We start from the raw sequence: 57,671 nt of genomic DNA on the forward strand, positions 1-57,671 counted from the left end.
GCTGTCTGTTTCCGTGCGGCTCATGCTGCTCTTCTCCTGTCGACGTACTCGTGGCCAAGGCCCGAGACGTGCATTGTCCTTTTCAAGGTCTCGCACTGGCTTTTGCCAAATGCCGAGGTTGAGCAGTTTAGGTGCTCATTGACGACCTGGGTTCCATCCCTGCCGATGAGCCGTCCATACGTTCTGTACCCTCCGGGCTTGAGCCACATGCCGGGTTGGGCGCAGAATGGTCGATTCCGGGGCCTCTGCCTCAGCTGCTAATTTAAGGAAACTCGATGACACGTCTTCGCGCCCTCTGTACCGCGGCCTTTTTTGTCTGCGCCAGCGGCCAGGTGCTCGCTGATACCGCCAGCCACAACGCCAGTGCTGAATCGTTCCTGATGATGGCGCACGCCGACAAACTCGGTACCCCGGTGTACATGCAGGTCCAGCAAATGTTCGCCCAGCGCTTCGAGCAGGCCAACGCGCCTGACTCCAAGAAAGCCGTACTTGAAAGCTACCAGGCCAAGGCCAATGCCGCCCTGGACCAAGCCATCGGCTGGCCGAAACTCAAGCCCGACATGGTCAAGCTGTACACCGACAACTTCACCGAAACCGAGCTCAAGGACCTGGTCAAGTTCTACCAGTCGCCACTGGGCAAGAAAGTCCTGGAAAAAATGCCGCAAGTCACCCAGCAGTCGGCTCAGCTGACTCAGGCCAAGCTCGAAAGCGCCGTGCCTGTGGTCAACAAGCTGCTGCAGGACATGACTACCGAAATCACCCCGGCCAAAGCGGCTGCACCCGCACCTGCAGCACCGGCTAAAAAGCCGTAACGGAGCCGGTCATGTCCATGCACCAACGGATCGAACAGACCCTGGCCTTGCTGCAGCCCAGCCACTTGCAGGTGCTCGACGAGAGCCACATGCACAGCCGGGGCACGCAGACGCACTACAAGGCGGTGGTGGTCAGTGAGCGCTTTGCCGGGCTCAATAGCGTCAAGCGCCACCAGTTGGTGTACGGCACGCTGGGCGAGCTGATGGGCGAGTTTCACGCCCTGGCCTTGCACACCTACACCCCTCAGGAGTGGGAGCAGACCGGCGCCGCGCCGGCTTCCCCGACCTGCGCCGGTGGTGGGCATTGATCCAAATGCGCTAGAATATCGGCCGCCATTTTCACCTTGAAGGTGGCGCCGAATGCACAACCTGTGGGAGTGGGCTCTGCCCGCGAAGCATTCAGTTCGGTGGTCGTGTCCTGCACGGTTCCGGATGACGCCTTCGTGGGCAGCGCCCACTCCCACAGTGATTTCTGCCACATCATTACCCGGTCCGCCCTTTGCGAGGGTGACCACCAGGAGCGTTATACCCATGGCTCAACCTATAGTCGTGGCGGCCTTGTACAAGTTCGTCACCCTCGAAGATTACGTGCAACTGCGCGAGCCGCTGTTGCAAGCCATGACCGCCAATGGCGTCAAAGGCACCCTGCTGATTGCCGAAGAAGGCATCAACGGCACCGTCTCCGGCAGCCGTGAAGGCATCGACGGTCTGCTGGCCTGGCTGCGGAGCGACCCGCGCATGATCGACATCGATCACAAGGAATCGTACTGCGACGAACAGCCGTTCTACCGCACCAAGGTCAAGCTGAAAAAAGAGATCGTCACCCTCGGCGTGCCCGGCGTCGATCCCAACCGCAAGGTCGGGACCTACGTCGAGCCCCAGGACTGGAACGCGCTGATCGATGACCCTGAAGTATTGTTGATCGATACCCGTAACGATTATGAAGTGTCGATCGGCACCTTCGAAGGCGCCATCGATCCCAAGACCACCTCGTTCCGCGAATTTCCTGACTACATCAAGGCCAATTTCGACCCCGCCGTGCACAAGAAGGTGGCAATGTTCTGCACCGGTGGCATCCGCTGCGAGAAAGCCTCCAGCTACATGCTCGGCGAGGGCTTCGGCGAGGTCTATCACCTCAAGGGCGGCATCCTCAAATACCTCGAGCAAGTGCCTCAGGAGCAGAGCAAGTGGCAGGGCGACTGCTTTGTGTTCGACAACCGCGTGACCGTTCGTCACGATCTGACCGAAGGCGACTATGATCAATGTCATGCCTGCCGCACGCCGATCAGTGTCGAGGATCGTATGTCGGAGCACTACGCCCCCGGTATCAGCTGCCCGCATTGCTGGGATACCCTGAGCGACAAGACGCGCCGCAGCGCAGTCGATCGGCAAAAGCAGATCGAACTGGCCAAGGCGCGTAACCAGCCCCATCCGATCGGTCACAACTACCGCAAAGCCTCCGAGGTCTGACATGCCCAGCCGCCTGCTCTACGTGATGGACCCCATGTGCTCATGGTGTTGGGGGTTCGCCCCCGTAGCGCAGGCGTTGATCGAGCAGGCCGAGGCTGCGGGCGTCAAGACCCACCTGGTGGTCGGCGGATTGCGCACGGGGGCCGGCGCAGCGCTGGACCCGACCAAGCGCGCCTATATTCTGGAACACTGGCAGGCGGTCAAGGAGGCCACCGGCCAGCCGTTCAACCTCGATGATCCACTGCCGGAAGGCTTTGTCTACGATACCGAGCCGGCGTGCCGGGCGGTGGCCACGGTGCGCGAACTGGACGCCGACAGCGCCTGGCCGATGGTGCAGCGGATTCAGCAGGCGTTTTACGCCGAAGGCCGCGACACCACCCGCGCCGACGTGCTGGTGGAACTGGCCGAGGCGGCCGGTGTGCCGCGGATCGAGTTTGCCGGGGCGTTCGACACTAAACCGATGCACGCCGCCACGGCGCAGGATTTTACCTGGGTGCAGGATCTGGGCATTGCCGGCTTCCCGACCCTGCTGGTGGAACGGGATGGCCAGATGGCCCTGCTGACCAATGGTTATCAACCCCTGGAGCCCCTCGCTGCGCTGCTCGGCCGTTGGCTGGAGCGTGGCCAGGATGCGTAAACCGCAACCACCGCAATCCCCTGTGGGACTGGGCTCTGCCCACGTAGCTTCGCGGGCAGAGCCTGCTCCCACAGGGGATCAGGTGGCGCGCTCCGATCGCCTGACATGGGCTGAAATCCGCCGCCTGGCCCTGCGCCATCGCCGATCCCTGTGGTTGGCCAACGGCGTCGCAGTACTGGCGACGCTGTGCACCGTGCCAGTACCGCTGCTGCTGCCTTTGCTGGTCGATGAGGTGCTGCTCGGCCATGGCAACGCGGCCCTGCAATGGATGAATCATCTGCTGCCCGCCAGCATGCAGAAGCCGGTCGGCTACATTGCCCTGATGCTGACGTTCACCCTGTGCCTGCGCCTGTGCTCGCTGGTGTTCAACGTCATTCAGGCCCGGCAGTTCGCGCGGTTGTCCAAGGACATCGTCTACCGCGTGCGGTTGCGCCTGATCGAACGGCTCAAGCGCATCTCCTTGAGCGAGTACGAAAGCCTGGGCAGCGGCACCGTGACCACTCACCTGGTCACCGATCTCGACACCCTGGATAAATTCATCGGCGAGACCCTGAGCAAGTTTCTGGTCGCCGTGCTCACCCTGGCCGGTACCGCTTCCATCCTGATGTGGATGCACTGGCAGCTGGCGCTGTTGATTCTGCTGTTCAACCCGTTGGTGATCTATGCCACGGTGCAAATGGGCAAGCGAGTCAAATCGCTGAAGAAACTCGAAAACGACAGCACCTCTCGCTTCACCCAGGCGCTCACCGAGACCCTCGATGCCATTCAGGAGATCCGTGGCGGCAACCGCCAGGGTTTTTTCCTCGGGCGCCTGGGCCTGCGAGCGCGAGAAGTACGGGATTACGCGATCGCCTCGCAATGGAAGAGCGATGCCTCGGGGCGCGCCAGTGGCTTGCTGTTTCAGTTTGGTATCGATATTTTTCGCGCGGCGGCCATGCTCACCGTGCTGTTCTCCGATCTGTCGATCGGGCAGATGCTGGCGGTGTTCAGCTACCTGTGGTTCATGATTACGCCAGTCGAGCAACTGCTGAACCTGCAATACGCCTATTACGCCGCCGGCGGCGCGATGACTCGTATCAACGAGCTGCTCGCGCGCGCCGATGAGCCGCAGTATGCCGGTGGCGTCGACCCGTTCCAGCAGCGCCAGACGGTCGGTATCGATGTGCGTGGGCTGTGCTTCGGCTACGGCGACGAACGGGTGCTCGACCAGCTCGATCTGTCGATTCTGCCGGGCGAGAAAGTCGCCATTGTGGGTGCCAGCGGCGGCGGCAAAAGCACTCTGGTGCAACTGCTGCTGGGGCTTTATACCCCCAGCGCGGGGACCATCCGCTTTGGTGGCGCGACGATGCAGGAGATCGGCCTGGATACGCTGCGTGAGCACGTGGCGGTGGTGTTGCAGCATCCGTCGCTGTTCAACGACAGCATCCGCGCCAACCTGACCATGGGCCGCGAGCGCACTGACGACGCCTGCTGGAACGCCCTGCAGATCGCCCAGCTGGACGCCACCGTGCGTGCACTGCCCCAAGGGCTGGACAGCGTAGTGGGCCGCTCCGGGGTGCGGTTGTCCGGTGGTCAGCGCCAGCGTCTGGCCATTGCGCGGATGATCCTTGCCAACCCACAGGTGGTCATCCTCGACGAGGCCACCTCGGCGCTGGACGCCGCCACCGAGTACAACCTGCATAGGGCCATGACCCACTTCCTGCAGGGGCGCACCACCTTGATCATCGCTCACCGACTGTCGGCGGTGAAGCAGGCCGATTGTGTGGTGGTGTTCGACGGCGGGCACGTCGCCGAGGATGGCGATCATCAGCAGCTGATTGCCGATGGCGGCCTCTATGCGAAGCTGTATGGACATTTGCAGCAGGTGTGATAATTGTGGAGCGTGTTCCATCGTGCGGGAACGCGCGCAGCCTGCGAAGGCGCTGATGGCATAGGCGGCAAGGCAGCCAGCGCTTTCGCGCGCAAAGCCCGCTCCCACGGATAATTGTGAAACATTTCAAGCCGATAGCAATAAGATGGCTATGTGCTTTGACTCATGGCCTACGCTGTGCTGATGTGAGCGAAGTTTTACCTGACGCTGTCTGACTGTGCTGATGCAAGGGACCTCATGAAGCAAAATCGGACACTCGAAAAGCCGCGCCTGTTGGGTATCGTCTGGCCGTTTATCGCCGTCGTCATCCTCTTGGCCCTGCTGGGGTGCGTAAGCTTGTATGCCTTGTCGGCGGTACGCGGCTACGTTGCTGGCGAGAGCCTGTGGTCCAAGGGCCAGAAAGATGCCATCTACTATCTGAGCCTGTACGCCGACCACCCCGACGAACAGATCTTCGCCAAGTACCAGCGGGCGATCGCCATCCCTCAGGGCAGCCACGATCTGCGTGTCGCCCTCGACCAGCCGGTGCCCGACATCGAAAAGGCGCGTCGCGGTCTGGCGCAGGGCGGCAATCATACCGATGATTTTGACGGGGTGATCTGGTTCTTTCTCAATTTCCGTCATTTCAGCTACTTCGCCCAGGCCATCGATCTGTGGACCATTGGCGACGGTTATCTGGTGCAACTCGATCGCGTGGCGCAGCAGATGCACGCCAGCCTGCAGGCGGCGGACGCGACCGTGCAGGACCTGGGCCGCTGGAAGCAGCAGATCCTCGAAATCAACGACGGCGTGACACCTGCCGCCATGGCCTTCAGCGAGGCGCTGGGCCAGGGCTCGCGGTTCATGCTCAAGTTGCTGGTGGCGGTCAACCTCGGTACCGCACTGGTGTTGATCGCCCTGGCGTTGTGGCGTACCAGCAAGTTGCTGACCCAGCGCCAGGCGTTCGCGGTGGCGTTGCAGGCTGAAAAGGACCGGGCGCAGATTACCCTGGCATCGATCGGCGACGGGGTGATCGCCACCGACGTCGATGGCTCGATCGTCTACATGAACCCGGCGGCCGAGCACTTGACCCACTGGAACGCTGGCCAGGCCAGCGGATTGCCTTTGGCGGCACTGTTCAATCTACTGGATGAAAACGCCGAGAAAGACGCTTATACCCTCATCGAACGCATTTATGGCGGGCAGCTCAATGGCGGCAGCGAGCACGCCAAGCTGATCCAGCGCCTGGACGGCAGTACGGTGTCGGTGACCTTGGTGGGCGCACCGATCATGACCGAGGGCAAGATCGGCGGCACGGTGCTGGTGCTGCACGACATGACGCAAGAGCGCCAATACATCGCCAACCTGTCCTGGCAGGCCACCCACGACGCCCTCACCGGGCTCGCTAACCGTCGCGAATTCGAATACCGCCTAGAGCTGGCCCTCAACGGGCTGATGCGCCAGCCAAGCCGCCACTCGTTGATGTTCCTCGATCTCGATCAGTTCAAGCTGGTCAACGACACCAGTGGCCACGCCGCTGGCGATGAACTGCTGCGACACATTTGCGCGTTGCTGCAATCGGGCCTGCGTGAAGGGGATACCCTGGCGCGACTGGGTGGCGACGAGTTCGGCATTCTCCTGGAGAACTGCCCGCCGGAGACCGCCGAAAAGATCGCCGAAGGCCTGCGCGAAACCGTGCAGAACCTGCACTTCGTGTGGAAGACCCGGCCGTTCATGACTTCAGTCAGTATTGGCCTGGTGCACATCACGCAAATGCCGACCAGCCTGGAGGCTTCGCTGCGGGCCGCCGACATGGCATGTTACATGGCCAAGGAAAAGGGCCGTAATAGGGTGCAGGTCTACCACGCTGACGATACCGAGCTGTCGGTGCGCTTCGGTGAAATGGCCTGGGTGCAACGCCTGCACATGGCACTGGAAGAGAACCGTTTTTGCCTCTACAGTCAGGAGATCGCCGGTCTTGACCCCTCAGCGCAACGTGGCGGGCACATTGAGGTACTGTTGCGCCTGCAGGACGAAAACGGTCGAATCATCCTCCCGGACAGCTTCATCCCGGCTGCCGAGCGCTACGGGCTGATGACCACGCTTGACCGCTGGGTGGTGCAAAACGTCTTCAAGGTCATTGCCCAATGCATCAGCGAAACACCCGTCGACTCGGCGACGCCGTTGGCGCTGTGTGCGATCAATCTGTCGGGCAGCAGCATCGGCGATGACGAATTCCTTGATTACTTGCAGGAACAGTTCCACCGCTTTTCGATACCACCGAACATGATTTGCTTCGAGATCACCGAAACCAGCGCCATCGCCAACCTGGGCAGCGCCATTCGTTTCATCAATGAGCTCAAGGCGCTGGGGTGCCAGTTTTCACTCGACGATTTCTGCGCTGGCATGTCGTCTTTTGCGTATCTCAAGCACTTGCCGGTGGATTACCTGAAGATCGACGGCAGCTTCGTCAAGGACATGCTCGACGACCCGATCAACCGCGCCATGGTCGAGGTGATCAACCATATCGGGCACGTGATGGGTAAACGCACCATCGCCGAATTCGTCGAGACACCACTGATTGAACAGGCCCTGATGGAGATCGGGGTCGATTATGCGCAGGGGTACCTCATCGAGAGGCCTCAGCCTTTTACCTGTGACAGTTTGCGACGGATCGATGAACGCCTCAGGCCCTTACTTTTCAAGGCACCGGGTACTTTCCGTTGAAGACTGCCACAGCGCGGTTTTTTACCAACGGAAAGGAAAGTGTCGATGAACGAGGTCTTTGAAGGTTTCACCAGAACCGGCCCACTCATGGAAGCCGCGAGCTACCCGGTGTGGGCGCAGCAGCTGATCAGCGATTGCGCACCGAGCAAACGCCGGGTGGTCGAGCATGAGCTGTACAGGCGCATGCGCGATAACACCCTGAGCCCCAGAACGATGCGCCAGTACCTGATCGGTGGCTGGCCGGTAGTCGAGCAATTCGCCTTGTACATGGCGCAAAACCTGACCAAGACGCGCTTTGCCCGTCATCAGGGTGAGGACATGGCGCGTCGCTGGCTCATGCGCAACATCCGCGTCGAACTCAATCACGCCGATTACTGGGTGCATTGGGCCAACGCCCACGGGGTCAGCCTGGAGGATCTGCAGGCGCAGAAGGTCTCGCCGCAACTGCATGCGCTGAGTCACTGGTGCTGGCAGAGCTGTTCGACCGATCCGTTGATGATCGCCATGGCCGCCACCAACTACGCTATCGAAGGGGCGACCGGAGAGTGGGCGGCGATCGTCTGTAGCCAGGACACCTATGCCAATGCCTTCCCGGAAGAGGGCCGCAAGCGCGCCATGAAGTGGCTGAAGATGCACGCCCAGTACGACGATGCCCACCCGTGGGAAGCCCTGGAAATCGTCTGCACCCTGGCGGGCCCCAACCCGTCGCGGATCATCCAGGCGGATATCCGCAAAGCTGTGTGCAAGAGCTATGACTACATGTTTTTGTTTCTGGAGCACTGCATGGAGATCGAGCACGGCGGCACGAAGGAGGCTGCGGCGAAGCTTCAGCCTAGTTATGCCTGAAATCCCGCGGTCTGCAGGCTCGGCTTATGCGCCGCCGAACGCGCAACCTTACTCCCACGGGTGTTTATCGCAGGATCTGCCAACACTGTGGAAGCGAAGCTTGCGCGCGAAGAGGCCCGCCAGATCACCCATGACTGACTGAACTACTGCGCATTGAAAGCCTGGCCGGACACCCCGGCGCTGTCGGGCCCCAGCAGGTACAGATACACCGGCATGATCGCTTGCGGGCTCGGGTTGTTGCTCGGGTCCTCCGCGGGATAAGCCTGCGCGCGCATATCGGTCCGGGTCGCGCCCGGGTTGATGCTGTTGGCGCGTACCGACGCGACACCCTGCAATTCGTCGGCGAGGGTCTGCATCAGGCCCTCGGTGGCAAACTTCGATACTCCATACGCGCCCCAGTAGGCCCGCCCCTTGCGGCCGACGCTGCTGGAAGTGAACACCACCGAGCCGTCCTGCGAGCGCTTGAGCAAGGGCAGCAGCGCGCTGGTGAGCATGAACATGGCATTGACGTTGACCTGCATCACCTCCATGAATTGTGCACCACCCAACTGCTCGAGCGGTGTGCGCGGGCCAATGATCGAGGCGTTGTGCAGCAAGCCGTCGAGGTGGCCGAATTCGGTTTCAAGCATCGATGCCAGGGCCTGGTACTGGTCGGGCTGCGCCGTGGCCAGGTCGAACGGGATCAGCGCCGGGCGCGGATAGCCAGCGGCTTCGATCTGATCGTACACAGCGCTCAGACGCGATTCGGTCTTGCCCAGCAACAGCACCGTGGCGCCATGGGCTGCAAAGCTCAACGCCGCTGCTGCGCCGATACCGCGCCCGGCACCGGTGACCAGGATGATGCGGCCTTTGAGCAGGTGAGGGCGGGGGGTGTAGTCGAACATGGGGATTCCTCTCGTGATTACGCCCGCCAAGCGCGTCCGCAAAATCCCTGCGGGAGCAGGCTCTGCCCCCGGGTTCTTGTGGCGTCATTGCGGGCCTCTTCCTGGGCAGAGCCCAGTCCCACAGGGTCAGCGGCCTACCGGGCGGCGTTATCAACAGCCACACACCGCCTGATCCAGCAGCGCGCGCAGCTCCAGCGGGTGATCCACTACCGCATCGGCGCCCCAGTGGTTGGGGTTGTCGTCCGGATGGATGTAGCCGTAGCGCACGGCCACGGTCTTGGTCCCGGCATCGCGGCCCGACTCGATATCGCGCAGATCATCGCCCACGAACAGCACGGCGGCCGGGTCCAGGTTCAGCTGCTTGCAGGCCAGCAGCAGGGGCTCTGGGTCCGGCTTGCTGCGGGTCACATGATCCGGGCAGATCAGCACCGCAGAGCGTTCGGCCAGGCCCAGTTGCTGCATGATCGGCTCGGCGAAGCGCACCGGCTTGTTGGTGACCACGCCCCAGATCAGCCCGCCTTTTTCGATATCGGCGAGCAATTCGGCCATGCCGTCATACAGGTGGCTGTGCACTGCGCAGCCCACCTGATAGCGCTCCAGGAACTCCAGGCGCAAGGCTTCGAACTCGGGCGCATCAGCGCTGATCTCGAAGCTGGCGCAGACCATTGCCTTGGCCCCGCCCGAGACCACATCGCGGATCAGTTTATCGGCGATCGGCGCCAGCCCGCGCTCGGCACGCATGGCCTGGCAGATGGCGATGAAATCCGGCGCGGTGTCGAGCAGCGTGCCGTCCATGTCGAATAAAACCGCTCGTAACCGCATGCCGCTTACTCCTCGCGCAGAGTCTGGATCATGTAGTTGACGTCGACATCGGACGCCAGCTTGTAATGCTTGGTCAGGGGATTGTAGGTCAGGCCGATGATGTCCTTGACCTGCAGGCCGGCTTGACGGCTCCAGGCACCCAGCTCCGAAGGGCGGATGAATTTCTTGAAGTCGTGGGTGCCGCGCGGCAGCAGCTTGAGGACATATTCAGCGCCGAGGATCATCAGCGCGTAGGCCTTGGGATTGCGGTTGATGGTGGAGAAGAACACCTGGCCGCCGGGCTTGACCATAGCGCAGCAGGCGCGGATCACCGAGGAAGGGTCGGGCACGTGCTCGAGCATTTCGAGGCAGGTGACCACATCGAACTGCGCCGGCATCTCTTCGGCCAGGGCTTCGGCGGTGATCTGTCGGTATTCGACGGTCACACCCGACTCCAGCTGATGCAGCTGGGCCACGGCCAGCGGCGCTTCGCCCATGTCGATGCCCATGACCGTGGCACCGCGCAGGGCCATGGCTTCACTGAGGATACCGCCGCCGCAGCCCACATCCAGGACCTTCTTGCCGGCCAGCTTGACCCGTTCGTCGATCCAGTTGACGCGCAACGGGTTGATATCGTGCAGCGGCTTGAACTCGCTCTCGCGGTCCCACCAGCGATGGGCCAGGGCCTCGAATTTGGCGATTTCTGCGGTGTCGACGTTGCTCATGTGTATTCCTCTAAAGCTTGAAAATTCGTGGCGGAACGCGCGCCCTCGTTACTGGGGCGGCCGTGATGAATCTTTGATGCGTTTCCCCCATTGCACCGCGCAGGCGTGCAGGCGGCCTTCGTCCAGGCTGGTCAGGCGCCGATCATCGAGCAATTGCCGGCCCTCCACCCAAACGTGGCGCACGCAGTGGCGGCCACTGGCATAAATCAGTTGCGAAACCGGGTCGTAGATCGGCTGCTGCGCCAGGCCAGACAGGTCGAAAGCGGTGATGTCTGCGGCCTTGCCCAATTCCAGCGAGCCGATGTGTTCTTCCAGGCCCATGGCCCGGGCCCCATTTAGCGTAGCCATGCGCAAGGCGCGGTGGGCATCCAATGCAGTGGCGGAGCCGGCCACGGCCTTGGCCAGCAGCGCGGCGGTGCGGGTTTCGCCGAGCAGGTCGAGGTCGTTGTTGCTGGCCGCGCCATCGGTGCCGATCGCCACATTGACGCCGGCCTGCCAGAGCCGCTCTACCGGGCAGAAGCCGCTGGCCAGCTTGAGATTGGACTCGGGGCAATGCACCACGCTGCAATTGTGTTCGACCAGCAGGGCGATGTCCGCATCGGTGATCTGAGTCATGTGCACGGCCTGGAAGCGTGGGCCCAGCAAGCCCGCGCGGGCAAGACGAGCCAGGGGGCGTTCGCCAGTCTGCTCCACGCCCTGTTGCACTTCGAAGGCGGTTTCGTGCACATGCATATGAATGGCCGCGTCCATTTCGTCAGCCAGCACACGGATTTTCTGCAGATTCTCGTCGTTGACGGTGTAGGGCGCATGGGGGCCAAAGGCAATGCTGATGCGCGGGTGATGGCGCATCTCGCCAAAAAGCTCGACTCCCTGATGCAGTGCTTCGTCCGTGGTGCGCGCACCCGGGATCTCGAAGTCGAGCACCGGCACGGTGATCTGCGCGCGCATGCCGCTGAGGTTAACCCGTTCGCAAGCCACCCACGGATAGAAGTACATGTCCGAGAAGCAGGTGATACCGCCCTGCAACTGCTCGGCGATGGCCAGGTCGGTACCGTCGGCGACGAAGCTTTCGTCGACCCAGCGGCCTTCAGCGGGCCAGATGTGGTGTTCGAGCCAGGTCATCAGCGGCAGGTCGTCGGCCATGCCGCGGAACAGCGTCATCGCCGCGTGGCCGTGGGCGTTGATCAGGCCGGGGCTGAGCAGCATGCCGGGCAGTTCGCGAACCTCGGCAGCCGTTTGCCGCAGGGCTTCTTCGCGGGGGCCGATAAACGCGATGCGGCCATCGCGGATGCCCAGGCCGTGATCATGCAGCACGACCCCGGCCGGCTCGACGGGCACCAGCCAGCTTGGCAGGAGCAACAAGTCGAGAGGGGCGGCGCGGTTGGGCATGGTCAGGTTTCCGAGGCTTTTGATCGATGATGGCGAAGTATACCCGAGCGTCTGCGACGGGGGCTCGCTATAATCGACCGCTTTTGATGTCCGAGTACGGGGTGTGGCATGCGCGATCGACTGTTGGCTGCAGAGAAAGTAAAAGCCATCGATTGGCGGGACGGCGCCTTGTACCTGCTCGATCAACGGGTCTTGCCGTTCCAGCAGACCTGGCTGCGCTACGACGACGCGCGGGCCGTGGCCGAGGCAATTCGCTCGATGGTGGTGCGCGGCGCCCCGGCCATCGCCATCAGCGCGGCCTATGGCCTGGTCCTCAGTGCCCGTCGGCACCTGGCTGCCGGCGGCGACTGGCAGGCAGCGCTGAAGCAGGATTTCGCCGTACTTTTGCGTGCGCGCCCGACTGGCGCCAATCTGTCGTGGGCCCTGAATCGCCTGCGTGAACGCCTGGAGCGCTTGCGCCCTCAGGAGGATCCGCTGGCCGTGCTCGAAGCCGAAGCCATCACCCTCCATGAGAGCGACCGCGAAGCCAACCTGACCATGGCCCAATTGGGCGTCGACCTGATTCGCCGCCATCAGGGCAATGTGCAGGCATTGCTGACCCACGGCAATACCGGCGCTTTGGCCACGGGCGGTTTCGGTACAGCGCTGGGTGTGATTCGTGGCGCCTGGCTGGAAGGCATGGTCGAACGCGTGTACGCCGGCGAGACCCGACCCTGGCTGCAGGGCTCGCGGCTGACGGCCTGGGAGCTCGCCAACGAGGGCATCCCAGTGACCATCAATGCCGACTCCGCGGCGGCGCACCTGATGAAAACCAAGGGCATCACCTGGGTTATCGTCGGTGCCGACCGCATTACCGCCAATGGCGACGTGGCCAGCAAGATCGGCACCTACCACCTGGCGGTCGCGGCGATGCACCACGGCGTGCGGTTCATGGTGGTCGCGCCGAGTTCGAGCATCGACATGAGCCTGGCCAGTGGCGAGGATATTTTGCTCGAAGAGCGCGATACCCGCGAGTTGCTGGATATCGGCGGGCAAACCCTTGACCTGGACGCCATCAACCCGGTGTTCGACGTGACCCCAGCGGATTTGATCGATGTCATCGTCACCGAGAAAGGGATCGTCGAACGGCCGGATACGGCGAAGTTGACGCAGTTGATGTGTCGCAAGCGGTTGCACTGATAGTGCTGAAATCGCCAAAAGCTTCGCGGCACAGCCTGCTGCAACAGGTGGGTTGTGCAGCTTTTCCATTTAGCCGCGCGTAAATACATATTGAGCGCAGGCCAAAACAGCACCAAAGCCCCTCAGAGCCGCCTCAGGCTCATTGCTCCACCGATTAATGGGAAACCAAGCCCTCTGGGGGATAGGTGCCTGGCGGCGATTGTGATACCATCCGGCGGTTTACGGGACCGCTCCAACGAGCCGTGTCGCGTGCCCAGTTGCAGGGCATAACGTATTGATTTGTCGTAAGTCGTTGCATGGCACCGGTCTGCAGCGGCAAGCCTTGCGCGTCCCATGAGGTCAGCGCGGGTTTCACCAGAAAAAGGAATCAGGCTTCTCATGGGCGAACTGGCCAAAGAAATCCTCCCGGTCAATATCGAAGACGAGCTGAAACAGTCCTACCTCGACTACGCGATGAGCGTGATTGTCGGGCGGGCACTGCCCGATGCACGCGATGGCTTGAAGCCCGTGCACCGCCGCGTACTCTTCGCAATGAGCGAGCTGGGCAACGACTGGAACAAGCCGTACAAGAAATCCGCCCGTGTGGTCGGTGACGTGATCGGTAAGTATCACCCCCACGGTGATACCGCGGTGTACGACACCATCGTCCGCATGGCGCAGCCGTTCTCGCTGCGTTACCTGCTGGTCGATGGCCAGGGCAACTTCGGTTCGGTGGACGGCGACAACGCCGCGGCCATGCGATACACAGAAGTGCGCATGACCAAGCTGGCCCACGAGCTGCTGGCCGACTTGCACAAGGAGACCGTCGACTGGGTGCCCAACTACGACGGCACCGAGCAGATCCCGGCGGTCATGCCGACGCGCATTCCCAACCTGCTGGTCAACGGCTCGAGCGGTATCGCCGTGGGCATGGCCACCAACATTCCGCCGCACAACCTCGGTGAAGTCATCGACGGCTGCCTGGCGCTGATCGACAACGCCGAGATCACTGTCGATGAACTGATGCAGTTCATCCCCGGCCCGGACTTCCCCACTGCCGGTATCATCAACGGTCGCGCCGGCATCATCGAGGCTTACCGTACCGGCCGTGGCCGCATCTATATGCGCGCCCGCTCGCACATCGAAGACATCGACAAGGTCGGTGGCCGCCAGCAGATCGTGGTCACCGAGCTGCCGTATCAGCTCAACAAGGCCCGTCTGATCGAGAAGATCGCCGAACTGGTCAAAGAGAAAAAACTCGAAGGCATCACCGAGCTGCGTGACGAGTCCGACAAGGACGGCATGCGCATCGTCATCGAGCTGCGTCGCGGCGAAGTGCCGGAGGTGATCCTCAACAACCTGTTCGCCCAGACCCAGATGCAGGCCGTGTTCGGGATCAACGTCGTTGCCCTGATCGATGGCCGTCCGCGCATCCTCAACCTCAAGGACCTGCTCGAAGCCTTCGTCCGTCACCGCCGTGAAGTGGTCACGCGTCGTACCGTGTTCGAGCTGCGCAAGGCCCGTGAACGTGGCCATATCCTGGAAGGTCAAGCGGTCGCGCTGTCCAACATCGATCCGGTCATCGCCCTGATCAAGGCCTCGCCAACGCCGTCGGAAGCCAAGGAAGCGCTGATCAAGATGCCGTGGGAATCCGAAGCCGTGGCGACCATGGTCGAGCGCGCTGGCGCCGATTCGTGCCGCCCCGAGAACCTCGATCCGCAATACGGCATGCGCGACGGCAAGTACTTCCTGTCGCCCGAGCAAGCCCAGGCCATTCTGGACCTGCGTCTGCACCGCCTGACCGGCTTGGAACACGAGAAGCTGCTGGCCGAATACCAGGAGATCCTCAACCAGATCGGCGAGCTGATCCGCATCCTCAGCAGCGCCACGCGCCTGATGGAAGTGATCCGCGAAGAGCTCGAACTGATTCGCGCCGAATACGGCGACGTGCGCCGCACCGAGATCCTCGACGCGCGCCTCGACCTGACCCTGGGTGACATGATCCCGGAAGAAGAGCGCGTGGTGACCATTTCCCACACCGGTTACGCCAAGACCCAACCGCTGGCTGCCTATCAGGCTCAGCGTCGCGGCGGCAAAGGCAAATCCGCCACCGGCGTCAAGGACGAGGACTACATCTCGCACCTGCTGGTCGCCAACAGCCACACCACGCTGCTGCTGTTCTCCAGCAAGGGCAAGGTGTACTGGCTCAAGACCTACGAAATCCCCGAAGCGTCCCGCGCCGCCCGTGGTCGTCCGCTGGTCAACCTGCTGCCGCTGGGTGAGGGTGAGTACATCACCACCATGCTGCCGGTCGAGGAATACACCGAAGGCCACTTCATCTTCATGGCGACCGCCAACGGTACCGTCAAGAAGACCCCGCTGGAGCAATTCAGCCGTCAGCGCAGCGTTGGTCTGATCGCCCTGGAGCTGGACGAAGGCGACATCCTCATCAGCGCCTCGATCACTGATGGCGAGCGTGAAGTGATGCTGTTCTCCGACGGTGGCAAGGTCACCCGCTTCAAGGAGTCCGACGTCCGCGCCATGGGCCGTACCGCCCGCGGTGTGCGCGGCATGCGCCTGCCTGAAGACCAGAAGCTGATCTCCATGATCATCCCTGAAGAGGGCAGCCAGATCCTTACCGCTTCCGAGCGTGGCTACGGCAAGCGTACCGCGATCACCGAGTTCCCCGAGTACAAGCGTGGCGGTCAGGGCGTTATCGCCATGGTCAGCAACGATCGCAACGGCCGTCTGGTCGGTGCGGTGCAGGTACTCGATGGTGAAGAGATCATGCTGATCTCCGATCAGGGCACCCTGGTGCGTACCCGCGTCGGCGAAGTCTCCAGCCTGGGCCGCAACACTCAGGGCGTGACCCTGATCAAGCTGGCCAGCGACGAGAAGCTGGTGGGCCTTGAGCGCGTCCAGGAGCCATCCGAAGTCGAGGGCGAGGAATTGCTCGAAGGCGAGGAGGGCTATGAAGCCTCGGCAGCGATCGACGGTGATGGGGTGGACGGGGACGTGGCCGAAGGCGATGCCGATGGCGATGTGATCCAGGACTAATATAAGCAGGTGATGTCGGGCTGTGGAGGGGCTGGCTTTTGAGCGATGGTGGTCTTGCCGGCCTCTTCGCGAGCAAGCTTGCTCCTGCAGTACCAACCGGCCCTGCGGCACACACCTGTAGGAGCAAGGCTTGCCCGCGAAGGCGTCCTCAAGCCTTGTGCAACACTCTCAAATTTTCTCAGGCCAAAGCGAGAACCAGACGTGAGCAATCGAGCCTTTAACTTCTGCGCAGGCCCAGCTGCGCTTCCTGAAGCCGTACTGCGCCGCGCCCAGGGCGAGATGCTCGACTGGCATGGCAAGGGCCTGTCGGTCATGGAAATGAGCCACCGCAGCGACGAGTACGTGGCCATCGCCGAGAAGGCCGAGCAGGACCTGCGTGACCTGCTGTCCGTGCCCAACAACTACAAGGTGCTGTTTCTGCAAGGCGGCGCCAGCCAGCAGTTCGCGGAGATCCCGCTCAACCTGCTGCCCGAAAACGGCACCGCCGACTACATCGAGACCGGCATCTGGTCGAAAAAGGCCATCGAAGAGGGTCGTCGCTACGGCAACATCAACGTCGCCGCCAGCGCCAAGGCCTACGACTACCTGAACATCCCCGGCCAGAACGAGTGGAACCTCACTCCCGGCGCGGCCTACATTCATTACGCCTCGAACGAAACCATCGGCGGCCTGGAATTCGACTGGGTTCCGCAGACCGGCGACGTCCCGCTGGTCGTGGACATGTCCTCGGACATCCTCTCGCGCCCTGTCGATGTCTCGCAGTTCGGCATGATCTACGCTGGTGCGCAAAAGAACATCGGCCCCAGCGGCCTGGTGGTGGTGATCATCCGCGAAGACCTGCTCGGCAAGGCCCGCAGTGTCTGCCCGACCATGCTCAACTACAAGGTCGCCGCCGACAACGGCTCGATGTACAACACCCCGGCCAGCTACTCCTGGTACCTCTCGGGCCTGGTGTTCGAGTGGCTCAAGGAGCAGGGCGGCGTCGACGCCATGGAAAAACGCAACAGGGCGAAAAAAGACCTGCTCTACGGCTTCATCGACAGGAGCGCGTTCTACAGCAACCCGATCGCCGTCAACGTCCGCTCGTGGATGAACGTGCCGTTCCGCCTGGCGGACGAGCGCCTCGACAAGGCCTTCCTGGCCGGTGCCGACGAGCGCCGCCTGCTCAACCTGCGTGGCCACCGCTCGGTCGGCGGCATGCGCGCCTCTATCTACAACGCCCTGGGCCTGGATGCGGTTGAAGCGCTGATCGCCTACATGGCCGAGTTCGAGAAGGAACACGCCTGATGTCCGAACACGAACTCCAGGCACTGCGCGTGCGCATCGACAGCCTCGACGAGAAAATCATCGAGCTGATCAGCGATCGCGCACGCTGCGCCGAAGAAGTCGCCCGCGTGAAAATGGCCGCACTCAAGGAAGGCGAAGTGCCGGTGTTCTATCGTCCGGAGCGTGAGGCGCAGGTGCTCAAGCGCGTCATGGAGCGCAACAAGGGGCCCCTCAGCAATGAGGAAATGGCCCGCTTGTTCCGCGAAGTGATGTCCTCGTGCCTGGCGCTGGAGAACCCGCTCAGGGTTGCATATCTTGGCCCGGAGGGGACCTTCACCCAGGCCGCGGCCATGAAGCACTTCGGCCACGCCGTCATCAGCGCGCCCATGGCCGCCATCGACGAAGTGTTCCGCGAAGTGGTGGCCGGCTCGGTCAACTTCGGCGTCGTGCCCGTGGAAAACTCCACCGAGGGTGCAGTCAACCACACCCTCGACAGTTTTCTCGAACACGACATGGTCATCTGCGGCGAAGTCGAACTGCGTATTCACCATCACCTGCTGATCGGCGAAAACACCAAGTCCGCCAACATCAGCCGCATCTATTCCCACGCCCAGTCGCTGGCCCAGTGCCGCAAGTGGCTGGACGCACATTACCCCAACGTCGAGCGCATCGCCGTGGCCAGCAACGCCGAAGCGGCCAAGCGGGTCAAGAGCGAGTGGAATTCGGCAGCGATCGCCGGTGACATGGCGGCCAGCCTCTACGACCTGCAGCGCCTGGCAGAAAAGATCGAAGACCGCCCCGACAACTCGACCCGGTTCCTGATCATCGGCAACCAGGAAGTACCGCCCACTGGCGACGACAAGACCTCGATCATCGTCTCCATGAGCAACAAGCCGGGCGCGCTGCACGAGTTGCTGGTGCCGTTCCACGAGAACAACATTGACCTCACTCGCATCGAAACGCGGCCCTCGCGCAGCGGCAAGTGGACCTATGTGTTCTTCATCGATTTCGTCGGTCACCACCGCGATCCGTTGATCAAAGGCGTGCTCGAACGTATACGTCAGGAAGCCGTGGCGCTGAAAGTGCTGGGCTCCTACCCGAAAGCCGTGCTCTGAGGCCCCGACATGACTGATTTCCTTGCCCTGGCGCAATCCAGCGTGCAGCAGCTCTCGCCCTACATCCCTGGCAAGCCGGTGGACGAACTGGCGCGCGAGCTGAACCTCGACCCCGCCAAGATCGTCAAGTTGGCCAGTAACGAGAATCCGCTGGGTGCCAGCCCCAAGGCGCTGGCGGCCATCGCCGCGGAACTCGCCGAGCTGACCCGCTACCCTGACGGCAACGGTTACAACCTCAAGGTCAAATTGGCCGAGCGCGCCAAGGTGGGGATCGATCAGGTCACGCTGGGCAACGGTTCCAACGATATTCTCGAGCTGGTGGCCCGTGCCTACCTGGCACCGGGCGTCAACGCAGTGTTCAGCCAGCACGCCTTCGCGGTGTATCCGATCGTCACTCAGGCCGTCGGCGCCGAGGCTCGCGTGGTCCCGGCCAAGGAGTGGGGGCATGACCTGCCAGCGATGCTGGCGGCTATCGATGCCAACACCCGCGTGGTGTTCATCGCCAACCCCAATAACCCGACCGGCACCTGGTTCGGCCCGCAGGCGCTGAGCGACTTCCTTGCTGCGGTACCCGCGCACGTCCTGGTGGTGCTGGACGAGGCCTATATCGAGTACGCCTCCGGCAGCGAACTGCCGGACGGCCTGGATTACCTGGCGGCCCACGACAACCTGCTGGTGTCGCGCACCTTCTCCAAGGCCTATGGCTTGGCGGCGCTTCGGGTTGGCTACGGGATTTCGTCGGCCGTGATTGCCGATGTGCTCAACCGTGTACGCCAGCCGTTCAACGTCAACAGCCTGGCGCTGGCGGCGGCCTGTGCGGCCCTGGACGATGCCGATTACCTGGCCCATAGCCGCTCGCTCAACAACGCTGGCCTGCTGCAGTTGCAGGACGGTCTGCTCGCGCTGGGGCTGGGCTGGATCCCGTCCAAGGGCAATTTCCTGGCCGTCGACATGGGCCAGGACGCGGCGCCGATCAATCAGGCGTTGCTGCGCGAAGGTGTGATCGTGCGCCCGGTCGCCAACTACGGCATGCCCCGGCATCTGCGGGTGACTGTGGGTACGGCGGCTGAAAACAGCCGTTTCCTCGAAGCGCTGGGCAAGGTCTTGGGTCGTGGTTGAACAGCAAAAACCGCTGATCGGTCGCTTGGTGGTGGTCGGTCTGGGGCTGATCGGTGGTTCGTTTGCCAAGGGCCTCAAGGCTCGTGGTCTATGTGGTGAAGTGGTGGGTGTCGATCTGGATGCCCATTCCCGTGAGCGCGCCGTGGAGCTGGGCGTGACTGATCGCTGCGAGGCCGACTTGGCCGCAGCCTGTGTCGGCGCCGACGTGATCCAGCTCGCGGTGCCGATTCTGGCGATGGAAAAGGTCCTGGCCATGCTGTCGCGGTTGGAACTGGGCGACGCGGTGATCACCGACGTCGGCAGTGCCAAGGGCAACGTGGTGCGTGCCGCGCGGGATGTGTTCGGTCGCCAGCGGATGGCACGCTTCGTGCCCGGCCATCCGATTGCCGGCTCCGAGCAGAGCGGGGTAGAGGCGTCCAATGGCGAGATGTTCCAGCGCTACAAGGTGATCCTCACGCCGCTAGAAGAGACCGACCCCAGCGCGCTATACCTGGTGGATCGGCTGTGGGGTGAACTGGGTGCCGATGTCGAGCACATGGCGGTCCAGCGTCACGACGAAGTGCTGGCCGCAACCAGTCATTTGCCTCATCTGCTGGCCTTCAACATGGTCGATTCCATGGCCAAGCGCGACGAAAGCCTGGAAATCTTTCGCTATGCTGCGGGTGGTTTTCGCGATTTCACGCGGATTGCCGGGAGTGATCCGGTGATGTGGCATGACATCTTCTTGGCCAACCGGGATGCCGTGTTGCGCGCCCTGGATATCTATCGCGGCGATCTGGATACCTTGCGCACAGCGGTGGAAGCGGGCGATGGCAAGCAATTGCTGGACGTGTTCACCCGTGCCCAGGCGGCGCGCGAGCACTTTGGCCGCATCCTGGCGCAGCGGGCGCCTGCGCCGGGGAAGTGATTCGGCGGTGCTGGCCCCTTCGCCAGCAAGCTGTGCTCCCACAGGTGTACTACTCAACTTCGGTTAGCACTGTGGGAGCAAGGCTGGCCCGCGAAAAGGCCGGAACCGACGCTCCATATATCGCGGCAATCCTGCACAGCACTGTCAGTTGTCACCTTTGAGCATTATCATGTCGCGTGCTGTTTGGGTGGGTGCCTGGAGTCTCTTCTGGGCGCGACCTTTCACTTTTCAGAAACAAGCCCACGGATCGTCTCCAATTTCGAGTTTCCTGGCACTCAACGGCCAGGTCGAAATCCGTGTGGCTCACGAGGAATACGTGTGAACTTTCAAGCACCAGTCATCACCATCGACGGCCCGAGCGGCTCTGGCAAAGGCACCATTGCCGGCCTGCTGGCCAAGCGCCTGGGCTGGAACCTGCTCGACAGCGGCGCACTGTATCGGCTGCTGGCGTTCGCCGCCGGCAACCACGGTGTCGACTTGAGCAACGAAACCTCGTTGAAGCTGCTGGCCGCTCATCTGGACGTGCAGTTCATTGCCGCGACCGGTGGCAAGGCGCAAACGATCATTCTTGAAGGCGATGACGTCAGCCAGGCGATTCGCAACGAAACAGTCGCCGCGGGTGCTTCCGCAGTTGCCGCGCTGCCGGCGGTACGCGAAGCCCTGTTGCAGCGCCAGCGCGCTTTTCAGGAGGCGCCGGGCCTGGTCGCCGATGGTCGCGACATGGGCACTGTGGTGTTCCCCGACTCACCGCTGAAAATATTCCTCACCGCCAGTGCCGAGGAGCGTGCCCGTCGACGTTACTTGCAGTTGAAGGCCAAGGGCGATGATGTTAGTCTGTCGAGTCTGCTAGATGAGATACGTGCTCGCGATGAGCGAGACACCCAGCGCGCAGTGGCCCCGCTCAAACCGGCGGCCGATGCCATACAGCTGGATTCCACGGAATTATCCATCGATCAGGTGCTGGAACGCATCTTGAGTGAAATCGCACTCCGCGATATCGCCGGATGACCAAGAAAGCGTGCGGGAGACCAGTCGAGTCCTGCAGGCTTTCTTTTACTTGAACGAAACCCACGTTGGCTGGAACGTGGCAGATGGGCGTCTCCTTCGCCCACATCTACCAGGAATTAAAATGAGCGAAAGCTTTGCAGAACTCTTTGAAGAAAGCCTAAAGACACTGAATCTTCAGGCTGGCGCGATCATCACCGCGATCATCGTCGACATCGACTACCAAGCTGGCTGGGTAACCGTCCACGCTGGTCTGAAGTCCGAAGGTCTGATCCCGCTGGAACAGTTCCACAACGACGCTGGCGAACTGACCATCAACGTCGGTGACGAAGTTCACGTGGCGCTGGACGCAGTCGAAGATGGCTTTGGCGAAACCAAACTGTCCCGTGAAAAAGCCAAGCGCGCCGAGTGCTGGATTGTTCTGGAAGCAGCTTTCGCCGCTGAGGAAGTGGTCAAGGGCGTTATCAACGGTAAGGTTAAAGGCGGCTTCACTGTCGACGTTAACGGCATCCGTGCGTTCCTGCCTGGTTCCCTGGTTGATGTCCGCCCAGTGCGCGACACCACCCACCTGGAAGGTAAAGAGCTCGAATTCAAGGTCATCAAACTCGACCAGAAGCGCAACAACGTTGTCGTTTCCCGTCGCAGCGTCCTGGAAGCCGAGAACTCCGCCGAGCGCGAAGCTCTGCTGGAATCCCTGCAGGAAGGTCAGCAAGTCAAAGGTATCGTCAAGAACCTCACCGATTACGGCGCATTCGTCGATCTGGGTGGCGTCGATGGCCTGCTGCACATCACCGACATGGCCTGGAAGCGTATCAAGCACCCATCGGAAATCGTCAACGTTGGCGACGAGATCGATGTCAAGGTTCTGAAATACGATCGCGAGCGTAACCGCGTCTCCCTGGGCCTGAAGCAACTGGGCGAAGATCCATGGGTCGCTATCAAAGCCCGTTACCCAGAAAGCACTCGCGTAATGGCCCGTGTTACCAACCTGACCGACTACGGCTGCTTCGCTGAGCTGGAAGAAGGCGTTGAAGGCCTGGTACACGTTTCCGAAATGGACTGGACCAACAAGAACATCCACCCTTCGAAAGTCGTACAAGTCGGCGACGAAGTGGAAGTCATGGTTCTGGACATCGACGAAGAGCGTCGTCGTATCTCCCTGGGCATCAAGCAGTGCAAGTCGAACCCATGGGAAGACTTCTCTGGCCAGTTCAACAAGGGCGACAAGATCTCCGGCACCATCAAGTCGATCACCGATTTCGGTATCTTCATTGGTCTGGACGGCGGCATCGACGGTCTGGTTCACCTGTCCGACATTTCCTGGACCGAAGTGGGCGAAGAAGCCGTACGTCGCTTCAAGAAGGGCGACGAGCTTGACACCGTCATCCTGTCGGTAGATCCAGAGCGTGAGCGTATCTCCCTGGGTATCAAGCAACTGGAAGACGACCTGTTCTCCAACTACGTTGCTGTCAATGACAAAGGCGCTATCGTCAAAGGTATCGTTAAAGAAGTTGACGCCAAGGGCGCTATCATCACCCTGGCCGAAGACGTCGAAGCTACTCTGAAAGCTTCTGAAATCAGCCGTGACCGCGTTGAAGATGCGCGTAACGTTCTGAAAGAAGGCGAAGAAGTAGAAGCCAAGATCATCTCCGTAGACCGCAAGTCGCGCGTGATCCAGCTGTCGGTCAAGTCGAAAGACGTTGAAGACGAGAAAGAAGCAATCCAGAGCCTGCGCGACAAGCCAGCTGCTTCGGATATCGCTGCAGGCCCAACCACTCTGGGTGACCTGCTGCGTGCTCAAATGGAAAAACAGAACTAAGTTCTGATTTACCATTCAAAAAGGGGCGACTTCGGTCGCCCCTTTTTTTCGCAAATTTTTTACACCGTTAATGAGAAGCTCTTCCAGGTAAACTCATGATGGCTCACCAAGAATTTGTGTATTCGGTATAAGGCAGCAACATGAAGACTGCAGTTCCCATGCTCATCGGTTTGACGGCGTTCGCTGTGCTTTCAGGATGCAGCACTGCATCGGTCAAGGCTCATTCGGTGGGTAACGTCCGGGGCTTTGTCGTCAATTGCTCTGGCATGACGACGGATTGGGAGTCCTGTTACACCAAGGCGCAGAGTGTCTGCACCCATGGCTATAAAACAATGTCCAAGACCACGGACGTCAAGGAAGAAGAGGGCGACAGTTTTATGGGTTTCAGCCCGGGTCGTTATAGCCGCACGATGGTCATAGCCTGCAAAGTCCCAACCGATACTTAATAGTGTCCCGAATTCCAATGTGAGAGCGGGCTTGGCGAAGTCTTCGAAGGCTTCGCCGCTGTACGCGCAAGCCCGCACTCGACCGCCAGTCAGTGCCACCATTGACGGTCCCGCTCCTGTTGTCTTTGATGAACCTCGTGCTAGAGCGTTCCGGGGGCAGCAGGATGAAAACCACGGGCATCGTCAAATGGTTTCGCGCCGAGACCGGCTACGGCTTCATCCAGCAGGATGGCGGCGTGGACATCTTCGTGCATGTCCAGGCCATCCAGGGCGACGGCTACAAGACGCTCAGGGAAGGCCAGCGGGTCGCCTTCGAGATCGAAGCTGGGCCTAACGGTCCGCAAGCGTGCAAAGTGCAAGTGTTGGCAAGCTGAATGCATGCAAGGCAAGGTGCGGCGTCGATGTGACTGAATTCCGCCACCCAGACGCCTCGCTGCGTGCACGACCACCTTCCACTCGAGTAAAGCGGCCGCATTATGACCCCTTGTACTGACCCTGCCACCTGCGTGCGCTTGGCGCCCAATATCCTCGGCCGCGACTTCGTCGTGGGCGACGTGCACGGTCACTTTGAACTGCTCGAAGCGTTTATGCGTACAGTCGATTTCGATACCGACGCCGACCGTTTATTGGCAGTCGGCGACCTGGTCGACCGCGGTCCGGCGTCTCATCAGGTGCTGCAATGGCTCGAGCACGCGTGGTTTTATTCGGTACGCGGCAACCACGAACAAATGATCCTCGACCATGACCTGGGCACCGGCTCCGTGGAAAAACACCGCAACAACGGCGGTGCCTGGTACCACGATGCCGAGACCGAGCTGCGCCAGGCCATCGCCCTGCGCCTGCAGCAGCTGCCCTTCGCCCTTGATGTGGAAACCCCCCGAGGACGCTTCGGGGTCGTCCATGCCGAGCCGCCATTGCTGCCGGGCCAGCATCACTGGGAAGAAATCCTCATGAACCTGGCAGGCGAGCAGGGCGGCGACGTCCAGCAACTGACCCAGCGCCAGGTGCTCTACTCGCGCAACCGCATCAACAATCGCGACAAGACCCCGATCACCGGTGTCGATACTGTCTACGTCGGTCATACCAGCGTCCCATCCCCCACCCGTCTGGGCAACGTGGTGTATCTCGACACCGGTTGCTCGTGGCCAGACGGCCATCTCAGCGCGATCGAAGTCGCCACCGGCAAAGTGATCACCCTCGAATACGGCGCGGCCTGACGGGTGGTGCTCAGTTCAGGACGAACCAGCACACCGACAGACTGAATAAAGAGAGCAAGCTGCCATGCAGCAACATGGCCGGCCAACGCTGCTTGAAGGCCACCAGCGCGGTATCCTGATAGAACTGCCGAGCCCGATCATCCGATACGCCCAGCGCCCGAAACCTGCTCGCCTTCGCCAATGTCGCACTGCGTGTGAGATTGAACTGCGACGCTACCGCCGCCGCAAAACAGCCCAAAGCGATCAACCAGTACATTGCCTATTCCCAAGACCTCAGATCGGCATAATCCTACAAACTCCGCGCGGCCCGATCCTCCCCATTTGGTACCCCGGCAGATACACGTGGTGCGCTGATTGGCCAGGGGACGGTGTTGCCCCTGTAGCGAGGCGGCGTGCCTCGGAATGATATTTGAGGCCTTGCAAATGTCCCGGATGAAATTTTTTTGCGGCCAAGCCCTTCGCTTCAGGTCGTTGATAAACCCACCAAAACCGTGCACTGCGCAGCCCTGCCATAGTGCATCCGCCATAAAATGCCCCCCTACCTGCCATATTCCTGCAAAAAAACTCTGGGCCACTAAAACTTTTCCACAGAAGTCAAGACTCAGGCTGTTCAAATCCGCCGGGTCATGCTAAAACCTTCACAGCGGTTATCTAGCTGCTTGATACAGAAGGGAAAAATATGACGAAGTCGGAACTGATCGAACGTATTGTCACCCATCAAGGTCTACTCTCATCCAAGGATGTGGAGCTGGCCATCAAGACCATGCTTGAACAGATGTCCCAGTGCCTGGCCACCGGTGACCGGATCGAGATTCGCGGCTTCGGCAGCTTCTCGCTGCACTACCGCGCGCCGCGAGTGGGGCGTAACCCCAAGACTGGCCAATCGGTCAGCCTCGATGGCAAATTCGTTCCGCATTTCAAGCCGGGCAAGGAGCTCCGCGATCGCGTCAACGAGGATGAAGAGCTCGCATAAGCGCTGCCTCTTCAGGCTTCAATACTGAGGAGAGCAATATGCGCAATGTAAGAAAACTACTGCTGGTACTGATCGTGCTGGCCGTCGTCGCAGTGACCCTTCTATTCGTGCTGGAGAACCAGCAGGCGGTAGCTTTGGCCTTCCTTGGCTGGGCTGGTCCGCAGTTGCCGGTGTCGGTACTCGTCATATTGGCGTTCCTTCTGGGCCTGATCATCGGCCCGCTGCTCGGTACTTATGTGGCCCATCGCAGCAAGCGTAAATTTCGGCGTGAGCTCAAACGCCAGCGTAATGTGTCCACCCCCACCGCATAAAGCCGGCCACCCTGTAGCAAGGCGGCTTGCCCCCGAAATATCGTTCTGCGCTCCAGATCTATTGGGGCTGCCCCTAATTAGGGGCGAGCCCCCGCTACAGTGAAAAAAATCCCCCCTCGACAACGCACCGATTATCATTTTCGCGGTCACATCCCCGGCGCCTGATGAAATCACGATCGTCACCCCGATCCGCTACGCTCCCCGGAGCCAGCAACCAGCGCTACCCATCAAGGGATGCCCACACCAGCACTTTCGGCCACCAGAGCGAGTGAACGCCATGAATTCTCCTATCCAGACCCGTTGCTTCAAGGCCTACGACATCCGCGGCCAGGTCCCGGCCGATCTTAACGACGACATCGCCTACCGCATTGGTCGTGCACTGGTCTCAGAGCTGCACGGCAAATCCTACGTCGTCGGCCGCGACATGCGCCTAGAAAGCCCAGGCCTCGCCGCTGCCCTCATCAAGGGCCTTACCGAAGCCGGCGCCGACGTCTTGGACCTAGGCCTGTGCGGCACCGAAGAAGTCTACTTCGGCACCAGCCATCTCAAGGCCGACGGCGGCATCATGATCACCGCCAGCCATAATCCCAAAGGCTACAACGGCATGAAACTGGTGCGCGAGCACTCCAAGCCGATAAGCGGCGACACCGGCCTGGAAGCCATCCGCGTTCGCGTTGAAGCCGGCGACTTCGCCGATAAGGCTGCCGCGCCCGGCAAGGTTATCGAAGCCTTCGACAAGACTGCCTACATCGAGCACCTGCTCACCTACATCGACGTCAAATCCCTCAAGCCGCTCAAAGTCCTGGCCGACCCCGGTAACGGCGCCGTCGGCCCGACCCTCGAGTTACTGCGCAAAAAATTGCCACTGGAACTGATCGTCATCAATGGCGAACCCGACGGCAACTTCCCCAACGGTGTCCCCAACCCGCTGCTGCCAGAAAACCGTGAACTGACCCGCAACGCCCTCCTCGAGAACGGCGCCGACTTGGGTATCGCATGGGATGGTGACTTCGACCGCTGCTTTTTCTTCGACGGCAAAGGCCGCTTCATCGAAGGCTACTACCTGGTCGGCCTGCTGGCCGAGATGCTGCTCAAGAAGCACCCCGGCAGCAAGATCATCCACGACCCACGCCTGACCTGGAACACCATCGAACAGGTCGAAGCGGCCGGCGGTGTGGCCATTCAGAGCAAGACCGGCCACGCCTTCATCAAAGAGCGCATGCGCCTGGAAGACGCCGTGTATGGCGGTGAGATGAGCGCGCATCACTACTTCCGCGATTTCGCCTACTGCGACAGTGGCAACATCCCGTGGTTGCTGGTGACGGAGTTGATGAGCGTTACTGGGAAATCCCTGGCACAGCTGGTGGATGAGCGGATCGAGGCGTTCCCGTGCAGTGGGGAGATCAACTACAAGGTGGAGGATGTTAAAGGATCGATCGAGAAGATTCTGGCGCATTACACGGCTCAGCAGCCGCATGTGGATCGCACGGATGGTATCAGTGTGGAATTCGGGGAGTGGCGGTTCAGCTTGCGAGGGTCGAATACGGAGCCGTTGCTGCGACTGAATGTGGAGAGTCGTGGGGATGAGGCGCTGGTGGCTGCGAAGGTGAAGGAGATCGAGGGGTTGATTGGTGGGGAGGCGGCGAGTCACTGAAATTGATAATTTGAAAAAGTTTGTAACGAAAATTCAGACCTTGTCATATAGCATCGAAATTCGTAATTCAGCGCGGTAGGAGCGGGTTTTTGACGGCTTTTACCGCGTTCCTTGGCAGATATCCTCCCATTGCTCAGTTCGCATTTCTGAGCATCCACCTAGGTCTTCCCCTGCCGATAGATTCGGGGGCGATTCTCGGCGAGCTTGGTGTATGCTCGTTCGCCTGATAGTCATTAAGTGCTGACAGCTGATGACGTTTTATCCAATTCTTGAAGAATCGCTGCGCAGTATGAAGATCCTGATTTTTGGCAAAAATGGCCAAGTCGGCTGGGAGCTCGAACGCTCTTTGGCCCCGCTAGGTGAAGTGATCGCTCTTGATCGCCATAACACCGACCATTGCGGTGATCTTGCTGATCTGGATGGCATCCGCACCACGATCAGCATCCTACGCCCGCAGGTGATCGTCAATGCCGCGGCCTACACGGCTGTCGATAAGGCAGAGACTGATCGAGACAGCGCCATGCTCATCAATGCCTACGCCCCCCAAGTCATCGCCGAAGAGGCCACAAAGCTTGGTGCTTTGGTCGTGCACTATTCGACCGATTACGTCTTTGACGGTAGTGGTGATTTGCCTTGGCGTGAGGATGCTCAAACGGCGCCGTGCAATTTCTATGGTGTCACCAAACTTGAAGGTGAGCGTGCAATCATCGCTGCGGGCTGTAGTCATCTAATTTTCCGGACGAGCTGGGTGTACAGTGCGCGCGGAAGCAACTTTGCCAAAGCAATGCTTGGGCTGGCAAAGGCTCGCGAAAATTTGAGTATTATCGAGGATCAGATTGGGGCGCCCACTGGGGCGGAGCTTCTCGCGGATGTCTCAGCTCATGCCATCGCAAGGGTCTTGACCAATTTCTCCCTTGGAGGGGTGTATCATCTCAGCGCGGCAGGAGAGACCTCGTGGTACCTGTACGCCCGCTTTGTAATTGATTGCGCGCGGCAGCACGGAGTAGATTTAGCGGTTAAGGATGTCCAGGGTATACCATCTATGGATTACCCGACTGCAGCCGTCAGACCGCTTAACTCGAGATTGGATACGGGTAAGCTTCAGAAAGCTTTTGCCCTCCATATTCCACAATGGGAGGAAGGCGTATCTAGAATGCTGGCCGAGATTTTGATTCAGTAACAAGGTTTGGCGATGGGAGCATCGGGTGATCGACGCGGCCCCAGTTATTTGCTCCGTTATCCTCGCTGGCCGATTTGCGACATGAACGCACAGTATGAGTCTTGGGGCTGTGGCAATTTTTTGACAAAGGCTAACGGACGGACGGATTTGATTTTGGGCGTGTGCAACGACATGGCGCCTACGCAATTCCAGTTTGCAATTATTCAGTTTTAAGGATTCATGTATATGGATGTGATCCCTGTAATTTTGTCTGGCGGTGTGGGAAGCCGTCTGTGGCCCGTTTCGCGTGAGGCACATCCCAAGCCGTTCATGACCCTGCCTGACGGTCAGAATCTGATTCAGAAGACGTTCTTGCGCGCGGCAAAGCTGCGTCATGTCAAAGAAGTCTTGACCGTTACCAACCGCGAACATCTTTTCAAGACTGAAGATCAATATCGGGCGGTCAATACGTTCAAACACGCCCAAGGCTACATCCTGGAGCCATTTGGCCGAAATACTACGGCGGCGGTTGCGCTGGCTGCGCTCCAGCTCAAGGACAAGTTCGGGCCGCAAGCCCATATGCTGGTCTTGTCCGCAGACCACCTTATTCGGAACGAGACAGCATTTGCAGAGGCGGTTGATCATGCCGTGTATCTTTCCAGCCAAGGTTGGTTGGTGACCTTCGGAATCAAGCCTGACTACCCGGAGACCGGATTCGGCTACATCGAAGCTAGCATGAGCGGCCGTCTAGACGGCGGGTTGAAGGTGCTTCGATATGTCGAAAAGCCCGACGCTGAGATGGCCCAATCCTATGTCGCAGCCGGGAATTATTTCTGGAGCTCGGGAATGTTCTGCTTTCAAGTTGCCACCATTCTCGAAGAGCTCCAAGCCCATGCCCCGGACATCTTGGCAGCGGTAACCGCATCTGTTGCTAAGTCTCGCATGGCTTCGGCCACCGACTACAGCTGCCTTACCGTGGATCCGGTCAGCTTCGCTGACGTCCCGGACATTTCCGTTGATTACGCGGTCATGGAGCGCTCGCAAAAGGTAGCAGTTGTCCCCTGTGACATTGGTTGGAGCGACATCGGCTCTTGGAGTGCTGTCAGTCACCTTACCGAGGAAGATCCAAACGGTAACCGTTTCGAAGGTGAGGTGATTTCTCACAATGCTCGCAACAACTACGTCAACAGCGAGAACCGGCTGACCGCCTTGGTGGGCGTCGAGGATCTATTGGTAGTCGATACTGACGACGCAATCCTGATCGCTCATAAGGATCACGCACAGGATGTGAAGCATATCGTCGCGCAGCTCAAGAGCTCCGGCCATACACTGCACCAGATCCACAGAACAGTGCACCGTCCATGGGGTACTTATACCACTCTGGAGAATGGTGACCGATTCAAGATCAAGCGCATTGTCGTCAAGCCGGGTGCGTCTCTCTCCTTGCAGATGCATTACCATCGCAGCGAGCATTGGATCGTTGTCAGTGGAATGGCAGTGGTCGTAAACGATCAAGATGAGCTGATGTTGAACTCCAACGAATCGACATTTATCCGAGCGGGGCATAAGCACCGGCTGCGTAATCCTGGCGTGATTGACCTGGTGCTGATAGAGGTACAAAGCGGCGATTATCTGGGGGAAGACGATATCGTAAGGTTCGAGGACAACTACGGCAGGGTGGATGCAGCCAAGTGAGCGCGGGGGATACGGCCCGGATCTAATTCGGGCCAGGCTGCTTAGATCAATCTCTGTATAGCTTGCGGTAGACTCCCATATAGGCTTCTACCATTTTTTCGCCCGTAAACAATTTATTGAAGCGGGCAAAAGACTTGGCGCCCATCACCGAGGCTGCGTCAGGGTTCTCCCATAGGTACCTTAACGCCTCTCTGAGCGCCATAGGATCCTCTGGTGGAACGACTAATCCCGTCTCGTTTGCAATGTTGATAAAGGTAGTACCGGTTCCGATCTCGCAGGAAATCAACGGTTTGCCGTACATGGCGCCCTCTATCAGCGTGATCCCGAACGCTTCGGAGCGCAGGTGAGACGGGAATACTACTGCTGTAGAGAGCTGTAGTAGCGCCACCTTATCGTTGTCCGACACCCGCCCTAGGAAGTGGACATGTTTAAGCTGCAAGCGCTGAGCTTGTGCCTTTAGCTCCTGCTCCTTGGGACCACTGCCCACGATAACCAGCGGGTAGCCGGTATGCTCCAGCGCATCGAGAAGGGTGTGCAGGCCCTTATAGTATCTGAGCACGCCAATGAAGAGGAAGAACGGCCCACCTACGGCCCTTTCCCATTTCGCAAGCAATGCTGGTGAGGCTACTGGATAAGTAGCTCTATCCACACCGATCGGGATGATGCTGGTTTTATCCTTGAACTGGATCAGTACTTCGCTGGACGCCAGGTAATTGGGTGAAGACGTAATGATATGGTTCGCGCTTTGCAGGAATTTATTCTGGAGCGGGCGATACAGCTTCAGCAGATTTTTCTGATTGACGATGTCCGAATGGTAGGAGACGACGGACGGTTTATTATGGCGGCTGGCGAAATGAATCATATCCATGAAAGGCCATGGGAAGTGAAAATTAACGATATCACTATCGGCAGCTAAGTCCTTGAATTTTGAAAATGCCTGGAAAGAAAACCCGGTAGACGCGATATTGAAGTTTTCCTGGACTCGATGGACCTTGTACGTGCCCATATCCACTATTTCTGGTATTGGATCGGGCGACAAGACTAGCACGTGGCTCTCGACACCATAATTTCGCGACGCATGACATACTTGATGGATGACCTGTTCTACGCCACCCATGGTATCTGGTAGCGCCGTTTTGAAAAAATGGAGAACACGCATTCCTGGTGCCTACTAAGGGAAAATGGATTTAAACCACACCGCGTAAGGTTGAAATAGCCACCATTTTAGCGGGACGCTGCCATTATACTTACGTACTACGGCCATTGCCTCTGAGTAGTGCCTTCTGCGTAGGGTTTTGGTCTTCGTCGCTTCGTGCTCGCGGTTGACGGCCACAAATTCATCGATGTGCACAAGCGGGCCAGCCGATTTGTATAACCGCCACCAAAGATCATAGTCCATCGCCATGTGAAGCGATCCATCGACGCCACCTATAGCTTGCCAAGCCGAGCGTCGAATCAACGATGCGGGTTGCGAAATGATGCAGCGAACAGATAAACGTCTTTCACTGAACGCCTCCACCCAGACAGACCTACGCTGACCACTTTTTTCTATGATGTTCCAGCACTTGCCGTACACAGCAGGGGCTTCCGATGCTTTCTCGATGGCCTCCAGCAGGGTTTTCAGGCCATTAGGCTCGAACCAATCGTCGCTGTTCAGCCAGCATACATAGGGTGCCGTTCCGTTGGCGATGCCTTCATTAATGGCAGCAGCCTGGCCGTCATCCCGATGACTACGCCATGCCGCGAGCCTGTGAGCCCATTTTTCGATGACTTGAACCGAATTATCTGTCGATCCACCATCCAGCACAAAGACTTCAACAGGGACGTCCTGCGCAAAAATTGAGGTCAGAGCTGCATCCAGGAAGCGCCCTTGATTATAGGAAGGCACCGCGATAGTTACTAAGGGTTGGTTCATGAATGGCGATCCAAACGGCTGAGAAAGTCTTGATAGGTAAGAACGATCCCATCCCGCAATTGAGTTTTTGCTAACCAGCCAAGGCTTTTCAAGCGATCGATGTTCAGCAGTTTTCTAGGAGTGCCGTCTGGCTGATTTTGCTCATAAACGATTTTGCCATCATAACCCACTACGTCCATGACGAGTTCGGCCAGTTCGCGGATCGGCAAGTCGTCGCCCATTCCTACGTTGTAAAGCCCGTGATCTATATCGGAATCCATCAGATGAACACAGGCGTCGGCCATATCTTCGACATACAGGAACTCGCGTCGTGGATTACCGGATCCCCACACGATCAATTCGGGCGTTCCACCCACTTTTGCCTCATGTGCCTTGCGGATCAGCGCTGGCAAAACGTGGCAATTTTCAAGATCATAACTATCGTTAGGCCCATAGAGATTGGACGGCATGACAGATATAAACTGGGCGCCATATTGACGGTAATAGCTCTCGCAGAGCTTGACCCCCAGAATCTTGGCCACTGCATAAGGCTCATTCGTCTGCTCAAGGGGGCCGCTCAGCAGATAATCTTCACGGATCGGCTGCGCGCAATCGCGCGGGTAGATACAGCTTGAACCCAAAAACAACAGACGCTGAACTCCATGCTTCCACGCGCTGTGGATTACATTTGCTTCGATCATCAAATTCTCGTAGATGAACTCAGCTCTGAAATTGTTATTAGCCTTGATACCTCCAACCTTACCTGCGGCAAGGTAGACGACCTCAGGCGTTTCGGCTGCGAAAAACTCATCCACAGCGGCTTGGTTCGTTAGATCCAGCTCCGCGCGCGTACGAGTAATGAAGTTGGTGAACCCGGCGGCGGCAAGCCGCCGCTGGATCGCGGAGCCCGCCATTCCGGCGTGGCCAGCGATATAGATTTTGGTGCTCTTATCCACCTAGATATTACTCGTGGTAATCGTATACGGAGTAGCCATGCTTTTTGACCAGCTCGTCACGGCCCGCTGACTTCAAATCTTCGGTCATCATCTCAGTGACGAGTTCCTCGAAGGTGATCTTGGGCGTCCATCCCAGCTTCTCTCGCGCTTTGGTCGGATCACCAAGCAATGTCTCCACCTCGGTAGGACGGAAGTAGCGAGGGTCGACGGCAACTACGCATTTGCCGCTGGCATCGTAGCCCTTTTCCTCAACACCTTCGCCTTTCCAGGTAATGACGATGCCAGCGTGGGAGGCGGCTGCGTTGACGAAGTCACGAACGCTGTATTGCTTCCCGGTAGCAATGACGAAGTCATCCGGTTTTTCTTGTTGCAGCATCAGCCACTGCATTTCCACGTAATCCTTGGCATGGCCCCAGTCGCGCAGCGCGTCAAGGTTACCGAGATAGAGACAGTCCTGCAGACCAAGCTTGATCCGGGCAATGGCGCGAGTGATTTTGCGAGTCACAAAGGTCTCGCCGCGAACGGGACTCTCATGATTGAAGAGAATGCCATTACAGGCATAGATGCCATAGGCTTCACGGTAGTTGACGGTGATCCAATAGGCGTAGAGCTTGGCGACAGCGTAGGGCGAACGAGGATAGAAGGGTGTGGTCTCCTTCTGAGGGGTTTCTTGGACCAGGCCATACAGCTCAGAAGTTGAAGCCTGGTAGAAGCGAGTCTTCTTCTCCAGTCCCAGAATCCGTATTGCCTCCAAGACCCTCAGCGCGCCCAAGGCGTCCGAGTTAGCAGTGTACTCTGGCTCCTCGAACGATACGGCAACGTGCGACTGCGCAGCGAGGTTGTAAATCTCATCGGGCTGAATCTGTTGGATGACACGGATCAGCCCAGTGGAATCAGTCATATCGCCATAATGCAGTACCAATCGGCGGTCGGATTCGTGCGGATCCTGATACAGGTGGTCGATACGATCGGTATTGAAAGATGAAGCTCGGCGCTTGATACCGTGTACCTCGTATCCTTTGTCGAGAAGCAGCTCGGCCAAATAGGATCCGTCTTGTCCAGTAACTCCAGTGATTAGGGCAACTTTTTTCATATGCTTCTCTTGACTTCGTCGTTCAACAGTTTGGTTTTCACATGAGTGGATTTGAAAACAATACACCCCAATGTGCCATCAGTTTTTTCACCGCATCCTCGCGGCATTGCCTGTCTCTATACTGCCTCAACCGCCTCTATTTCTCAATGCGCAGAGGCCGCTACAAGCGCGCGGAAATTCATCCTGCACCTGAGCGTGTCATGGTTCCGATTTCTTTCATGGCAAAACCTTGCAGCTCACGGTCGGAAACCAGGAGCTGGCGTCCTGAACTAGCTCGAACTTCAATGAGTTTCCGGATGTTTCGATAGCCTTCGCAAGGTCCGGGAAAGTATTGAGACTGAATGTCATTGTCCCCGCTTCGCCACTTCTGATCAGCATCGGTGCAGATATTCTTGCCCCGTTGTCCCAGAGGACAGCCTCTCCGCTCTCGTTGACCACATGTACTCCGATGTTCAATGGGAACGACCCTTGTGCCAAACTCAAATTGAACGGGCCACTGTTGGCGAGATTCAACTGGATGACACTCTGACCAACATCGGATTTTTTGCACGTTAGTGTGGCTTGCAGGGTATCGATCGGTACTATCGCTCGGTCGCCATTGCCTTTCGTCAGCGTTTCGCTGTCTATAAATAAGTCAGGCTGATTCGCATTGGTAGCTGTCACTGGGTAACTATGGATTTCGGTAATATAAGCTAGGAATTTCTTTCTATTTATCAAGCTCGGTAGGACAACGTCCTCCAGGTCGATCGGCTTATCGATTGTTATACTCGCCAGCGATCTATAGTCCGGCTGATATTTAATATGCAGAGAGCTCGGCTTCAATAGCGCGTAGGAGAGGCGGGCCGCTGGATCATAATTCACAGTCATTCCATGACTGGAGAGGTATTGTGCTAACGGATCGTACTCCTTGTCTTTGACTACCGTCCGATCAATTACGATGGCTTTGAAATCGAGCGCAGTTAATTCTGCTATCTGTTCGTCAAATGGCAATTGAGAGATGCGATAGTTCCAATCGTCGCCTGGGCTATTTTTTGCTCCACCATTACTCCAGTGTAAATCTTTTGAGAAGATATAAAGTCGAACCTGAGAAAATGATCCCCATCCATAATACTTGCTATTTCTGAGATAATTCGAGTATGGGTATTGGTATATCATCGAACCTCTGGGGACCGCCATCTCCAAGCTTTGCACAAAGCTGGCTTCACTATTGTAAGTTGGTAGGGCTTCGGGTGGCTTGTACGCGGAGGTGCTAGGTATCTGATCATATAGTCCAAAGCCCGTTAGACCAATAATCAACGCCGTGATAACTATTTTCTTGCCGCGGGAGACGATATTCAATAGCAGCGAGGCTAGATGTGATCCAAGCAATAGTAGCGCTAGCTCAAGGAAAATTGCGAAACGATCGTATGCTCGAATTGTCGGAAAAAAAAGAGCGATAATTGTACCTAGCCCCCCTGCTATACAAGTGAGGAAGACAAATACAATAGTAGCCAGTAACGCATCGGTCAATGAGATCGATTCAGCGCCGAGGGCGTTTTGAGGGCACCATAATGCTATACGCCTGCGGAGATTCGGGATGATGATGATCAAAATTGCGAATAATAATAGCGCGCTACCTATAGTACCAAGTGGCACTGTTTGTGCTGCTGGGAACCGACGAGCATCCGAGTTGGTTTTATAGATAAATTTTCCCGCAGCGGCTAGAGCGTCAATATGATGCTGGGGAATCGGACTAGTCAAGAGTTTGAGGCTTGTGCTATAGACTTCCGCCTCAAATGGTTGCTTGGTAAGCACTGGATCGAGCACGCCATTGAGATAAAACTCGCTATGATGCGAGCGCTTGTAGAGGTAAAGTGGAGCTTGGATGGCTAATGAAGAGGCGGCGAGAGTAACAATAAGTGTGACCGCTGGAATTAGAAGTCTCGGAGTGCGCCAATCACCTCCAGCGAACCGGATCGCAGCAGCAAATCCAAGCAATAGCAGGGTAAAAAAAGCATAATATCCATCACTTATCCCAATTATTACTGCCAAGCACATGCTTATAATAAGAAGGCCAGGCTGGCTAAAGGTTTTACCGCTAGAGCTGGTCGATAGATGGGGCTGGGGCAGATTGGAGAATTTTCCTTGCAGTACCCATATTGTGATAAGCAGGCCTAGTGGAACCGTGAAGTAATTAGGTAGAAAAGAGTATATTAGAAAATAAAATCTGTATGTGCAAAAGGCGAAAAGCAAACTCGCACATATTGCCGGTAACTTAAGTATGCCCATCTGGCGAGCACATAGATAGGTGACTGTACAGATTAGCGGAAAGTTAAGCAGGTAGTAAGTTTGTTGTAGTGCTATGGCGCTGTGAAAAAAAGGGCTCATCGCGAGCATTATTACGGAATGCAGTGCGCTAGTTTGCGCGGCAGAGTTATGGTGCCAACTGGCTATCTCCGGAGCGCCCAAGTATGGATTCCAAAGCACCCACCCTGTATCTTTTAAAACCTTCGTTAAAGTCAGTTGCCATATGTCGTCACCATTACCATAGTAGAAGGGGGCGCTTAGACTGAAATTGTTAAGCCCCAGTGCATAGTAAGATATGGTCAGTGGGATAATGAGTAATAATGCTGCCACTGCTAGATTCTGTGTGCGCCGACCGAGTACCATGTTCAATTGTTCTCTTGCGTGCAGTGTTTAGTGGGGAGGATTCGGAACACAAAAATTCGGCAGCCTATGAACATAAGCACAGTGTAGGTAACGACACCTCCTAATTGTGCGGTATAATTATTATTGTCGAATATATGTATAAGTAATCCAACAGCTAAGAAATTTGCCCCGTAGCACACCGCCGCGCATATAATATATCTGGGTAGGGAGCTTGAGTGTGAGGTGGTGTTTTGAAATGTCCATAGTTTGTTTAGGGTGTAGCTGACGATCATGCCTATAGCATATCCTAAAGCGTTAGCGGCTAGAGGTGAGATGTCTGCCCAGTACATGAGTCCATAGATCGCCACCAAGCCAATCATGGTATTTATGCACCCAACTGACAGGAATTTAAATACTTGTATATATGTGTGGCTCATACTGCTTTCAATGCCGCCAGCCTGTATTGAGCCCCCAAGGGTAACCAGGTGAGGCTTTTCTCAAGCGGCCTGAGCTTCCTTAGCGCGGACGGGAAGAACAGCTTATATTCCACGGTGCATTTATCCCACATGGCGCCTAACAACCTATCGGACATTGTAGTCGCAGTTATGAGCTTAGCGTTGACATCCAGCGGGCAGGTATTGACGGCGCGGACGGTCAGCGGATTGTACGGGTTGTGTTCAAAGATAATCAGCAATCCGCCGGGCCGGGTGATTCGGCGGAGTTCCTCAAGCCAATGCTTATGCTCATCGTGAGGGATGTGATGAAATACACAGGCGGTGAAGACGATGTCTTGGCTATCACTAGGGAGTGGAATACTATCGGAGATATAGACATAGTCCTCGCCCCCCGGAAACCGGGTTTTAGCTATCTCGATACTTCTTTCTGACACATCCCCACAAGTAATTAAGCTATTCGGAAAATGTTTTCGGAAATGAGGAAGGGAGTTGCCAATGCCGCTGCCGAAGTCAAATATATTGGCGCTCGGAAGCTGTTTCTGACTGACCAGATGGGCCACGTCCGCAATTTTGTATTCTGAGAAAAATTCTGGGTCTTCACCGGTGATTGCGATATTCGACTTGTGCTGATCATGGTATTCATCCGCCAGTAGGTCAAACTCAGCCTTTAATTTGGTCTGATTTTCTTCGTTGGGCAAATTATTCATTGGCCGCGGTCTCGACGTGCTGAGAGGATGAGGCTGTCGCAGGAGAGGTATAAACCTCTTGAATTATAAATAATGGGCGGCCCTTTGCCTCCATATATAATCTCCCCATGTATTCGCCCATCACGCCAGCGACAAATAGTTGAATACTACCCAAGGCCAGCATGATAACTGCGAGGGAGGTCCATCCATCTACACTGTTACCAGTAAAGTAATGAATCAATACGTACAGCAATAATCCCAACGTCGCCACACCAAAGCCGATACCAAAATAAGAAGCCATCCGCAAAGGCCGTACTGAAAATCCGGTAATTGCGTCAATAGCGAACTTTATCATCTTCGACAGCGGATATTTGGTCTCTCCAGCAAACCTGGCTGCGCGTTCGTACGGTAGTGCTTCTTGACGGAGGCCGATCCAGCTGACCATGCCGCGGATAAAACGATGATGCTCGGGCATGCTGTTCAGCAGCTCGACGGCCCGTCGACTCATCAAGCGGAAATCCCCTGTGTCGGTGGGGATGTCGATATCGACCAGACGATCCAGCAGTCGGTAGAAAAAATGGGCTGATGCCTTCTTGAAGGCGGTTTCGCCCTCGCGCTTTATGCGCTGACCGAAAACCACTTCGCAGCCTTGGTCCATTTTCTCCATCATTTTCGGAAGTAATTCTGGCGGATCCTGCAGATCAGCGTCCAGGACGAACACTCGCTCGCCGCGGCACATCTGCAGGCCGGCAGATAATGCCAGTTGATGACCATGGTTGCGAGAGAGATTAATCGCCACAATGTTAGGATCCAGCGTGCTCAGCTCGCACATCTGCTGCCAAGTGCTGTCCTTGGATCCATCATTGATTAGCACAAGCTCGTAATCGAAGCCCATCGTTTCCCGGCATACGGCGGTGACACGCTGGTGTAGTTCTTTCAGCCCTTCCTCTTCGTTGTAACAAGGCACTACAACCGATAATCTTATTGCTGTCATGTCAGCCCTCCATAGTTCAAAGCTAGATTGTCCTGATATATGCTCTCGACATTACTGATGCAACTTGTAGTAATTCAGGGCATGACCGATAATGTCGTCCAGACTGCTGAATTGCGGTGTCCATCTCAAGGTCCCTCTTGCCTCTTGAGAGTCGGCAACTAAGACCGCAGGATCTCCAGTTCGACGGCTGCTGATGTTATGAGGAACTAGGTGACCGCTCAGTCTACCAACGCTATCTATAATTTCCTTGACGCTATAACCTGCACCGTTGCCCAAATTTAGCTTTAGCGACGAGCCTCCATCGCGTAGATGCTCCAACGCACGTAGATGGGCTGCGGCGATATCACATACATGGATATAGTCGCGTACGCATGTCCCGTCTTGAGTCGGATAGTCTGCGCCGTATACGGTGAGTGCTACGTTCGCGCCGAGCGCTGCCTGAATCGCAAGAGGGATCAGGTGCGTCTCTGGACAGTGACGCTCGCCCAAGGTACCGTCCGGGTGTGCTCCTGCCGCATTAAAATATCGCAAACATACGCTGCGCAGGCCGTAGGCTTGCTCATAGTCCGCGAGCAGCTCCTCAACAATTAGTTTTGACTTGCCATATGGATTGATGGGGTTTTTAGGGTGAGATTCATTAACGCTCGACGTCTCGGGATCCCCGAAAATCGCAGCAGTAGACGAAAATATGAACTGCCGGACGTTATTTCTCGCCATGCTATTTAGCAAAGTTATTGTCTTGCCGATATTGTTATCGAAGTACTTGGCCGGATGCTTCACCGACTCACCTACCTGGATAAAGGACGCAAAATGCATGACAGCGTCAATCTGATACTCGGCAAATACGCGATCTAGCAGGGCGCTATCACCCATATCACCTATGAGTAGCTCCGCGCCGTCTACTGCATCCGAGTGTCCAGCGCTCATGTCATCAAGCACAAGGGCAGGGACTCCACTCTCACAGAGCATCCGAACCATGTGGCTGCCGATGTACCCCGCGCCTCCTACGACTAATACCTTGGCTTGCACTCAAATTCTCCCGTCTGCGCTTCCGTTGCTTACGTTTGCTTAGACTGCTTCCCAGGTCTCGTCCGGCGTCAGCCAGAATTCTGGCACCATGGCGGAAAAGACCGGATGTTCTACGAAGGCCTGTTCGGGGCGCATCTCGTGGAGTCTGCCTTGGGCAACATCATTGCGAACGAAAAAAGCGTTAAAACAGCAGCTGCCTACGGTACATAAAGTATAACCGCGAGCGTTCAAGAGCTTGACCCAAGCAGTTAGGCTCGCAGCGCCGGACTGCTGCCATTTGGCGCTGAAATCTTCCCGATTGCGCTGAACGACGCTATGGATGTCGCGAAAGCGCTTCTCGAACTCTACCACTATCACCCGCGGATTCATGGCGGTCATACGTTCCATGACGGCATAGTCGCCACCGTCAATATCAATGATGAGTAAGTCCGGTTCGTTGCCCATATTAGTAGCTTTGAGCAACCCATCGATATTGTCAGGCGTGACTGCCTGCTCAACTATCAAGGGCGAGTAATACTCGGCCTTACCATCGGTTACCCAATGATAATGCCGTGTAGTCGCCGCTCGCGCGAAGAAGTAACGCATCCTGCTGCATTCGACCGCGTCCATCTCAAATATTGCGCCGTGCCATCCATGGTTAATCATGAGGTTAGTCGACAGATTTTCGGGGATGCCGATGAGGGAGTCACTGCAGTTGCTCCCAATTTCCATCACGTAGCGATTGGTGTACCCGATATGGGCAAAGAGTCGCAGCAGAACACCGTCTTCATCGTTTTGCGAGAACGCTCGGAACCCAGAAACGCAGAAGTCACCATGCCCCAGAACAGTTTCCCGGCGCGCGTCCCACATCTGGATCATCATCTTTTGCTGTAGCGCACCACCGTTCTCGATAAAATTGCGCTGTAGCATAGGGTTCAGTTGTACCAAATCCTTAGCGCTCAGGGACTTGGCCCCTAAGATCTGCTCAAAATGGAGCTGCCGCTCGGCTAAGTCTCTGACTACTGCCAGGGTCTCGGTCAATTGTTGAGATAGGGCATCGAGGTCAGGCATTTTGTCTCTTTTCCAATAGATCGACTGATACGACAGGGTACATATTGAATATACCTCCGAAGAACGCAGCATCGGGTGATTCGGTTACCTGAAGCTGTTCTACATCGTGCATCAGCAGGCTGTACTCTTCAAATTCGCTCCGGGCGAAGCCCTTGTTGGCCACACCTACTGAAAAGGAATACTGCCCAGCCTTCAAATTGATGTTGAACCGAAAGCTTACCTGGACCTGCGCGCCCATCAACTGCGGTTGGTCTTCCATGCCAAGAGCAAAGGTGCTCGTCTCGAAGATAGACCTGCCAAGCCGATCACGGACGATCAGACCATATGCAGGCCGCTCGAAATTCTTGTTCAGGCGTATCCGGAATCGCACGGTAAGCGACGTTTCGCTTTCTAGATGGGTGACTGGAGTGTGACTTGAGTCTAGAAGGCAGAAATCTATGAGTTCCGCGTCACCGTTCGTAGTAGTAGTGGTAGCCTTGGTCCAGGCCTTGGGGTGTTCATCAGCGGTCAAGATTGTCGGCGTCAGCGCGGTGGCTTGATCGATGGATATTTCATTCGTGCTCATATCGGTTTTTTTGGCGACCAATCCCTGATAGAGATCGATGACGTCCCTTGGCGCACCGAAGCTGATCGTTTTGCCGTGGCTCAACAACAGCGCCTTGTTGCAGATGTGCTTTACAGTATTGGCATCGTGAGAGACGAATAGCAGCGTTCCTCCCCGCTCACGAAAGCTTTCAAGCCGCTGGAAGCACTTTTGCTGAAAATATGCATCGCCCACGGCCAACGCTTCATCGATAATGAGTATGTCGGGCTCGAATGCCGTGGATACCGCAAACGCTACTCGCATCTGCATACCGCTGGAATACGAAGAAAGCGCTTGATCAAAATGCTCGCCAATGTCGGCAAACACCTCGATATCCGGAATCTTGTCTTCCACCTGCTGGCGGCTGAAACCAAGCAGCGCTCCGTTCATGTAGACGTTCTCGCGCCCGCTAAACTCGGGATTGAATCCAGATCCCAGCTCGAGTAACGCCGCCACTCGGCCGTTGACTGTCACCGTACCTTGTGTCGGCGTCAGAGTACCGGTAATTATCTGCAGCAGAGTACTTTTGCCACTGCCGTTCAAACCCACGATACCGCAGGATTCGCCTTTGCGGACCTCTAGGAAGATCTCCCGCAGAGCCCAAAATTCCTTGAAATAGTCGTGGTGAGGCATTCCTAGCTTTCGATAAATCTTCGGCAGGATGAATTGCTTAAGCTGATCTCGCGGGTGACTGAATATTTCAAATCGCTTCGATACACCCTCTACGCGAATGGCCAATTCTTCAGAGGACATTGGCGAACCCCTTCCTGGTTTTCTGAAACCAGCAATACCCTACCCACGCGAAACTAATGGCAATGCAAGAGTAAACCAGCAGTCCTCTTAGGTCTGGAAGTGAGCCATAGATCAGAATACCGCGAGCCTGCTCGATGATAAAGGTCAGCGGATTGAGCATCAACCATGACTGGAAGTCTGGTGGTAGCGCCGAGATTGGATAGAACACCGGTGATGCAAATAGTAGAAGGGTCATCAGCAACCCGATGGGGTGCGCAACATCTCTGAGATAAACGCCCAACGACGCGAGTATCCAGGCAATGCCCAGGGAAAGCACGATCAACGGGGCAACAATTGCCGGCAGGAAGATTGCCGTCCACGGGACCGCGCCGTTCACAATGAACTGCGCTGCCAGCAAGACACCAGCGCTGACTACGGCGTGAAAAAAGGATGTGCCCATCGCAACGACGGGCAGGATTTCAAGTGGAAACACGACCTTTTTGACGTAACTCACGTTTTGCAGGATGAGTGATGGAGCTCGCATTAAAGTCTCTGCAAACAGACTATGGATAATCATGCCAGTGAACAGCAAAATCGCGAACTCGCTTTTACTGCCAGGCTCGCCAGTTCCCCACCGCGCCTTGAAGACCACCGAGAAAACCAGCGTATAAATTACCAAAAGCAGGATCGGGCTCGCGAAGGACCAAAGGATCCCCATTACCGACCCTTTGTACCGCCCAATTACCTCCCGCTTCGTCATCTGGCTGATGAGATGGCGATGAACCCACATGCTTCGCAGCAGCGAGCGCAGGGAAACTGGCGCTGGAGCATGGGGGTTCATTGGCGCAGTTTCCTTTTCAATACATCAAGGCGTGCTGATAGCCCGTGTGTTCTTATCGCCTGTATCTGCGCCTTGACCCAAGCCTTGTTCATCATCAAGCGTACAACTTTAATTGCCCGTGGTTGAGCCACGACCGGAGCTGGCGTATTGGCTAGGTAAAAGCCTGCACTGATAGTGAGGGCTTGCGGGTTGAAGGCTTTGATGACTTCAGTCTCGAAACCAGCATCCCAGGTTCGCTCAGGAAAGGCTTGCCGTAGATCTAGAATTACAGTGGCAGGCAGCAGGTGTTTGATTTCGCCGACCAAGAGCACCGCTTGCGGTCTGCCGTCCAGGTAGGGTAGGGCAATGGAGATATCGTTGGGTAAAGTCTTGGTCCGGTATATAAAACGCGCGAAGCCAGGCGGGCCGGCTTCATCTACATGGCCGAAGTCGATAAGTTCTTGAACGGTGTGAATTGGGGAATAGCCATCGGACATGATGACTGCCGTAGCGGCGCAGTTCACCGCCGGGTCGTTCAGCAATGCGCCTGCCAGAGTACTCACATGATTTGACAGCAACTCTTCATTGGGCGCCACAAAAATCAAGCCGTCAGCATTCACCGACTCAGCCACGAGTTCAGACAGGATTTCGCCCAGCCGGCGTCTGGCTTTTATTTCAGGATGGATACCATACTTATAGGTGTCTACTTCCCTCAACCTGATCTCGATTGGCGCACGTGCAATGCGTGCCTCAATCTCAGAGCGAAATCGTTCCGCGTCGTGGCTGTCAATCACCAGGGTAGTGGTGACATTCGAATAGTCTTGCAGGCTGGCACTCTGGACCTGCCGCTCTAACGCCTCCGTACTGAACTCCAGCAGTAGCAAGTTAAGGGTAACATGCATCTGCTCTGGGGAAGGAAGGTGTCGCTTGGCCAGTTGCGATTTTCGCTCGGTGAGTCCTGAGTATAGATCGCTGAGGCTACCGATCAACGTATATTGTTCGTTGAATATACATTGGGCTTTCGTGATTTTCTCAAGTGCCTGCTGGGGATTGTCTTCAATCCAGCGCAGATGAGCCGTGATATCGCAGTAGATCTGCTCCATGGACGAGCGACTGTCGATGTAAAGCAATGAGTCGCCGAAAAAGCGGCGGGCGAACGGGTTTTCATCGCAAATGACAAGCGTGCCCGCAGCAATAGTTTCAAACAGACGGTTGGACATCAGCTCCGAGTCTCGATGCGCTTGCGAGGACAGCACGAGGGCTGCACCTGCGGTCGCAATTTCATCGATCATGGAAAAACCATCAAAGGGAATCTCGCGCATGTAGCTTTGGTATCCCTCCCATACGCGGACACCTTGGAAAATAGTAGGACCGTAGATTTTCAAGAGGCCAGTGGGGTCGAGCCGCTTCAGAACTTCTTGCTGGCGGGATTGGCGACTGCTGACGATGGCCTCCCAATTGATGCCCGCATAGAAAAGCTTTCCGTCCCCCAGTGAAGGCCCATGAACAATACCGGGGGTGGAGTGATACAGCTTGTAGCGCGCAGGTAAATGGGTGGTCGACCCTCGAATCATCCTCGACACGTGGTCGTCAGCTGCCGATGAGCTGCAGCTGATAAAATCATCATGAGTAGTGAGGTTCCTAGAGCAGCGTTGGTAACCCCACTCATGATAAAACTTAAGCGGGTTCCATAGTGCAACGAAAGAGAATGCGTCATAGAGTTTAGGTGTGTCGTAATGGAGATGGATGACGAAGTCGACATTCTGCTTGTTGACCTTCGTATCAGGCGCGGATATAAATGTGCCATCTGCATTTATCTCGAGACATTCCACACCGATCGCAGCGGCAGCGATTTTCAATCGCGCTATGCATTCATCTTCTGCCGTTTTAATTCCTGGCCACAGCTTTACGATCCCGAACCGGCCAAGGACGCCCTCAGGCAGGGAAAATTTAATACTCATTGCGCTGTACCCGGAAATCGACGTTGAAAAAAGACGGAAGTAACCCAATGCCAGAATTAGAGATCAATGCGCGCACCGGGCGCCGGCGCCTCCAGCAGACTCAGGAAATCTTCATAGGCGCCTTTCAATCCAGCCATTTCCGCAACCCGAGGGCGCCAGCCAAGCTTTTTGATCTTGCTGCTGTCCAGCAGCTTGCGCATCGTACCGTTTGGTTTGTTCTTGTCATATACAATCTGCCCACGAAAGCCAACAACTTCAGCGATCATTTCAGCGAGATCTGCAATTGCTAAGTCGTGGTTGCAGCCAATGTTGTATAGGTCATGAGTAGTGGAAGCAAGCATCACGCACTTCAGCGCCTCAGCCAAGTCATCTACATGAAGTAGTTCACGACGCGGCGTTCCGTCACCCCACACAATGAATTCACTCTTTTTTTGAATTTTTGCTTCGTGCGTCCGGCGAATGATGCCAGCAACGACGTGGCTGTGCTGCGAGTGATAGTTATCGCCTGGGCCATAGAGATTCGGCGGAATCACCGAAACAAAATCGCATCCATACTGTTTTCGATAAGCTCTGCACATTTCGATGCCGGCAATCTTGCTGACTGCATAGGCGCGAACGCTTTCGTCTAGAGGGCCGCTGAGGAGCGCCTCTTCGGCAATCGGTTGCTCGGCATTTTTAGGGTAGGTGCAATTGGTGGCTACAAATAGTAACTTTTTCACGCCTATTTTATGGGCGCCAGATATGACATTCGTTTGAATCATCAAGTTGTCGTATATAAAAGATGCGGGGAGTGTTGAGTTTGCGTGAATACCGCCTACTTTGGCGCCCACATGAAAAATGTAGTCTGGACGATTCTTGTCCATCCAATCGTAAACCGCCGCTTGGTCGGTCAGATCCAACTCCTGCCTGGACGTCAGGAGCAGTTGGACATCCTCACCCTCGAATAGTCGAACGACGGCTGATCCCAGCATCCCTCGGTGGCCGGTGATCCAGACCTTCTTGCCTGCGAGGCTCGGTGCGGAACCTTGCTCTGGTGCCATGGCGGTTGTTAACGGCATTTGTCCATCCTAAATATTCAGAAAGCTTCGCGGTTCACCTTCACCTACGGCGGGTATCTGTCAGCGGATAGCGCGGTACGCCCATCGAACGCCAGCTGTCGCGTCCGGCATCCCTACGCAGCGCTTATACCCATGGACCGCCCTAAGCATCAAGTGGAACAAATCAAATCGGGCTGATAGTCCTCACATTACACCCTTACGCAAGCGTAGATCGAGAGGCTGGGGCGGTCGTGGCATCCAGCTCTGCCTAAGTAGGCTTCAGGTGCTGCGCAGTAGTCATTCAAGTCCCCTGTGCAGGCGTTGTGCGGACAAAATAACTGGCTTCAAAGCGGTTCGTCCACCCGTAAGGCCACATCCGATTGAATTTTTTCAATTTTCAGTCAATTAGCGGCCTAGCAGCGCCGCCAAAAGGTGGCACAACTGTCTCTAATTATTTCATTGTGGTGGCTATATGGTGTCACGGCTAATCCAATAGTGACAGCGTCCAAGCCGGTTGGGTCGTTTCGGCCCCCCTAAATTTGGGCCGTTCCCGGCTAGCGGCTCATTGCCCCAAGCATATAGCCCTCAGGGAATTGTGGCCGTTTTCAGATCCCAAACTTGTACGCGCGTATCGCTCGCGTTATTGTGCGCCGCACTCGAGATCTGTAGATGTTCACGGACCGAAGCGTTAATTTTAACTTGCTGCTCGTGTAGGCTTCGTAGGCAGGGGATAATGGTCATGTCTATTTTGGTTACTGGAGGCACCGGTTTCGTCGGTGCCACATTGCTCGAATCCTTCGCCAACTCCGACTGCGTTGCTCTAAAAGCCTGTGTTCGCACCCCCCCGATCAATCCATCCGAAAGAATCTCCTATGTGCGGGTCCCATCAATAGATGCCCGAACGGATTGGTCCCAGCTGCTGCCAGGCGTGAATGTAGTGGTTCACACTGCGGCTCGGGTACACGTCATGGATCCGCGTGCCCAGGACGACAAAGACCAGTATTTCGAAATCAACGTTGCCGGAACAATAAGGCTAGCCGAGCAAGCAGCGGCGGCAGGCGTAAAGCGCTTCATTTTCCTGAGCTCGATCAAAGTTAACGGTGAAGGGACAACCCCAGATCGGATGTTTACCGCAGACGACCCTCCCGCGCCCATGGATGCGTATGCAGTGTCCAAAGCCGAGGCGGAGACCAGGCTACTCAGGCTGGCATCCCGCTCAGCTATGGAGGTCGTGATCATTCGTCCGGTGCTTGTCTACGGTCCAGGCGTAAAAGCTAACTTCCTGAGCATGATGCGCTGGCTTGACCGGGGTATTCCGCTGCCGCTCGGCAGTATCAAGAATCTCCGTAGTCTGGTCGCGGTTGGAAACTTGGTGGATTTCATAAGGCTTTGCGCGGTGCATCCAGGTGCAGCCAATCAAATCTTTCTGGTTAGCGATGGCGAGGATCTTTCCACGAGCGATTTGCTGCGCCGCACCGCTCGGTCGTTATCAGTGACGCCGCGGCTGTTCCGCTTCCCCGCCGATATTCTCGGAAGAATTGCCAAGCTTTTTGGAAAGACTCCGCAACTTGAACGATTGGCAGGATCTCTACAGGTTGACATTACCAAGAACAAGCTGCTGTTAGGTTGGGTGCCGCCTATTCCGGTCGATGAGGCACTCCAGCAAACGGCGTCTTTTTACAAGAAATTTCAGAGTTGACCGGATTTAAACAGTCCTTTCTGATTCGTCGAGGATCCGCGATGCGTCTCTTTGGGTGACCGGGGCGCCGTAATCCGCGCGACTTCAGGACCTGCGACGTGTATCGAGTATTTTGGAAGATATGAAGTGATGATATTGGTGGTGATGGGCGCGTTGCTTTCCTGGGGGCTGACAGGCTTGGTTCGGCAATATGCGCTGAAGCGCAGTGTCATGGATATACCCAATGAGCGTAGCTCTCACTCCGTGCCTACGCCTCGGGGAGGTGGTGTCGCAATAGTGCTGACGTTTTTGTTGGGGGCAGCGATGTTCTATTCCATGGGGCTGCTGAACACTTCCTTCTTTGTTGGGTGCTGCGGGGCAGGTGCCTTGATCGCCGCCATTGGATTCCTCGACGACCATGGTCATATCCCGGCGCGGTGGAGATTGCTTGGGCATTTTGCTGCGGCTATCTGGGCGCTGATCTGGCTCGGCGGGATGCCGCCCATTAAGCTTTTCGGACTTACATTTTCAATGGGGTGGGCCGGGCATGTTCTTGCCGTTCTGTACCTAGTATGGCTACTCAATTTGTACAACTTTATGGACGGCATCGACGGCATTGCTAGCATAGAGGCCATATCGGTTTGTCTTGGAGCATGCTCGCTGTATGGCATCAGTGGCCAATCCTCACTTGCCATCGTCCCCCTGTTCTTGGCTGCGGTTGTTGTTGGATTTCTCATGTGGAACTTCCCTCCCGCGAAAATATTCATGGGAGACGCAGGCAGCGGTTTCCTCGGCATCGTGCTTGGGATCCTGTCACTGCAAGGTGCTAGCCAGGCACCAGAGTTTTTCTGCTCCTGGCTCATTTTATTAGGCGTGTTTATCGTCGATGCGACATTTACACTAATCCGCCGTCTGGTGCGTGGGGATCGAGTTTATGAAGCTCACCGTAGTCATGGATACCAATACGCGTCGCGGAAGTTCGGCAGCCACCGGACGGTCATACTGGCGGTGGCGGTTATCAATATGGTTTGGCTGGTTCCCCTGGCGATCTGCGTGGTGATGAAGTGGCTTCCAGGAATCGGCGGATTGGCCCTAGCTTATGGTCCTTTGCTACTGATGGCTATTAAGTATCATTCTGGGGAGTTGGAGAGACTCTGAAAACTGAGTCAATTTATGAATTCTAAGATGGAAACACTGTTTTTGATGCTTGCACAAGGTGTGTGTGCTTCAATACGTGACGTTTATGGCTGACAGGCTCATCGGATGATCAAATCTACTGCGGTCCACTCTTTTGACGCTCTCCGGAGGCGTGGCAGGTCCTTCGGTGGCATTGATACGTCGCAGCTCGGTTTGGTTCGTGATGAATAGACTCAGCGCGTCGCTCCTCGCGCTTCCACGCCGGGCAAAGCGTATTCTGCAGGTATGTGCGGATATCGTTCTGGTCTGCGTCGCGCTTTGGATGTCATTTCTTGTCCGTCTGGGGATCGAGCAGCCGCTGCAGCCTTTGCTCAATCATCCATGGCTTTTCATTGCTGCGCCTGCCATCGCTATTCCTCTTTTCGTACGTTTTGGTATGTACCGTGCGGTCATGCGGTATTTCGGCAACGATGCACTCGTGGCTATTGTCAAAGCGGTCAGCCTTTCTTCCCTGATTCTGGCGCTCGTGGTCTTCTGGTACAGCAACCACACGTCCATGGTCCCACGGTCGATCATCTTCAACTATTGGTGGTTGAGTATGGTAATTGTCGGTGGGCTGCGTCTGGCTATGCGTCAGTACTTCATGGGGGATTGGTTTAACGCATTTCATCGAGCACCTTCCTCTGAGCGTGAAAATGGGGTCAAGGTCGCTATTTACGGCGCGGGGGGCGCCGGCAATCAGTTGCTCGCTGCTTTGCGGATGGGCCGCCATATGCGGCCAGTAGCGTTCATCGATGACGATACCAACATTGCTGATCGAGTTATTTCAGGGTTGCAGGTGTTCAATCCGAGACACATCCAGCGGATGATCGATCTGACGGGTGCGCAGGAAATCCTGCTAGCGCTGCCCGCTACCAGCCGCTCCCGCCGCCGCGAAATCCTCAGCTACCTCGAGGGCTTCCCCTTGCATGTGCGTAGCGTGCCGAACTTCGCCGCGCTGGCCAGTGGACAAGTCAAGGTCAGTGACATTCAGGAAGTCGATATCGCTGACTTGCTCGGTCGCGATGCAGTCCCCGCTCAGGCAGATCTTTTGGCCCAGTGTGTAACCGACAAATGTGTCCTAGTGACAGGGGCAGGGGGCTCGATCGGGTCCGAGCTATGCCGTCAGATTTTGGCGCTACAGCCGTCGGTGATGATCATGCTCGACCATAGCGAATTCAACCTGTACACCATCAGCTCCGAGCTAGAAGCACGCGTTCAACGCAAGGGCTGGACCACTAAAATGCTGCCTACCTTAGGTACGGTCAGAGATCAGGCCAAGCTCTTCGATGTCATGAGGAGTTGGACGGTAGAGACGGTCTACCACGCTGCCGCGTACAAGCACGTGCCGATGGTCGAGCACAATATTGCCGAAGGCGTGCGCAATAATATCATCGGTACGGTCAACACTGCCCAGGCCGCTTTGCGTGCTGGTGTCGAGAATTTCGTCTTGATCTCCACCGACAAGGCGGTGCGGCCGACCAACGTCATGGGTAGCACCAAGAGGATTTCGGAGCTGGTGTTGCAAGCCCTGAGTCGCGAGGTGGCGCCGGTATTGTTTGGAGATCACGCTAACGTATCGCGCGTGAATAAAACCCGATTTACCATGGTCCGCTTCGGTAATGTGCTGGGATCTTCAGGGTCGGTTATTCCGTTATTCCATTCCCAGATTCGCAGTGGTGGTCCGTTGACGGTGACCCATCCGCAGATCACGCGTTACTTCATGACAATACCAGAAGCGGCTCAGTTGGTAATTCAGGCGGGCTCCATGGGAGCAGGCGGGGATGTTTTTGTTCTGGATATGGGCGAGCCGGTGCGTATTGCCGAGTTAGCGGAAAAGATGATTCATCTATCGGGGTTAAGTGTGCGATCCGAGCGTAACCCCCAAGGCGACATCGAAATCGAGTTCAGCGGGCTTCGTCCCGGAGAAAAACTCTTCGAGGAGCTGCTAATCGGCGATAACGTTGAGGGTACCGGGCACCCGATGATCATGTGTGCGAGTGAAGATTTTTTACCTTGGGATACCCTCAAGTCGCGGTTGAGCGGATTGCTCACTGCATTGGAAGCCGATGATTATGATCAGGTGCGGCAGGTCCTGTGCGATACGGTGAGCGGCTATGTGCCTCAGGGTGAAATTGTCGATTGGTTCCATTTACAACGTCATTCGCAATGATGCTACCCAGTGGGGGTAGGTGGGAATTTGTCGGATGCCTAACGTTACCTTCATCTCATCCGTCCGGTAAAACCAGCAGGTGGCTGAACAGCGTTGAGTATAGCCCCATGCCGGGAAGAAACCCGGCCCTGAACGCTATAGTGCCTCATCCGAGCAAGTCTACTCCTGTTAAGACGCGGCGTTTTAACTTACTCAAGAATCTGAGGAATCAGCTCCTTTGCGAAATATCGCGATCCAGCTGGAGTGAGATGTACTATGTCGTACTGGTACGGCATATCATCTGCATTTGCCATAGGGCATGACCCACTAGGGCATATGGTGTGGAATCTTGAAATGTATCGGGCAGCAGTAGTCGCTACCGCCGCAGACACGGCCAGTTCCGAGTTTTGAATCGTGGCCAGACCAGATCACGTCCTGAAGACTAACGCTCCAGCCGGCTCCAGTTGCTCGCCAGATAATTAATCGCCTTTCCCAGCACGCTTTGCGGCGTCACTTGGGACTGAGTTTTATCGAGCCAGCATTTCAACTGAGCCAAGATCGGCAGACTTTTTTCCTGACGACCGATAAATCGCTGATCGTCGCTGCCATCCTTGAGCTCACGTTCGATCCCGTACAGTTTACTGATCATCATCAGCGCGATATCGGCATGCCCGGTCTTGCCCTTGGGGTGCACTTTGTGTGCTTCGACAAATTTGCGCCGGGCACGGGCCATACACGTCAGGCGCTCTACGCCCGGTTGCAACGCCAGCGCGTTATAGCCCGCATAATCGTTGGTCATCACATAGCCGCGATAACTTTCCAGCAGCCGTAGTGGCACGTCCTGCGCGCGGCTGGAAGTGTAGTCAAACAATACGACTTTACGGCCGGGCGGCCCGCTCACCTGTACCCACATCCAGGATTGGCTGGTCGGGTCTCGATCTGGTTCTTTAAGTAACTGAACGCGGGTTTCATCACAGTGGATGACCGGGCTTTCCAGCAACCGGTCGCGCATCAGATTTAACAGCGGCTGCAAATGCTCGCCGCACTGGATAATCCGCCGGGCCATTGTTTGATGCGGGATTTCTATGCCATGTCGGCTTAGCACCGTTTCAAAACGATGCAGGCAAGCCGTCGACATACTTGGTGGTCAGCAGCATGGCCAACACGCTCGGGCTGGCCGTGCTCTTTTCGATCAACTGCGCAGGTTTGTCGGCTGTGATCGGCGCCGATTCACAACCACGGCGGCCGTAGACTTTGCGGATGTGTTTGATTACGCGGATTTGCATCGGCACGATATTCAGCTGCTCGCTGGTTTCTTCGCTGATGACGTGTTTGCGGCAACCGTAGGCACAGGTCAGTTCGTGGTCGGGCAGCTCGTGGATGACTTCAATGCGCGGCAGGTCAGCCGACAATGGCTTGCGCTTGCCACGGCGTGGCGCCGGGGCAACAATTTCCTCGTCAGCGTCGCCGACCGGAAGCATAGGCTCGCTTTCGGGCTCATTGAACAGCGCCTGTTGCGGGGTGTTGGGCTTTAGAGTCTGTTCAAATTTTGCGGCCAAAGATACGGTCACGCACAACTTGATCTGTTCTTTCAGATCGACGATGTGAGTCTCGTATGCTTGTGCGGTTACGTCCTGACGACTGAATGCCTCAAGCAACATTTTCTTGAGCAGAACAGGGTCATCAGGAAGGTCTTCGGGCAAGGGTCGCATACCCTGGATTATACCCGTCAGGCAACCAATCTTGGAGTCAAAACCTTGTGCGGACGGTTACGCCACAGATCAAATCCGTCCAATAACCAGTTCAACTCCTCCACCGTTAGAACGATGGCGTCGGGCGAGGTTTGGAAGCGCTCGGACTTGAGGCGCTTGAGCCATAGACAAAAGCCGTAGCGCTCCCAACAAAGGATTTTCACTCGGTTACGGTTGCGATTTAGAAATACGAAAATCCACGGGATCGAAGACAGCGGCCTTTATATCCAGCTCGACCAGAGTGGCCAATCCGTCGATTGATTTTCGAAAGTCGACAGGCTTGGGGTACAGGTACACTTTCTCGACTTTTGCACCGGGTCGCATCGTGGCGAAGGCTCAAGAATGAAATCGGGAGCACAGCATCAGCTGTCAGCTATTCACTTGCATGTGGGGTTCATGGAGCGGATACGAATTTACGACGTGCGGTATTGAAAGAACCGGATCGAGACCCGACCAGTCAATCATGGATGTGGGTGCAAGCCAGCGGGTCTCTGGGCCGAAAAGTAGTGTTATTCGACTACACCTGCAGCCGTGCGCAAGACGTACCGTTACGTCTGCTGGAAAGTTATCGCGGGTATGTCATGACCGAGACGACGGCGGTTACAATGCGTTGGCGCTGCTACCCGGTGTGGAGCGTCTAGCGTGCATGGCGGATGCGCGGCGCAAGTTTGTGGACGCAAAGAAAGTGCAACCCACGGGCAAGACGGGGCGTGCTGATATCGCGCTGACTTATGATCAATAAGTTGTACAGCATTGAGCTTGAGCTGAAAGACGGCAGCGGGGGTGTCAGAAATTTTGTGTTCGGGCATAACATGAGGAAGGAGTTGCATGTATGCCAACCAAAAAGAAACCCGAGTTACGGAAACTACCGAAAATCCCGAAAGAGCTGCTCGAACAGTTCATCCGATGGGATGATGACCGCTGACGCCATCGAAGACGCCTCTGCAGCGTTCAAGAAGGCCTCGATTGAGCGGGCCCTGAGTGCCGAGCTCGGCCATCACCTGGGCTATCCGCCGGGCGCGCAGCGCCCAGAGGATGAGACCAGCCAGCGCAATGGTAAAAGCGGCAAGACGGTTCTGACTGGGGACGGTCCTATCCGGCTGGATATCCCACGGGATCGGGATGGCAGCTTCTCGCCCATCCTGATCCCAAAACACGAGCGCCGTTACACCGGTTTTGATGACAAGATCATCGCCATGTATGCCCTTGGAATGACGGTCAGAGAGATCCGAGCGTTTCTCTCCGAGCAATACAGCACGGACGTTTCGCCCGATTTCATCAGTTCGGTAACCGACGAAGTCATGGCTGAAATCGGAACTTGGCAACAGCGGCCTTTGGAGCCGATGTATCCGGTGATTCTCTTTGATGCCCTGCGAGTCAAAATCTGCGAAGAAGGGCTGGTTCGCAATTAAGCGATCTACTGGCTTTGGGTGTTTTGCCGGACGGAACACGCTACATCCTCGGCATCTGGATCGAGAACACCGAGGGCACCAAGTTCTGGATGAAGGTTTTCAACGACCTCAGAACGCGCGGCGTCGAAGATGTTTTGATTGCTGTGACCGATGGCCTCAAGGGCGTGCCAGAAGCCCTTGGCGCCGTGTTCCCAGACACGACACTGCAGACGTGCATTGTGCATCTGATCCGCAACAGCCTTGATTACGCGGCCTGGGACAAGCATCGTGGACTGGCCAAGGCGCTCAACCCGATCTACCAGGCGGTCACCGCCGAAGCGGCTGAGTAGGAGCTGGATACGTTTGAAAACGGGCCTTGGGGCAAGCAGTATCCTACGGTAGTGGCTGCCTGGCGGCGCGCTTGGGATCGGGTGATCCTATTTTTCGTCTTCCCGCCGGCGATCCGAAAAGTGCTCTACACGAGCAACGCCATCGAGAGCATCAACGCTCAGTTGCGAAAGATCATCAAGACCCGCGGCCACTTCCCGACCGACGATGCAGCAACCAAACTGATCTGGCTTGGGCTGCGCAATATTACCGCAAACAGGGGCTTCGCGGCCCATGACTGGAAAAGTGCGATGAATCAATTTGCGATTCTATACGGAGATCGATTTACTAGGCCGACCTAGTAAAAGCACGGTCTGTCTGGCGGCAGGCCGTTAACGGCCCGCAAACAAAAAAACTGACAGTCCCAAAAAAACTGACAGTCCCCCGTATTTACGTGGCCCAATTCGGAGGAAGGTTCAGCCCAATCTGGCCCAGCAGATTCAATCCACCACCTCAACCCTCATCCCCAACAACCCCGCCCCCAAACACTTCCCATGCGCATCCAGGGCCAACGCCCTGGTCACACCTCCCTTCAAAATCCCCGGCAGCACAAAATTCAGCGCTCCCAACCCCGGCAGCTCATACCGTCTCACCACCGACCCTTGCGGCAGCAGCTCAGCAAAAAACGCCCCAACGCGCTCCGCGGTCACCTGCGCACACAACACCTCATAATCCTCAAGCCGATAAGCAATCAGCGAAATATTCGAGGTATCGCCCTTGTCCCCCGTGCGCGAGTGCGCCAATGTCCTGAGCATTACGGTAGCCATCACACATCCTCCAGATGAACACGCGCCGCCACCCGGCCGCGATCAACCAGCAGCGACGCCACTGCCACCACCTGCCGTACGCTCTTGGTCGCGCCGCCGCCGCCCGCCGGGCCGTTGGTGTAGAGCGTTTCCACTTCAATGCCAATCTTCACTGCGGTGGCTTTGTCCGTACACCGTGCCGAAACGCGCAGCCGTACTTCCCAAGGCTCGACACCCGCGAGATTGCCGATAACTGCTCCATGCAGGGAGTCGACGCCCATCAAGTCGGCCCGTACCTCCTCGCACTCCACGGCCATCAGCCGCAGCCGTTCCAGCACCACGGCGCGGGCGAGCTCGGCGCGGGCGAGGGCGCCTGGCCCGCCGTAGGAGATTTGCCCTTCGCCGATCCAACCATCCAAATAGCCCACCGATACCTTCAGTTGCGGCGGCCGCAAACGTCCGGTCGCACCACTGACGGCCACCCGGTCCGGCCCCACCTGCGCGAAGCGCACCTCACTGAAGTCCGCCGTTACGTCCGGGGTCAAATACGCCGCTGGGTCGTGCACCTCATACAGCAACTGTTCGCTGCAAGTCGCGGGGGTGACGCAACCGCCGCTGCCCTCGACCTTGGTAATCACCACACTGCCATCGCTGCCCACCTCGGCAAGCGGAAAGCCCAGGCGCGCAAGGCCCTCGACGTCCTTGAGCCCAGGGTCGGCGAAATAGCCGCCAGTGATCTGTCCGGCGCACTCGAGCAGATGTCCCACCAGGGTCGCGCGCCCCAGCAACGGCCAGTCGTCCAGCGCCCAGCCAAATTCGAATACCTGCGGCGCGACGAACAACGAGGGGTCGGCCACACGACCGGTGATGATCACATCGGCGTCGGCCTGCAGCGCTTCGACCATCCCTTCGACGCCCATGTAAGCATTGGCGGAGATGACTCGATCGCCCATCTGCTCCAGAGTCACCTGATTATCCAGACGCGACCCCGTTGCCAGTAAAGCGAGCACATCATCGCCCGTGACCGCAGCGATCTTGAGATGCTCACCGCCCAGTTCCCACGCAATGCGCCGCACCAGCCGCGCCGCCGCCACCGGGTTTGCCGCGCCCATATTGGTGATGACCCGCAAACGCCGTTTACCGCGAGCGCTCAGTACATAGGGCAGGATTCGCCGCATGCGTTCTTCCAGCAACGGGTCGAAGCCCGACTCGGGGTCGGCCAGGCGTGCCTGTTGCGCCAGGGCGATGGTGCGCTCGGCCAGACACTCGAATACCAGGTAATCCAGCTCGCCCTTGGCGGCCAGCTCCACAGCTGGCTCGATGCGGTCGCCGGAATAGCCGGCGCCGGAGCCGATGCGTAACACTTTCATTCAAAACACTCCCAGCAGCAGGGCGGTGAAGGTCATCAACACCGAGGCGGCGAACAGAAAG

48 protein-coding genes and 5 pseudogenes (2 of these 53 only partly in view) are annotated in these 57,671 nt (G+C 57.0%); 28 read left to right on the top strand and 25 right to left on the bottom strand.

Going from position 1 to position 57,671, the window contains the following annotated elements:
- A protein-coding gene (locus LIX93_RS17045) for a class II fumarate hydratase (protein ID WP_226505223.1) crosses the window boundary here: on the bottom strand, positions 1-24 show its 5' end (the start). 1,356 nt of this gene lie to the left of the window's left edge; the window shows 24 of its 1,380 coding nt (coding positions 1-24); it begins with the start codon at positions 22-24; its stop codon lies off the left edge, out of view.
- 251 nt (positions 25-275) lie between these two features.
- Here LIX93_RS17045 and LIX93_RS17050 point away from each other — a divergent pair, with 251 nt between their 5' ends.
- The 7 genes from LIX93_RS17050 (at position 276) to LIX93_RS17080 (ending at position 8,341) form a co-directional block, all read left to right on the top strand.
- Positions 276-812, top strand: a complete 537-nt coding sequence (locus LIX93_RS17050; RefSeq protein WP_226505224.1) for a DUF2059 domain-containing protein — start codon at positions 276-278, stop codon at positions 810-812.
- Between the two features lie 11 nt (positions 813-823).
- Positions 824-1,120, top strand: a complete 297-nt coding sequence (locus tag LIX93_RS17055) for a BolA/IbaG family iron-sulfur metabolism protein (RefSeq protein ID WP_226505225.1) — start codon at positions 824-826, stop codon at positions 1,118-1,120.
- Positions 1,121-1,343: 223 nt separating this feature from the next.
- Entirely contained in the window at positions 1,344-2,282 is a 939-nt protein-coding gene (locus LIX93_RS17060; protein ID WP_226505226.1) for a rhodanese-related sulfurtransferase, read from the top strand.
- A 1-nt stretch (position 2,283) separates the two neighbouring features.
- Positions 2,284-2,919, top strand: a complete 636-nt coding sequence (locus tag LIX93_RS17065) for a DsbA family protein (protein WP_226505227.1) — start codon at positions 2,284-2,286, stop codon at positions 2,917-2,919.
- On the top strand, positions 2,849-4,789 hold the full coding sequence (locus LIX93_RS17070; RefSeq protein ID WP_260524818.1) for an ABC transporter ATP-binding protein: 1,941 nt from the start codon (positions 2,849-2,851) through the stop codon (positions 4,787-4,789). Before LIX93_RS17065 ends, LIX93_RS17070 begins: the two co-directional genes overlap by 71 nt.
- Before the next feature lie 237 nt (positions 4,790-5,026).
- Complete coding sequence (locus LIX93_RS17075) at positions 5,027-7,495, top strand: EAL domain-containing protein (protein WP_226505229.1); 2,469 nt, start codon at positions 5,027-5,029, stop codon at positions 7,493-7,495.
- 45 nt (positions 7,496-7,540) lie between these two features.
- Positions 7,541-8,341: an iron-containing redox enzyme family protein gene (locus LIX93_RS17080; RefSeq protein WP_226505230.1), complete on the top strand. Its 801-nt coding sequence runs from the start codon at positions 7,541-7,543 to the stop codon at positions 8,339-8,341.
- A 143-nt stretch (positions 8,342-8,484) separates the two neighbouring features.
- Here the strand turns inward: LIX93_RS17080 and LIX93_RS17085 are convergent, their stop codons facing one another.
- The 4 genes from LIX93_RS17085 to LIX93_RS17100 all read right to left on the bottom strand — a co-directional run bounded on the left by LIX93_RS17085 (position 8,485) and on the right by LIX93_RS17100 (position 12,140).
- The gene (locus LIX93_RS17085) at positions 8,485-9,225 is read right to left on the bottom strand and encodes a YciK family oxidoreductase (RefSeq protein WP_226505231.1); all 741 of its coding nucleotides are present in this window, start codon (positions 9,223-9,225) and stop codon (positions 8,485-8,487) included.
- 150 nt (positions 9,226-9,375) lie between these two features.
- A complete protein-coding gene (gene mupP / locus LIX93_RS17090) occupies positions 9,376-10,047 on the bottom strand; it encodes an N-acetylmuramic acid 6-phosphate phosphatase MupP (RefSeq protein WP_226505232.1) in 672 nt (223 codons plus the stop codon).
- A gap of 5 nt (positions 10,048-10,052) precedes the next feature.
- Complete coding sequence (gene ubiG / locus LIX93_RS17095; protein ID WP_226505233.1) at positions 10,053-10,751, bottom strand: bifunctional 2-polyprenyl-6-hydroxyphenol methylase/3-demethylubiquinol 3-O-methyltransferase UbiG; 699 nt, start codon at positions 10,749-10,751, stop codon at positions 10,053-10,055.
- Between the two features lie 48 nt (positions 10,752-10,799).
- Positions 10,800-12,140, bottom strand: a complete 1,341-nt coding sequence (locus LIX93_RS17100; protein WP_226505234.1) for a TRZ/ATZ family hydrolase — start codon at positions 12,138-12,140, stop codon at positions 10,800-10,802.
- 108 nt (positions 12,141-12,248) lie between these two features.
- Here LIX93_RS17100 and mtnA point away from each other — a divergent pair, with 108 nt between their 5' ends.
- The 11 genes and pseudogenes from mtnA to LIX93_RS17155 all read left to right on the top strand — a co-directional run bounded on the left by mtnA (position 12,249) and on the right by LIX93_RS17155 (position 25,249).
- Positions 12,249-13,319, top strand: a complete 1,071-nt coding sequence (gene mtnA / locus LIX93_RS17105; RefSeq protein WP_226505235.1) for an S-methyl-5-thioribose-1-phosphate isomerase — start codon at positions 12,249-12,251, stop codon at positions 13,317-13,319.
- Positions 13,320-13,697: 378 nt separating this feature from the next.
- Positions 13,698-16,265: pseudogene (gene gyrA / locus LIX93_RS17110) on the top strand (DNA gyrase subunit A); the annotation flags it as partial.
- A gap of 291 nt (positions 16,266-16,556) precedes the next feature.
- The gene (serC, locus tag LIX93_RS17115) at positions 16,557-17,642 is read left to right on the top strand and encodes a 3-phosphoserine/phosphohydroxythreonine transaminase (protein ID WP_226505237.1); all 1,086 of its coding nucleotides are present in this window, start codon (positions 16,557-16,559) and stop codon (positions 17,640-17,642) included.
- Positions 17,642-18,736, top strand: a complete 1,095-nt coding sequence (gene pheA, locus LIX93_RS17120) for a prephenate dehydratase (protein WP_226505238.1) — start codon at positions 17,642-17,644, stop codon at positions 18,734-18,736. The genes serC and pheA overlap by 1 nt, the downstream gene beginning before the upstream one ends.
- 9 nt (positions 18,737-18,745) lie before the next feature.
- Positions 18,746-19,855, top strand: coding sequence for a histidinol-phosphate transaminase (gene hisC / locus LIX93_RS17125; RefSeq protein ID WP_226505239.1), 1,110 nt, complete (start codon positions 18,746-18,748; stop codon positions 19,853-19,855).
- Positions 19,848-20,744: pseudogene (locus LIX93_RS17130) on the top strand (prephenate dehydrogenase/arogenate dehydrogenase family protein); the annotation flags it as partial. The gene hisC and the pseudogene LIX93_RS17130, both read left to right, overlap by 8 nt.
- A 336-nt stretch (positions 20,745-21,080) precedes the next feature.
- Positions 21,081-21,770, top strand: a complete 690-nt coding sequence (gene cmk / locus LIX93_RS17135) for a (d)CMP kinase (protein WP_226505240.1) — start codon at positions 21,081-21,083, stop codon at positions 21,768-21,770.
- A 121-nt stretch (positions 21,771-21,891) separates the two neighbouring features.
- Positions 21,892-23,586 carry a 30S ribosomal protein S1 gene (rpsA, locus tag LIX93_RS17140; RefSeq protein ID WP_226505336.1) on the top strand — a complete coding sequence of 565 codons (1,695 nt, stop codon included), beginning with the start codon at positions 21,892-21,894 and terminating at the stop codon, positions 23,584-23,586.
- A gap of 140 nt (positions 23,587-23,726) precedes the next feature.
- Complete coding sequence (locus tag LIX93_RS17145; RefSeq protein WP_226505241.1) at positions 23,727-24,032, top strand: hypothetical protein; 306 nt, start codon at positions 23,727-23,729, stop codon at positions 24,030-24,032.
- 164 nt (positions 24,033-24,196) lie between these two features.
- The gene (locus LIX93_RS17150; protein WP_226505242.1) at positions 24,197-24,406 is read left to right on the top strand and encodes a cold-shock protein; all 210 of its coding nucleotides are present in this window, start codon (positions 24,197-24,199) and stop codon (positions 24,404-24,406) included.
- A gap of 102 nt (positions 24,407-24,508) precedes the next feature.
- On the top strand, positions 24,509-25,249 hold the full coding sequence (locus tag LIX93_RS17155) for a metallophosphoesterase (RefSeq protein ID WP_226505243.1): 741 nt from the start codon (positions 24,509-24,511) through the stop codon (positions 25,247-25,249).
- Positions 25,250-25,259: 10 nt separating this feature from the next.
- On the opposite strand, the gene LIX93_RS17160 is transcribed toward LIX93_RS17155, so the two are convergent.
- The gene (locus LIX93_RS17160) at positions 25,260-25,505 is read right to left on the bottom strand and encodes a hypothetical protein (protein ID WP_226505244.1); all 246 of its coding nucleotides are present in this window, start codon (positions 25,503-25,505) and stop codon (positions 25,260-25,262) included.
- A 423-nt stretch (positions 25,506-25,928) separates the two neighbouring features.
- Here LIX93_RS17160 and ihfB point away from each other — a divergent pair, with 423 nt between their 5' ends.
- The 5 genes from ihfB to LIX93_RS17185 all read left to right on the top strand — a co-directional run bounded on the left by ihfB (position 25,929) and on the right by LIX93_RS17185 (position 31,041).
- The gene (ihfB, locus tag LIX93_RS17165) at positions 25,929-26,222 is read left to right on the top strand and encodes an integration host factor subunit beta (protein WP_043187734.1); all 294 of its coding nucleotides are present in this window, start codon (positions 25,929-25,931) and stop codon (positions 26,220-26,222) included.
- Positions 26,223-26,260: 38 nt separating this feature from the next.
- Entirely contained in the window at positions 26,261-26,533 is a 273-nt protein-coding gene (locus LIX93_RS17170; protein ID WP_226505245.1) for a lipopolysaccharide assembly protein LapA domain-containing protein, read from the top strand.
- Between the two features lie 277 nt (positions 26,534-26,810).
- Complete coding sequence (locus LIX93_RS17175) at positions 26,811-28,187, top strand: phosphomannomutase (RefSeq protein ID WP_226505246.1); 1,377 nt, start codon at positions 26,811-26,813, stop codon at positions 28,185-28,187.
- Positions 28,188-28,476: 289 nt separating this feature from the next.
- Positions 28,477-29,367: a dTDP-4-dehydrorhamnose reductase gene (gene rfbD / locus LIX93_RS17180; protein ID WP_226505337.1), complete on the top strand. Its 891-nt coding sequence runs from the start codon at positions 28,477-28,479 to the stop codon at positions 29,365-29,367.
- Positions 29,368-29,592: 225 nt separating this feature from the next.
- Entirely contained in the window at positions 29,593-31,041 is a 1,449-nt protein-coding gene (locus LIX93_RS17185) for a mannose-1-phosphate guanylyltransferase/mannose-6-phosphate isomerase (protein ID WP_226505247.1), read from the top strand.
- A gap of 46 nt (positions 31,042-31,087) precedes the next feature.
- Here LIX93_RS17185 and LIX93_RS17190 read toward each other — a convergent pair whose 3' ends face one another.
- From LIX93_RS17190 to LIX93_RS17255, 13 genes are all read right to left on the bottom strand, one after another.
- The gene (locus LIX93_RS17190; RefSeq protein ID WP_226505248.1) at positions 31,088-32,200 is read right to left on the bottom strand and encodes a glycosyltransferase family 4 protein; all 1,113 of its coding nucleotides are present in this window, start codon (positions 32,198-32,200) and stop codon (positions 31,088-31,090) included.
- A gap of 12 nt (positions 32,201-32,212) precedes the next feature.
- Complete coding sequence (locus LIX93_RS17195) at positions 32,213-32,956, bottom strand: glycosyltransferase family 2 protein (RefSeq protein WP_226505249.1); 744 nt, start codon at positions 32,954-32,956, stop codon at positions 32,213-32,215.
- Complete coding sequence (locus tag LIX93_RS17200; protein ID WP_226505250.1) at positions 32,953-33,891, bottom strand: GDP-L-fucose synthase; 939 nt, start codon at positions 33,889-33,891, stop codon at positions 32,953-32,955. The genes LIX93_RS17195 and LIX93_RS17200 overlap by 4 nt, the downstream gene beginning before the upstream one ends.
- Before the next feature lie 7 nt (positions 33,892-33,898).
- Positions 33,899-34,984 carry a GDP-mannose 4,6-dehydratase gene (gene gmd / locus LIX93_RS17205; RefSeq protein ID WP_226505251.1) on the bottom strand — a complete coding sequence of 362 codons (1,086 nt, stop codon included), beginning with the start codon at positions 34,982-34,984 and terminating at the stop codon, positions 33,899-33,901.
- Between the two features lie 216 nt (positions 34,985-35,200).
- Complete coding sequence (locus LIX93_RS17210) at positions 35,201-37,639, bottom strand: hypothetical protein (protein WP_226505252.1); 2,439 nt, start codon at positions 37,637-37,639, stop codon at positions 35,201-35,203.
- 406 nt (positions 37,640-38,045) lie between these two features.
- Positions 38,046-38,774, bottom strand: a complete 729-nt coding sequence (locus LIX93_RS17220; protein ID WP_226505254.1) for a class I SAM-dependent methyltransferase — start codon at positions 38,772-38,774, stop codon at positions 38,046-38,048.
- Positions 38,767-39,747 carry a glycosyltransferase family 2 protein gene (locus tag LIX93_RS17225; RefSeq protein ID WP_226505255.1) on the bottom strand — a complete coding sequence of 327 codons (981 nt, stop codon included), beginning with the start codon at positions 39,745-39,747 and terminating at the stop codon, positions 38,767-38,769. The genes LIX93_RS17220 and LIX93_RS17225 overlap by 8 nt, the downstream gene beginning before the upstream one ends.
- A gap of 51 nt (positions 39,748-39,798) precedes the next feature.
- On the bottom strand, positions 39,799-40,776 hold the full coding sequence (gene galE, locus LIX93_RS17230) for a UDP-glucose 4-epimerase GalE (RefSeq protein ID WP_226505256.1): 978 nt from the start codon (positions 40,774-40,776) through the stop codon (positions 39,799-39,801).
- A gap of 39 nt (positions 40,777-40,815) precedes the next feature.
- Complete coding sequence (locus LIX93_RS17235; RefSeq protein WP_226505257.1) at positions 40,816-41,826, bottom strand: FkbM family methyltransferase; 1,011 nt, start codon at positions 41,824-41,826, stop codon at positions 40,816-40,818.
- Positions 41,819-43,162, bottom strand: coding sequence for an ABC transporter ATP-binding protein (locus tag LIX93_RS17240; RefSeq protein ID WP_226505258.1), 1,344 nt, complete (start codon positions 43,160-43,162; stop codon positions 41,819-41,821). The genes LIX93_RS17235 and LIX93_RS17240 overlap by 8 nt, the downstream gene beginning before the upstream one ends.
- Complete coding sequence (locus tag LIX93_RS17245; protein ID WP_226505259.1) at positions 43,152-43,982, bottom strand: ABC transporter permease; 831 nt, start codon at positions 43,980-43,982, stop codon at positions 43,152-43,154. Before LIX93_RS17245 ends, LIX93_RS17240 begins: the two co-directional genes overlap by 11 nt.
- The gene (locus tag LIX93_RS17250) at positions 43,979-45,922 is read right to left on the bottom strand and encodes a glycosyltransferase family 1 protein (RefSeq protein ID WP_226505260.1); all 1,944 of its coding nucleotides are present in this window, start codon (positions 45,920-45,922) and stop codon (positions 43,979-43,981) included. Before LIX93_RS17250 ends, LIX93_RS17245 begins: the two co-directional genes overlap by 4 nt.
- Before the next feature lie 56 nt (positions 45,923-45,978).
- Positions 45,979-46,980: a GDP-L-fucose synthase gene (locus tag LIX93_RS17255; protein WP_226505261.1), complete on the bottom strand. Its 1,002-nt coding sequence runs from the start codon at positions 46,978-46,980 to the stop codon at positions 45,979-45,981.
- A gap of 718 nt (positions 46,981-47,698) precedes the next feature.
- Between LIX93_RS17255 and LIX93_RS17260 the strand changes: the two genes are divergently transcribed.
- The 3 genes from LIX93_RS17260 to LIX93_RS17270 all read left to right on the top strand — a co-directional run bounded on the left by LIX93_RS17260 (position 47,699) and on the right by LIX93_RS17270 (position 51,986).
- Positions 47,699-48,658: an SDR family oxidoreductase gene (locus tag LIX93_RS17260; protein ID WP_346015226.1), complete on the top strand. Its 960-nt coding sequence runs from the start codon at positions 47,699-47,701 to the stop codon at positions 48,656-48,658.
- A 129-nt stretch (positions 48,659-48,787) separates the two neighbouring features.
- The gene (locus tag LIX93_RS17265; RefSeq protein ID WP_226505338.1) at positions 48,788-49,795 is read left to right on the top strand and encodes a glycosyltransferase family 4 protein; all 1,008 of its coding nucleotides are present in this window, start codon (positions 48,788-48,790) and stop codon (positions 49,793-49,795) included.
- A gap of 202 nt (positions 49,796-49,997) precedes the next feature.
- Positions 49,998-51,986: a nucleoside-diphosphate sugar epimerase/dehydratase gene (locus tag LIX93_RS17270; protein WP_226505339.1), complete on the top strand. Its 1,989-nt coding sequence runs from the start codon at positions 49,998-50,000 to the stop codon at positions 51,984-51,986.
- A gap of 424 nt (positions 51,987-52,410) precedes the next feature.
- Here the strand turns inward: LIX93_RS17270 and LIX93_RS17280 are convergent.
- The 3 genes and pseudogenes from LIX93_RS17280 to tnpB (LIX93_RS29600) form a co-directional block, all read right to left on the bottom strand.
- A pseudogene (locus LIX93_RS17280) lies at positions 52,411-53,677 on the bottom strand (IS66 family transposase); the annotation flags it as partial.
- Between the two features lie 17 nt (positions 53,678-53,694).
- A complete protein-coding gene (tnpB, locus tag LIX93_RS17285) occupies positions 53,695-53,880 on the bottom strand; it encodes an IS66 family insertion sequence element accessory protein TnpB (RefSeq protein WP_346015227.1) in 186 nt (61 codons plus the stop codon).
- 4 nt (positions 53,881-53,884) lie between these two features.
- Positions 53,885-54,040, bottom strand: coding sequence for an IS66 family insertion sequence element accessory protein TnpB (gene tnpB, locus LIX93_RS29600; RefSeq protein ID WP_260524819.1), 156 nt, complete (start codon positions 54,038-54,040; stop codon positions 53,885-53,887).
- A gap of 68 nt (positions 54,041-54,108) precedes the next feature.
- Between tnpB (LIX93_RS29600) and LIX93_RS17290 the strand changes: the two are divergent.
- Positions 54,109-54,495, top strand: a pseudogene (locus LIX93_RS17290) (transposase); the annotation flags it as partial.
- A gap of 53 nt (positions 54,496-54,548) precedes the next feature.
- Positions 54,549-55,796: pseudogene (locus LIX93_RS17295) on the top strand (IS256 family transposase).
- Positions 55,797-55,934: 138 nt separating this feature from the next.
- Here the strand turns inward: LIX93_RS17295 and LIX93_RS17300 are convergent.
- The 3 genes in view from LIX93_RS17300 to LIX93_RS17310 are tightly spaced (each overlapping or abutting the next) and all read right to left on the bottom strand, a layout consistent with a single transcriptional unit that may run on beyond the window.
- Positions 55,935-56,261, bottom strand: coding sequence for a hypothetical protein (locus tag LIX93_RS17300; protein ID WP_226505264.1), 327 nt, complete (start codon positions 56,259-56,261; stop codon positions 55,935-55,937).
- Positions 56,261-57,610 carry an acyclic terpene utilization AtuA family protein gene (locus tag LIX93_RS17305; protein ID WP_226505265.1) on the bottom strand — a complete coding sequence of 450 codons (1,350 nt, stop codon included), beginning with the start codon at positions 57,608-57,610 and terminating at the stop codon, positions 56,261-56,263. Before LIX93_RS17305 ends, LIX93_RS17300 begins: the two co-directional genes overlap by 1 nt.
- Positions 57,611-57,671: the final stretch of a citrate:proton symporter gene (locus tag LIX93_RS17310; protein ID WP_226505266.1), read on the bottom strand. Its footprint extends 1,235 nt past the window's final position; 61 of the gene's 1,296 nt are visible here — the last part of the coding sequence; its start codon lies beyond the right edge, outside the window; it ends in the stop codon at positions 57,611-57,613.

The sequence above is a fragment of the Pseudomonas sp. MWU16-30317 genome, assembly GCF_020515695.1.
In the GTDB taxonomy this organism is placed as follows: domain Bacteria; phylum Pseudomonadota; class Gammaproteobacteria; order Pseudomonadales; family Pseudomonadaceae; genus Aquipseudomonas.

Coding starts and splice junctions, on each gene's coding strand:
- LIX93_RS17050 (WP_226505224.1), top strand. CDS start 276: ATGACACGTCTTCGCGCCCTCTGTACCGCGGCCTTTTTTGTCTGCGCC.
- LIX93_RS17055 (WP_226505225.1), top strand. CDS start 824: ATGTCCATGCACCAACGGATCGAACAGACCCTGGCCTTGCTGCAGCCC.
- LIX93_RS17060 (WP_226505226.1), top strand. CDS start 1,344: ATGGCTCAACCTATAGTCGTGGCGGCCTTGTACAAGTTCGTCACCCTC.
- LIX93_RS17065 (WP_226505227.1), top strand. CDS start 2,284: ATGCCCAGCCGCCTGCTCTACGTGATGGACCCCATGTGCTCATGGTGT.
- LIX93_RS17070 (WP_260524818.1), top strand. CDS start 2,849: ATGGTTATCAACCCCTGGAGCCCCTCGCTGCGCTGCTCGGCCGTTGGC.
- LIX93_RS17075 (WP_226505229.1), top strand. CDS start 5,027: ATGAAGCAAAATCGGACACTCGAAAAGCCGCGCCTGTTGGGTATCGTC.
- LIX93_RS17080 (WP_226505230.1), top strand. CDS start 7,541: ATGAACGAGGTCTTTGAAGGTTTCACCAGAACCGGCCCACTCATGGAA.
- LIX93_RS17085 (WP_226505231.1), bottom strand. CDS start 9,225: ATGTTCGACTACACCCCCCGCCCTCACCTGCTCAAAGGCCGCATCATC.
- mupP (WP_226505232.1), bottom strand. CDS start 10,047: ATGCGGTTACGAGCGGTTTTATTCGACATGGACGGCACGCTGCTCGAC.
- ubiG (WP_226505233.1), bottom strand. CDS start 10,751: ATGAGCAACGTCGACACCGCAGAAATCGCCAAATTCGAGGCCCTGGCC.
- LIX93_RS17100 (WP_226505234.1), bottom strand. CDS start 12,140: ATGCCCAACCGCGCCGCCCCTCTCGACTTGTTGCTCCTGCCAAGCTGG.
- mtnA (WP_226505235.1), top strand. CDS start 12,249: ATGCGCGATCGACTGTTGGCTGCAGAGAAAGTAAAAGCCATCGATTGG.
- pheA (WP_226505238.1), top strand. CDS start 17,642: ATGTCCGAACACGAACTCCAGGCACTGCGCGTGCGCATCGACAGCCTC.
- hisC (WP_226505239.1), top strand. CDS start 18,746: ATGACTGATTTCCTTGCCCTGGCGCAATCCAGCGTGCAGCAGCTCTCG.
- rpsA (WP_226505336.1), top strand. CDS start 21,892: ATGAGCGAAAGCTTTGCAGAACTCTTTGAAGAAAGCCTAAAGACACTG.
- LIX93_RS17145 (WP_226505241.1), top strand. CDS start 23,727: ATGAAGACTGCAGTTCCCATGCTCATCGGTTTGACGGCGTTCGCTGTG.
- LIX93_RS17150 (WP_226505242.1), top strand. CDS start 24,197: ATGAAAACCACGGGCATCGTCAAATGGTTTCGCGCCGAGACCGGCTAC.
- LIX93_RS17155 (WP_226505243.1), top strand. CDS start 24,509: ATGACCCCTTGTACTGACCCTGCCACCTGCGTGCGCTTGGCGCCCAAT.
- LIX93_RS17160 (WP_226505244.1), bottom strand. CDS start 25,505: ATGTACTGGTTGATCGCTTTGGGCTGTTTTGCGGCGGCGGTAGCGTCG.
- ihfB (WP_043187734.1), top strand. CDS start 25,929: ATGACGAAGTCGGAACTGATCGAACGTATTGTCACCCATCAAGGTCTA.
- LIX93_RS17170 (WP_226505245.1), top strand. CDS start 26,261: ATGCGCAATGTAAGAAAACTACTGCTGGTACTGATCGTGCTGGCCGTC.
- LIX93_RS17175 (WP_226505246.1), top strand. CDS start 26,811: ATGAATTCTCCTATCCAGACCCGTTGCTTCAAGGCCTACGACATCCGC.
- rfbD (WP_226505337.1), top strand. CDS start 28,477: ATGAAGATCCTGATTTTTGGCAAAAATGGCCAAGTCGGCTGGGAGCTC.
- LIX93_RS17185 (WP_226505247.1), top strand. CDS start 29,593: ATGGATGTGATCCCTGTAATTTTGTCTGGCGGTGTGGGAAGCCGTCTG.
- LIX93_RS17190 (WP_226505248.1), bottom strand. CDS start 32,200: ATGCGTGTTCTCCATTTTTTCAAAACGGCGCTACCAGATACCATGGGT.
- LIX93_RS17195 (WP_226505249.1), bottom strand. CDS start 32,956: ATGAACCAACCCTTAGTAACTATCGCGGTGCCTTCCTATAATCAAGGG.
- gmd (WP_226505251.1), bottom strand. CDS start 34,984: ATGAAAAAAGTTGCCCTAATCACTGGAGTTACTGGACAAGACGGATCC.
- LIX93_RS17220 (WP_226505254.1), bottom strand. CDS start 38,774: ATGAATAATTTGCCCAACGAAGAAAATCAGACCAAATTAAAGGCTGAG.
- LIX93_RS17225 (WP_226505255.1), bottom strand. CDS start 39,747: ATGACAGCAATAAGATTATCGGTTGTAGTGCCTTGTTACAACGAAGAG.
- LIX93_RS17235 (WP_226505257.1), bottom strand. CDS start 41,826: ATGCCTGACCTCGATGCCCTATCTCAACAATTGACCGAGACCCTGGCA.
- LIX93_RS17240 (WP_226505258.1), bottom strand. CDS start 43,162: ATGTCCTCTGAAGAATTGGCCATTCGCGTAGAGGGTGTATCGAAGCGA.
- LIX93_RS17245 (WP_226505259.1), bottom strand. CDS start 43,982: ATGAACCCCCATGCTCCAGCGCCAGTTTCCCTGCGCTCGCTGCTGCGA.
- LIX93_RS17250 (WP_226505260.1), bottom strand. CDS start 45,922: ATGAGTATTAAATTTTCCCTGCCTGAGGGCGTCCTTGGCCGGTTCGGG.
- LIX93_RS17255 (WP_226505261.1), bottom strand. CDS start 46,980: ATGCCGTTAACAACCGCCATGGCACCAGAGCAAGGTTCCGCACCGAGC.
- LIX93_RS17260 (WP_346015226.1), top strand. CDS start 47,699: ATGTCTATTTTGGTTACTGGAGGCACCGGTTTCGTCGGTGCCACATTG.
- LIX93_RS17265 (WP_226505338.1), top strand. CDS start 48,788: ATGATATTGGTGGTGATGGGCGCGTTGCTTTCCTGGGGGCTGACAGGC.
- LIX93_RS17270 (WP_226505339.1), top strand. CDS start 49,998: ATGAATAGACTCAGCGCGTCGCTCCTCGCGCTTCCACGCCGGGCAAAG.
- tnpB (WP_260524819.1), bottom strand. CDS start 54,040: ATGCGACCCGGTGCAAAAGTCGAGAAAGTGTACCTGTACCCCAAGCCT.
- LIX93_RS17300 (WP_226505264.1), bottom strand. CDS start 56,261: ATGGCTACCGTAATGCTCAGGACATTGGCGCACTCGCGCACGGGGGAC.
- LIX93_RS17305 (WP_226505265.1), bottom strand. CDS start 57,610: ATGAAAGTGTTACGCATCGGCTCCGGCGCCGGCTATTCCGGCGACCGC.